At 66.4% G+C, this 45,757-nt stretch carries 38 protein-coding genes and 1 other RNA gene; 24 read left to right on the forward strand and 15 right to left on the reverse strand.

What is annotated here, in order from left to right; translation table 11 throughout:
• The 4 genes from AC1DMA_RS29435 to AC1DMA_RS29450 form a co-directional block, all read left to right on the forward strand.
• On the forward strand, positions 1-336 hold a 336-nt coding region (locus tag AC1DMA_RS29435; protein WP_478146371.1), incomplete at its 5' end, for an AMP-binding enzyme.
• Positions 333-1,946, forward strand: a complete 1,614-nt coding sequence (locus AC1DMA_RS29440; protein ID WP_478146372.1) for a rhodanese-like domain-containing protein — start codon at positions 333-335, stop codon at positions 1,944-1,946. The genes AC1DMA_RS29435 and AC1DMA_RS29440, both read left to right, overlap by 4 nt.
• Entirely contained in the window at positions 1,943-3,109 is a 1,167-nt protein-coding gene (locus AC1DMA_RS29445; protein ID WP_478146373.1) for an acyl-CoA dehydrogenase family protein, read from the forward strand. Before AC1DMA_RS29440 ends, AC1DMA_RS29445 begins: the two co-directional genes overlap by 4 nt.
• Positions 3,110-3,146: 37 nt before the next feature.
• Positions 3,147-3,656, forward strand: coding sequence for a flavin reductase family protein (locus AC1DMA_RS29450; RefSeq protein WP_478146374.1), 510 nt, complete (start codon positions 3,147-3,149; stop codon positions 3,654-3,656).
• Here AC1DMA_RS29450 and AC1DMA_RS29455 read toward each other — a convergent pair.
• Together AC1DMA_RS29455 and AC1DMA_RS29460 are read right to left on the reverse strand one after the other, a co-directional pair.
• Positions 3,645-4,502: an IclR family transcriptional regulator gene (locus AC1DMA_RS29455; RefSeq protein ID WP_478146375.1), complete on the reverse strand. Its 858-nt coding sequence runs from the start codon at positions 4,500-4,502 to the stop codon at positions 3,645-3,647. The genes AC1DMA_RS29450 and AC1DMA_RS29455 overlap by 12 nt on opposite strands.
• Positions 4,499-5,509, reverse strand: coding sequence for a LysR family transcriptional regulator (locus AC1DMA_RS29460; RefSeq protein ID WP_478146376.1), 1,011 nt, complete (start codon positions 5,507-5,509; stop codon positions 4,499-4,501). The genes AC1DMA_RS29455 and AC1DMA_RS29460 overlap by 4 nt, the downstream gene beginning before the upstream one ends.
• A 96-nt stretch (positions 5,510-5,605) precedes the next feature.
• Between AC1DMA_RS29460 and AC1DMA_RS29465 the strand changes: the two genes are divergently transcribed.
• Genes AC1DMA_RS29465 through AC1DMA_RS29475 form a run of 3 tightly spaced genes read left to right on the forward strand, consistent with a single transcriptional unit; the run spans position 5,606 to position 10,226 of the window.
• Positions 5,606-8,530 (forward strand): molybdopterin oxidoreductase family protein, encoded by a 2,925-nt coding sequence (locus AC1DMA_RS29465; RefSeq protein ID WP_478146377.1) that lies wholly within the window; start codon positions 5,606-5,608, stop codon positions 8,528-8,530.
• Positions 8,527-9,297: a 4Fe-4S dicluster domain-containing protein gene (locus AC1DMA_RS29470; protein WP_478146378.1), complete on the forward strand. Its 771-nt coding sequence runs from the start codon at positions 8,527-8,529 to the stop codon at positions 9,295-9,297. The genes AC1DMA_RS29465 and AC1DMA_RS29470 overlap by 4 nt, the downstream gene beginning before the upstream one ends.
• Complete coding sequence (locus tag AC1DMA_RS29475; RefSeq protein ID WP_478146379.1) at positions 9,294-10,226, forward strand: dimethyl sulfoxide reductase anchor subunit family protein; 933 nt, start codon at positions 9,294-9,296, stop codon at positions 10,224-10,226. The genes AC1DMA_RS29470 and AC1DMA_RS29475 overlap by 4 nt, the downstream gene beginning before the upstream one ends.
• Before the next feature lie 38 nt (positions 10,227-10,264).
• Here AC1DMA_RS29475 and corA read toward each other — a convergent pair whose 3' ends face one another.
• Entirely contained in the window at positions 10,265-11,239 is a 975-nt protein-coding gene (corA, locus tag AC1DMA_RS29480; RefSeq protein WP_478146380.1) for a magnesium/cobalt transporter CorA, read from the reverse strand.
• A gap of 66 nt (positions 11,240-11,305) precedes the next feature.
• Positions 11,306-12,055, reverse strand: coding sequence for an SDR family oxidoreductase (locus AC1DMA_RS29485; RefSeq protein ID WP_478146381.1), 750 nt, complete (start codon positions 12,053-12,055; stop codon positions 11,306-11,308).
• Between the two features lie 160 nt (positions 12,056-12,215).
• Here AC1DMA_RS29485 and AC1DMA_RS29490 point away from each other — a divergent pair, with 160 nt between their 5' ends.
• Positions 12,216-13,232 carry a LysR family transcriptional regulator gene (locus AC1DMA_RS29490; RefSeq protein ID WP_478146382.1) on the forward strand — a complete coding sequence of 339 codons (1,017 nt, stop codon included), beginning with the start codon at positions 12,216-12,218 and terminating at the stop codon, positions 13,230-13,232.
• On the opposite strand, the gene AC1DMA_RS29495 is transcribed toward AC1DMA_RS29490, so the two are convergent.
• From AC1DMA_RS29495 to AC1DMA_RS29505, 3 genes are all read right to left on the reverse strand, one after another.
• Positions 13,159-13,962 (reverse strand): slipin family protein, encoded by an 804-nt coding sequence (locus AC1DMA_RS29495; RefSeq protein ID WP_478146383.1) that lies wholly within the window; start codon positions 13,960-13,962, stop codon positions 13,159-13,161. The two genes, AC1DMA_RS29490 and AC1DMA_RS29495, sit on opposite strands and share 74 nt — an antisense overlap.
• A 3-nt stretch (positions 13,963-13,965) precedes the next feature.
• The gene (locus tag AC1DMA_RS29500) at positions 13,966-15,372 is read right to left on the reverse strand and encodes an NfeD family protein (protein WP_478146384.1); all 1,407 of its coding nucleotides are present in this window, start codon (positions 15,370-15,372) and stop codon (positions 13,966-13,968) included.
• Between the two features lie 93 nt (positions 15,373-15,465).
• Positions 15,466-16,431, reverse strand: coding sequence for a Bug family tripartite tricarboxylate transporter substrate binding protein (locus AC1DMA_RS29505; protein ID WP_478146404.1), 966 nt, complete (start codon positions 16,429-16,431; stop codon positions 15,466-15,468).
• 153 nt (positions 16,432-16,584) lie between these two features.
• On the opposite strand from AC1DMA_RS29505, the gene AC1DMA_RS29510 reads away from it, so the two are divergent.
• Complete coding sequence (locus tag AC1DMA_RS29510; RefSeq protein ID WP_478146385.1) at positions 16,585-18,243, forward strand: MBL fold metallo-hydrolase; 1,659 nt, start codon at positions 16,585-16,587, stop codon at positions 18,241-18,243.
• Between the two features lie 10 nt (positions 18,244-18,253).
• Positions 18,254-18,967, forward strand: coding sequence for an RNA pseudouridine synthase (locus AC1DMA_RS29515; protein ID WP_478146386.1), 714 nt, complete (start codon positions 18,254-18,256; stop codon positions 18,965-18,967).
• A gap of 159 nt (positions 18,968-19,126) precedes the next feature.
• Here the strand turns inward: AC1DMA_RS29515 and rnpB are convergent.
• An RNA gene (gene rnpB, locus AC1DMA_RS29520) (RNase P RNA component class A) lies at positions 19,127-19,464 on the reverse strand.
• A 65-nt stretch (positions 19,465-19,529) separates the two neighbouring features.
• Here rnpB and cysK point away from each other — a divergent pair.
• The 6 genes from cysK to AC1DMA_RS29550 all read left to right on the forward strand — a co-directional run bounded on the left by cysK (position 19,530) and on the right by AC1DMA_RS29550 (position 26,678).
• Entirely contained in the window at positions 19,530-20,450 is a 921-nt protein-coding gene (gene cysK / locus AC1DMA_RS29525) for a cysteine synthase A (RefSeq protein ID WP_478146387.1), read from the forward strand.
• Positions 20,451-20,478: 28 nt separating this feature from the next.
• On the forward strand, positions 20,479-21,168 hold the full coding sequence (locus AC1DMA_RS29530) for a response regulator (protein WP_478125934.1): 690 nt from the start codon (positions 20,479-20,481) through the stop codon (positions 21,166-21,168).
• Positions 21,165-22,685 carry a sensor histidine kinase gene (locus AC1DMA_RS29535; RefSeq protein WP_478146388.1) on the forward strand — a complete coding sequence of 507 codons (1,521 nt, stop codon included), beginning with the start codon at positions 21,165-21,167 and terminating at the stop codon, positions 22,683-22,685. Before AC1DMA_RS29530 ends, AC1DMA_RS29535 begins: the two co-directional genes overlap by 4 nt.
• 156 nt (positions 22,686-22,841) lie before the next feature.
• Positions 22,842-23,330, forward strand: coding sequence for a tripartite tricarboxylate transporter TctB family protein (locus AC1DMA_RS29540; RefSeq protein WP_478146389.1), 489 nt, complete (start codon positions 22,842-22,844; stop codon positions 23,328-23,330).
• 3 nt (positions 23,331-23,333) lie between these two features.
• The gene (locus AC1DMA_RS29545; RefSeq protein WP_478146390.1) at positions 23,334-24,878 is read left to right on the forward strand and encodes a tripartite tricarboxylate transporter permease; all 1,545 of its coding nucleotides are present in this window, start codon (positions 23,334-23,336) and stop codon (positions 24,876-24,878) included.
• A 135-nt stretch (positions 24,879-25,013) separates the two neighbouring features.
• Positions 25,014-26,678, forward strand: a complete 1,665-nt coding sequence (locus tag AC1DMA_RS29550) for an NAD(P)/FAD-dependent oxidoreductase (RefSeq protein WP_478146391.1) — start codon at positions 25,014-25,016, stop codon at positions 26,676-26,678.
• Positions 26,679-26,778: 100 nt separating this feature from the next.
• Here AC1DMA_RS29550 and htpX read toward each other — a convergent pair whose 3' ends face one another.
• From htpX to pyrC, 4 genes are all read right to left on the reverse strand, one after another.
• Complete coding sequence (gene htpX, locus AC1DMA_RS29555; RefSeq protein WP_478146392.1) at positions 26,779-27,645, reverse strand: protease HtpX; 867 nt, start codon at positions 27,643-27,645, stop codon at positions 26,779-26,781.
• 77 nt (positions 27,646-27,722) lie between these two features.
• The gene (locus AC1DMA_RS29560; protein WP_478146405.1) at positions 27,723-28,460 is read right to left on the reverse strand and encodes a DUF3025 domain-containing protein; all 738 of its coding nucleotides are present in this window, start codon (positions 28,458-28,460) and stop codon (positions 27,723-27,725) included.
• 43 nt (positions 28,461-28,503) lie between these two features.
• The gene (locus AC1DMA_RS29565; protein ID WP_478146393.1) at positions 28,504-29,247 is read right to left on the reverse strand and encodes an NYN domain-containing protein; all 744 of its coding nucleotides are present in this window, start codon (positions 29,245-29,247) and stop codon (positions 28,504-28,506) included.
• Positions 29,244-30,284, reverse strand: a complete 1,041-nt coding sequence (gene pyrC / locus AC1DMA_RS29570; protein ID WP_478146394.1) for a dihydroorotase — start codon at positions 30,282-30,284, stop codon at positions 29,244-29,246. The genes AC1DMA_RS29565 and pyrC overlap by 4 nt, the downstream gene beginning before the upstream one ends.
• Before the next feature lie 98 nt (positions 30,285-30,382).
• On the opposite strand from pyrC, the gene AC1DMA_RS29575 reads away from it, so the two are divergent.
• A complete protein-coding gene (locus tag AC1DMA_RS29575) occupies positions 30,383-30,820 on the forward strand; it encodes a JAB domain-containing protein (RefSeq protein ID WP_478146395.1) in 438 nt (145 codons plus the stop codon).
• A gap of 29 nt (positions 30,821-30,849) precedes the next feature.
• Here the strand turns inward: AC1DMA_RS29575 and AC1DMA_RS29580 are convergent, their stop codons facing one another.
• The 3 genes from AC1DMA_RS29580 to AC1DMA_RS29590 all read right to left on the reverse strand — a co-directional run bounded on the left by AC1DMA_RS29580 (position 30,850) and on the right by AC1DMA_RS29590 (position 35,774).
• Positions 30,850-31,503 (reverse strand): redoxin domain-containing protein, encoded by a 654-nt coding sequence (locus tag AC1DMA_RS29580; protein WP_478146396.1) that lies wholly within the window; start codon positions 31,501-31,503, stop codon positions 30,850-30,852.
• Between the two features lie 22 nt (positions 31,504-31,525).
• A complete protein-coding gene (locus AC1DMA_RS29585) occupies positions 31,526-34,792 on the reverse strand; it encodes an adenylate/guanylate cyclase domain-containing protein (protein ID WP_478146397.1) in 3,267 nt (1,088 codons plus the stop codon).
• 67 nt (positions 34,793-34,859) lie between these two features.
• The gene (locus tag AC1DMA_RS29590; protein ID WP_478146398.1) at positions 34,860-35,774 is read right to left on the reverse strand and encodes a LysR family transcriptional regulator; all 915 of its coding nucleotides are present in this window, start codon (positions 35,772-35,774) and stop codon (positions 34,860-34,862) included.
• Between the two features lie 123 nt (positions 35,775-35,897).
• Here AC1DMA_RS29590 and AC1DMA_RS29595 point away from each other — a divergent pair, with 123 nt between their 5' ends.
• The 7 genes from AC1DMA_RS29595 (at position 35,898) to AC1DMA_RS29625 (ending at position 45,664) form a co-directional block, all read left to right on the forward strand.
• On the forward strand, positions 35,898-38,027 hold the full coding sequence (locus AC1DMA_RS29595) for a 3-hydroxyacyl-CoA dehydrogenase NAD-binding domain-containing protein (RefSeq protein ID WP_478146399.1): 2,130 nt from the start codon (positions 35,898-35,900) through the stop codon (positions 38,025-38,027).
• Between the two features lie 10 nt (positions 38,028-38,037).
• Entirely contained in the window at positions 38,038-39,228 is a 1,191-nt protein-coding gene (locus AC1DMA_RS29600; RefSeq protein ID WP_478146400.1) for an acetyl-CoA C-acyltransferase, read from the forward strand.
• 128 nt (positions 39,229-39,356) lie between these two features.
• On the forward strand, positions 39,357-40,565 hold the full coding sequence (locus tag AC1DMA_RS29605; protein WP_478146401.1) for an acyl-CoA dehydrogenase family protein: 1,209 nt from the start codon (positions 39,357-39,359) through the stop codon (positions 40,563-40,565).
• Positions 40,566-40,575: 10 nt separating this feature from the next.
• Positions 40,576-41,712 (forward strand): acyl-CoA dehydrogenase family protein, encoded by a 1,137-nt coding sequence (locus tag AC1DMA_RS29610; protein WP_478146402.1) that lies wholly within the window; start codon positions 40,576-40,578, stop codon positions 41,710-41,712.
• Positions 41,709-43,646 (forward strand): acyl-CoA synthetase, encoded by a 1,938-nt coding sequence (locus tag AC1DMA_RS29615; RefSeq protein WP_478146403.1) that lies wholly within the window; start codon positions 41,709-41,711, stop codon positions 43,644-43,646. Before AC1DMA_RS29610 ends, AC1DMA_RS29615 begins: the two co-directional genes overlap by 4 nt.
• A 150-nt stretch (positions 43,647-43,796) precedes the next feature.
• Positions 43,797-44,369: a TRAP transporter small permease gene (locus tag AC1DMA_RS29620; RefSeq protein WP_478125916.1), complete on the forward strand. Its 573-nt coding sequence runs from the start codon at positions 43,797-43,799 to the stop codon at positions 44,367-44,369.
• A complete protein-coding gene (locus tag AC1DMA_RS29625) occupies positions 44,366-45,664 on the forward strand; it encodes a TRAP transporter large permease (RefSeq protein WP_478125915.1) in 1,299 nt (432 codons plus the stop codon). The genes AC1DMA_RS29620 and AC1DMA_RS29625 overlap by 4 nt, the downstream gene beginning before the upstream one ends.
• Positions 45,665-45,757: the final 93 nt, after the last annotated feature.

The raw sequence follows: 45,757 nt of genomic DNA on the forward strand, positions 1-45,757 counted from the left end.
GGGCGGGTCAAGGAAATGATCAAGCCCGGGGGCTTCAACGTGGCCACGCAGGAGATCGAGGTGTTCCTCAAGACCTACCCGGGCGTGCGCGAGGCCGTGGTGGTGGGCGTGCCGGACCGGCGCCTGGGCGAGGTGGGCTATGCCTACATTGAGGCGCGTCCTGGCGTGACGCTGGAGGCAGCGCAGCTGCAGGCGTACTGCAAGGCATCGATCGCCAGCTACAAGGTGCCCAGGCACGTGGAGTTCGTGACCAGTTGGCCGCTCACGGGCAGCCAGAAGATTCGCAAGCTCGAACTCAAGGCCAGGGCGCAGGCCACGCTGGAGAAGGCCGCATGACCGCGCAGTGCGTCTCCATCGCGCAGTGGGAGGCGAGCTCGCCGGAGGCGGGGCACTTCGGCCACTTCGCCCTCTTCGACATCCGCGACCCGGTCGAGTACGAACGCGGACACATCCCTGGCGCCAGCACATTGCCGCGCCGGCGCATCGAATTCCGCATCGCCGAACTCGTGCCGGACCGCGACACGCCGATCCTGGTCTACGGCGAGGCCGATGCGCGTGCCGCCCTGGCCGCCGACACGCTCGCCTCGCTCGGCTATACGCGCGTCCGCTGGCTGCAGGACGGCCTTGCGGCATGGCGCGCCGCGGGCCGCGCACTTGCCAACGGAACCAACGTGCCGAGCAAGCGTTTCGGCGAGCAGGTGCAGCACGCGTGCGCGGTGCCCGCCATCGATGCCGCCACACTGCTGCGGTGGCAGGCCGAGGGACGCCGCATCGCCGTGTGCGACGTGCGCACGCCCGAGGAGCATGCGCAGGGCTGCATTCCGCAGGCGCGGTCGCTTCCGAGTTTCGACATCGCCCTGCATGCCGCCGATCTCGCCCGGTCGGCCGACACGGTCGTGCTGCATTGCGCGGGCCGCACCCGCAGCATCATCGCCACGCGGACGCTGCGCGAACTGGGCATCGACAACGTGGTCGCGCTCGAGAACGGCACCATGAGCTGGCGCCTGGCGGGCCATGCGCTGGCCCAGGGATCGCATGGGATGCAGGCGCCGCCCTCCCCGGAAAGCCGCGCTCTTGCGGAACGCACGTCCGCCGTGCTTGCCCGCGACGCCGGTGTCCGGCGCATCGACGCCAATGTGCTGGTAGGACTGCTTGCCGACACAACGCGCAACCGCTATGTCTTCGATGTTCGCGGTGTGGCCGAGTTCGAGGCCGGACACATCGCGGGTTCGATCGCACTGCCCGGCGGCCAGGCGGTGCAACGCGCGGACGACTTCATGCCGGTACGCGCCGCGCCGATCGTGCTCATCGACGAGGAAGAAGCCCGCGCCAATCTCACCGGCGCGTGGCTGCGCCGCATGGGCTTCGCGGACGTCGCGGTTCTGACCCACGGGCTGCGCGGATGGCGGGATGCCGGCCTTCCGGTGGCGCGCGGTCGCCGTCCCGTCTCCGCAGCCATCCGCGAACCCGCCGCCATTCGATTGACGGTCGAGGCTTGCCTCGCGTGGCGCCGCGCACATCCGGAACTGCTCGTGATCGACGTCGATACGAGCGGGCACTTTCGCCGCGGCCATCTGCCCGATGCGCGCTGGATTCCACGCGGATGGCTCGAATTGCGCATTGGCGCGCTGGCGCCATCGACCGATGTGCCGGTGCTGGTGACGTGCGGCTCCGGCCAGCACGCGCCATGGGCCGCTGCCGCGCTGAGGCGAATGGGTCATGCGCAAGTCGCCTGCCTGGACGGCGGTACGCGCGCCTGGGCCGCTGCCGGGCAGGCGCTGCACCGCGCCGATCTGGCACCACAGGACGACGAGCTGCTGGCGCCTTATGAGCGAGGCGAACAGGCGATGCGCGACTACATCGACTGGGAAAAGCTGCTTGTGCCACTGGCGGCGCAGGACCTCGCCGCCCCACCTTCTGTCGATTCCACAAAGAGGCAAAGATGAACTTCAACTTCAGTCAATCGCAGCAGGATCTCTACGAGCTCGTCGGCTATCTCGCGCGCGAGCATTTCGCGGCGCGTGCCGCGCAAGCCGACGCGGCGCAGATCTTGCCGCTCCAGAACCTGAAGGATCTCCAGTCGCATGGCCTGCTGGGCCTGACCATCGCGCGCGAGCGCGGCGGCAAGGGCAGCGGCGTCATGGGCGAAGACCCGGTGCTCTATCTGCTGGCCATCGAACAGACCGCGCGCGTCGACCTGTCGACCGCGCATTGCCTGCACATCCACCTGCATGCCTGTCATTTCATCGACCAGGTCGGGACGCCCGAGCAGCGCCGAAGGTTGCTGGGGCCGGTGCTGCAGGATGGCGAACTCATCGGTGCCGTCGGCAGCGAGCCCGGCCGCACGGCGCGCGGCATGAACATGTTCAACACCATCGCGCAGCCGCTGCGCGATGGCTACGTGCTGAACGGACACAAGAACTACGCGACCCTGGCGACTGTGGCGGCCAACCTGATCGTCTTTGCGACGCTGCGCGGCTCGGAGCCCGCCGAAGGCAATGTGGCTATCGCGGTGCCGAGCGGGGCCGAAGGGCTGCGCATTGCGGAAGACACCTGGGACCCGGTCGGCATGCGCGCCGCCATCAGTCCGGACGTGCTGCTCGAGCAATGCTTCGTGGCGGGCGATCGGCTGATCGGGACACCCGGCGTCTATCCGCGCGAGCGCTGGCAGGCGCGGCACTATCTGTCGCTCTCGGCCCAGTACCTCGGTGCCTGCGAGGGCCTCTTCGACAGCCTGAGCGAGTACCTGCCGCGTCGCGGCACGGCCGGCGACGGGTTCACGCAACTGCGGCTGGGAGAAATCCGCGTGGCGATCGATTCCGTGCGCTGGCTTGTCTACCGTGCGGCCTGGCTCTGGACGCAGGGGGATTTGCAGCAGGCCGAACTGTTTTCGCTTGTCGCACGTCACCAGGCCACCGCTTGCGCGACCCTGGTGATGGACAAGGCCGCGCAGATCGCCGGCTCGCATGCGCTGACCGGACAGGGCCTCTTCCAGCGAATGATGCGCGACCTGCGCATCCACACGCTGCACTCCAACGTCGACAAGTCGGCGGCCACCATCGGCAAGTACCACCTCGGTCAGAGCTTCGACACGGGAGATCGCCTGTGAGGCGCCGCATCCACGACGCCGCCTGGAGGACTGCCGAATGACCGCCGAACTCGACACCCGCCGCTTTCGCGACGCGATGCGGCGCTTCGCCACGGGCGTGACCATCATCACCACGCGCGATGCCGAGCACACGCCGGTGGGGCTCACGGCCAACTCTTTCAACTCTGTCTCGCTCACGCCGCCGCTCGTGCTCTGGAGCCTGAACAAGCACGCCCGAAGCCTGCCGATCTTCATGGAGGCCGAACATTACGCGGTGAGCGTCCTGTGCGCGGACCAGATGCCTCTGGCCGCCCGCTTCGCCTCACCGATCGATGATCGCTTCGCGGGCGTCGATTGGCATCGCGGCCCGACCGGCGTTCCGCTCTTCGACGGGTGCGTGGCGTGGTTCGAATGCGTTAGCGTGCACCGCTACGAAGGCGGCGATCACGTCATCTTTGTCGGCGAGGTGCTCAACTTCGGCCACAGCGACAAGGTGCCGCTGCTGTATGCCGGCGGCACCTACGGCGTGCCCGCGGTGCATCCGGCGATGCCGCCCTCAAGCCCATGAGACGCTGAGGTCGTCGAGCTTGCGAGCGAGGGCGCGTGTCTCCTTGAGCAGCAGGCGCGAGAGTTCCTCGCGCCGCGGCCCTTCGAAACGCTCCCGGATGCCGGCGATGCTGATCGCCGCATAGGGCGGTCCGCCGCGGGTGTGGATCGCCGCGCCGAGCGCGCCTACGCCCGGAAGCACGTTCTCCTCGTTGATGGAGAAGCCGGCGGCGCGCGATTCGGCGATGACCTCGCGCAGGCGTTCGCCGGTGATGCGTCCAAAGGCCTGCATGCGCGGGCCGTTGACCGCGATGATGCGATCGACCTCATCGTCGCTGAGGCTGAGCATCAGCGCGACGCTGGCAGCGCCGACGCCAAGCGGCCGGCGGGTGCCGACTTCCATCGTGCGGGTGCGGATCGGGTAGCTGCCTTCGACAAGCGCCAGGCAGACTGTGTCGAAGCCGCTGCGCACGACCAGGTACACCGTGTCCTGCGTGGCCTGCCCGATACGGTCGAGGGTCGGCTGGCACACCTCCTTCAGGTTGAAGTAGGGCGATGCGGCCAGCCCGAGTTCATAGACGACGTGGCCCAGCCGATAGCACTTGGTCGCCGGATCCTGCATCACCATGCCTTGCGACACCAGCCCCTTCACGATGCGATGCGCGGTGGGCCGTTCGAGCCCCATCGCGCTCGCGATGTCCACCAGCCGCATGCCCTTCTGGAAGGCTGCGATCTCTCGCAACATGGCGACGGCGCGATGGATGGTCTGGGTTCCGCGGGGATGCGAAGCTGGATTCTTTTTGGCGGCGGCCGTATTGGATGTCTTCTTGCGTGCGACTTTCGATCGCACGGGTGCTTTTGTTGTCATGCTCGCGGAGTCCTCCCGGCGTAGTCACATATTGGAATTATAGGAGCGCACGTCCGCCTTGCGCCTTGCGCCGTGCGCGAGGGCCGCGACGCGGCGCAGTGCCGAACGAAATCCTCGGCGCCTCGTCCCAGCTGCTTGTCGCGGTGCAGGACCATTGCCAGCCGCCTCACCGCGGGCGGCAGGCGGGTCCGAAGCTCGACCAGCGTTCCGTCGGCGAGCGATTGCGCAACCGCCTGGCGCGAGAGGAAACCCAGCGTCGTCCCCGCAGCGACCAGGTGCTTGATGGCCTCCGGACTGCCGAGCTCGAAGGCGACGTCGATCGCGCCCAGATGCTCGATCAGCCAGCGATCGGCAGCCTCCCGTGTTCCGGACCCGGTCTCGCGCAACGCCCACGATGCTTCGCGCAACATACGGACGCCCACCAGCCGCCCCGCCAACGGATGCGTCGGCGACGCCACGACCACCATCTCGTCGTTGAACCAGGGCCGCACGATGAGGTCCGGATGCGTTTGCGGGCCTTCGATGAAGCCCACGTCGACATCGAAGGCCGCAACCGATGCGATGACTTCGGAGGTGTTGGCGATGACCAATTGCACGCGGCTTGTCGGATGCCGCGCCTTCCACTGACCGACCAGCGCCGGCAGGATGTACTCGCCGATGGTGAGGCTCGCCGCGACGCGCAGCGGTGTGGCGTGGTCGCCGGAGAACAGGTGCTGCAGTTCGCCTGCCTGGTCGAGCAGCGAAGCCGCACGCGGCAGAAGCGCGCGCCCGTTCTCGTTGAGCAGCAAGCGCCGGCCGGCCCGGTCGAACAGCGCGACGCCGAGTGCGGCTTCAAGGTCGGCCAGCGCCGTGCTGGCCGCGGACTGCGAGCGCGCGATGCGCTCCGCCGCAGCGCGCGTCGAGCCGTCCCGCGCGATGGCAACAAAGACTTCGAGATGGCGCAGATGCAGGCGCAGCCGCGACGGCAATGGCGAGGGGGATGGGGACGGGCTCGTGGGCCGGCGCATGTCGCTGATCGATTTTTCAGGTCAATTCGATCGATATTGTGCGCTATTTCTTTTTAGCGCCAGTGCCTACCATCGCAGGGAAAGCGAGACCACACTGTGTTCAAGTTCCTGTCGCCAGAGCCCCTTCACGATCCCCTCGCCGCACCCGTTCCGACCGCGGACACCGAGGTCAAGACCACCACCTGCTACATGTGCGCCTGCCGATGCGGCATCCGTGTGCACCTCAGGGACGGCGAGGTGCGCTACATCGACGGCAACCCCGACCACCCGCTGAACCAGGGCGTGATCTGCGCCAAGGGCTCCTCGGGAATCATGAAGCAGGTCTCGCCGGCACGGCTGACGCAGCCTTTGCTGCGCAAGCCCGGCAGCGAGCGCGGCGCTGGCGAATTCGAGCCCATCAGCTGGGAGCGCGCTTTCGATCTGCTGACCGAGCGGCTCTCCAAGATCCGCGCGACCGATCCGAAGAAGTTCGCGCTCTTTACCGGCCGCGATCAGATGCAGGCCTTGACCGGCCTGTTCGCGCGCCAGTTCGGCACGCCCAATTACGCGGCCCACGGCGGCTTCTGCTCGGTCAACATGGCCGCCGGAATGATCTACACCGTGGGCGGCAGCTTCTGGGAGTTCGGCGGCCCGGACCTCGACCGGGCCAAGCTGTTCGTGATGATCGGCACCGCCGAAGACCATCACAGCAACCCGATGAAGATCGCGCTGTCGAAATTCAAGCGCGCGGGCGGCCGCTTCATCTCGATCAACCCGGTGCGCACCGGCTATTCGGCCATCGCCGACGAATGGATCCCGATCAAGCCGGGCACGGACGGCGCGCTCTTCATGGCGCTGCTGCATGAGCTGATCGGCACCGACCAGATCGACCATGCCTTTCTCAAGCGCTTTACCAACGCGCCGCAACTGGTGGTGCTGGACGAGGGCGAACGCGAGGGGCTCTTCGCGTTCGACCCTGCGCGCGGCCCGCCGGGCGACGGCCGCCATCCCCACAACAAGCTCGTGTGGGATACGCAAAGCGCCAGCGTGAAGCCCGCGTACCCCGAAGGCATTGCCGATGGCTGCGATCCCGCGCTTGAAGGCCGCTACACGCTGGCCGACGGCACGCGCGTCGCGCCGTCGTTCCAGCTGCTGCGCGAGCGCGTCGCGAGCTGCACGCCGGAGTGGGCCGAGGCCATCACCGGCATCGATGCGGCGCGCATCCGCAAGCTTGCGCGCGAGATGGGCGAGACGGCGTTGAAGCAGGCCTTCGAGCTGCCCATCCCTTGGACCGACGCCTGGGGAAAGAAGCATCCGACCACGCAGGCGCGCCCGGTCGCCTTTCATGCGATGCGCGGCCTGGCGGCCCATTCCAACGGCTTCCAGACCGTGCGTGCGCTGGCGGTATTGATGAGTGTCCTGGGCACCATCGACGCGCCGGGCGGCTTTCGGCACAAGGCACCGTATCCGCGGCACATCGTGCCCAACTACCGGGCGTTCAATGCGCCCGAGATGATCCAGCCCAACACGCCGCTCAACGCGGCGCCGCTGGGCTTCCCGGCCAGTCCGGAAGAGCTTGCGATCAACCCCGATGGTTCGCCGATCCGCATCGACCACGCGTTCTCGTGGGAGCATCCGCTGTCGGCGCACGGGCTGATGCACAACGTGATCGGCAACGCCGTCAAAGGCGATCCCTACCGCATCGACACGCTGCTGATCTTCATGGCCAACATGGCCTGGAATTCCAGCATGAACACGATGGTGGCGCGCGAGATGCTCAACCGCAAGGACGAGAAGGGCGACTACATGATCCCGTTTCTTGTGGTTTGCGACGCGTTCCAGAGCGAGACCGTGGCCTTCGCCGACCTCGTGCTGCCCGACACCACCTATCTCGAGCGGCACGACGTGATGAGCATGCTGGACCGGCCGATCTCGGAGTTCGACGGCCCCGTGGATTCGGTGCGCGTTCCGGTCGTGCCGCCCATGGGTCAGTGCAAGCCCTTCCAGGAGGTGCTGATCGAACTGGCCTCGCGCATGAAGTTTCCGGCGTTCACCACGCCCGAGGGCGGGCGCAAATACACGGACTATCCGGACTTCGTCGTCAACTTCCAGCCGCAGCCGGGCATCGGCTTCCTGATGGGCTGGCGCGGCAAGGACGGCACCGAGCATTTGAAGGGCGAGCCCAATCCGAAGCAGTGGGAGGCCTACGCGCAGAACAACTGCGTCTTCCAGTACCACATGCCCGAGACCATGCACTACATGCGCAACTGGAACCGCGAATACCTCGACTTCGCGAAGGACAAGGGCTGGCGGCAGCGCAACGACCCCGTGCAGCTTGCGCTCTACTCCGATGCGCTGCAGAGCTTCCGCCTCGCCGCGCAGGGCAAGACCGGTGGCCGCCAGCCGCCCGATGCCTTGCGAGAGCGCATCGAAACCTACTTCGATCCGCTGCCCTTCTGGTATGCGCCGCTCGAAGAGGCCGCGACCGACCTCGCGGCCTATCCGCTGAACGCGATCACGCAGCGGCCGATGGCGATGTACCACTCGTGGGATTCGCAGAATGCATGGCTGCGGCAGATCCACAGCCACAACTACCTGCACGTGAACCCCGTCACCGCCGAAGCGGCTGGCGTTGCCGATGGCGGCTGGTGCTGGGTCGAAAGCCAGTGGGGCAAAGTGCGTTGCATGCTGCGCTACAGCGAGGCCGTGGAGCCGGGCACCGTGTGGACCTGGAACGCCATCGGCAAGGCCGACGGCGCATGGCACCTGGCGCCCGGCGCGGACGAAGCGCGCAAGGGCTTCCTGCTCAATCACCTGATTTCCGAGGAGCTTCCCTTCGAAGGCACGCGCGCCGGGACCATCAGCAACTCGGACCCGATCACCGGACAGGCCGGCTGGTACGACGTGCGCGTGCGCATCCGGCCCGCTGCGCCCGAAGAGGCGAAGGAAAGTTTTCCGCAGGTCGCCAGCATGCCGGTCTTGCCCGGTGTGCTGGGCAAGGCGGCGAATGTCTTGACCTACTTTGCGGGGCGCAGGCGATGATTCAATGGCTCAAGGACCTGACATCGCGCGCCGCATCGCCGCTGCCGCTCATCGACGAAGGCGCGGCCACCGTGCGAGCGGACCCGGCCGAGACGCTCGCGAAGCAGCTCGCGCTGGTCATCGACCTGAACGTCTGCGTCGGCTGCCACGCCTGCGTGACCTCCTGCAAGCAGTGGAACACCTCCGGCAGCGCCGGCCCGCTCGCCGATGCCAATGCCTACGGCGCCGACCCGACGGGTACCTTCTTCAACCGCGTGCAGACCTACGAGGCCGGGAGCTTCCCGTTCACGGACACCATCCATTTCCCCAAGAGCTGCCTGCACTGCGAAGACCCGCCCTGCGTGCCGGTGTGCCCCACGGGCGCGAGCTACAAGCGCAAGGAAGACGGCATCGTGCTGGTCGACTATGACAAGTGCATCGGCTGCAAGTACTGCGCGTGGGCTTGCCCCTATGGCGCGCGCGAACTCGATGAAGAGCGCCAGGTGATGACCAAGTGCACCCTGTGCGTCGATCGCATCTACGACGAGAAGCTGCCCAAGGAAGACCGCAAGCCCGCCTGTGTGAAGGCCTGCCCCACCGGCGCGCGGCTCTTCGGCGATGTGAAGGACCCGGACTCCGACGTCTCGAAGGCGATTAGCGAGCGTGGCGGCTACGCGCTGATGCCGGAGTGGGAAACCCGCCCCGCGAATCAATACCTTCCCCGGCGCGTGACCGCCGAGGCCGGCGGCGCGACCGTGGTGCCGTCCGCGCAGGGCGAAGCGCAATGAACCCCGCGTTCTCGGTCGTCATCTTCACCACCGTCGCCGGCGCGGCACAAGGCCTGGTGGTCACGCTGGCACTGGCGATGCTGGGCGGCCTGTCGATCTCGCCTGGCTTCGCGAGCGCGGCCTTGGCCGTTGCCGAAGCGATGCTGCTGGTCGCCCTTGGCGCCTCGTTCGGCCATCTGGGAAGGCCCGAACGTGCATGGCGCGCCGTGCTGATGTGGCGCACCTCGTGGCTGTCTCGGGAAGTGATCGTGCTGCCGACCTTCATGGCGGTGGTGGCGTTGTGGTGGCTCGCCTTGCACAACGGCATCAACTCCCCGCTATTGCCGTTGCTGGCACTGGCCGCGGCGCTCTTCGCATTCCTGCTCTGGTACTGCACCGCGATGATCTATGCCTGCCTGCGCTTCATCCAGGAGTGGGCGCAGCCGCTGACGCTCGTGAACTTCACGCTGATCGGCTTGTCGTCAGGCCTCGTGCTGGCAAGCGCACTGGCCGCGTCGATGGGCGAGCAGGCGCTCTTGAACGCCACGGGTGCGGCCGCGCTGGCCGTCACGCTCGTCGCCTGGGCCACGCGCATGCTGGCGCTTCGCCGCAACGCCGCGCTGAAGCCGCGCTCCACACTGCAGTCGGCCACCGGCATTCGGGCGGCGAAGCTGACGCAGAAGTCGATGGGCATGTCGGCGGGATCTTTCAACACGCGCGAGTTCTTTCATGGCATGGGCCTCGCTGCCCTGAAGCGCGTGAAGCTGGCCTTCATCGTGCTGGCCTTCGCGCTGCCTTCGCTGATGCTCCTGTGGGCAATCGCCACATCCTCCACGGCGGGCTTCGTCCTGGCGCTGGTGGTCCAGGCGCCGGGCCTGGTCGCCGAGCGATGGTTCTTCTTCGCGCAGGCGCGGCACCCGCAGAACCTCTACTACCAGGTGGTGTCCTGAGAGCGAACGCGAAGGCTATCGGCCTCTGGCGGGCTGTTTCACACCCACCCGGCGCGCCGGAAGCGGTAATACAGGTAGCCGCACAGCAGCACGATGACCAGTAGCGCGGCCGGATAGCCGTAGTGCCAGTCCAGTTCGGGCATGTTCTTGAAGTTCATGCCCCAGATGCCCGCGAACGACGTGCAGACCGCGAAGATGGCCGCCCACGCCGCCAGGCGCTTGGTGACTTCGTTGTCTTCGATCGTCACCATCGAGAGATTCACGCTGATCGCCGTGCCGATGGTGTCCCGGATCGCGTCGATGGACGCGTTGATGCGGCCCAGATGATCGACCACGTCGCGAAAGTACTCTTGCGACCCGATGCAGATCTGCGGCACGCGCCCCCCGTGCAGTTTGCCCACGCCTTCGAGCAGCGGCGCCACCGCGTGCTTGAGCACCGTGAGCCGCTGCTTGAGCTCGTACAGGCGCCGCACGTTCTCGCGCGCTTCGCCTTTCGTGAAAATGCGCTGCTCGATCGTCTCCAGTTCGACCTCGAACGCATCGATGACCGGAAAGTAGCGGTCGACCACCGCATCCATGAGCGCATACAGCACGAACCCCGGGCCATTCTTCAATAGCTCGGGCTCGCGCTCGCAGCGTTCACGCACTTCGACGAATCCGTGATCGCTGCGGTTTCGCACCGACACCAGGTAGTTGGTGCCGACGAAGACATCGATCTCGCCGACGTTCAGCGCACGCTTGTCCTGATCGTCGGGCTCCAGCAGGTGCATGACGACGAAAAGCGAACCGTCGTATTCCTCGACTTTCGGCCGCTGGTGGCCGTGCTGCGCATCTTCGACCGCCAATGGATGCAAGCCGAATTCGGCCTGCACCTCGGCAAGTTCCTCGGGCGTGGCGTCGTGCAGCGCGACCCACACGAAGCAGCCCGGCAGCGACACGTAGTCGCTGATGCTGGAGACAGGAATGTCGGCAAGCTTGTTGCCGTTTTCATAGACGACGCAATTGACCAGCATGCGATGGCACCGGGACGAGACAAAGACGGGTCATCTTGCCACGGCCCGGCGCCGGCGTCGTACCGATCAAAGCTGGCTCATGCCGCCATCCACCACGATTTCGGTGCCCACGATGAAAGCCGACTCCGGTGACGCGAGGTGAAGCACGGTGCTGGCGATTTCTTCCGGCGTGCCGAACCGGCCGAGCGGAATCTGCGCCTGGATCTGCGCCGCGGTGGCTTCGAGTGTGGCGGCATCCAGGCCGAGCTTTCCGTAGATCGGCGTCCGCACAGGGCCGGGGCTCAGCACGTTGACGCGCGCGCCGCGTGGCAGCAGTTCGGCTGACAAGGTCTTGGCAAGCGAGATGACCGCAGCCTTGCTCGCGGCATAGACGGCAGTGCTGGGCATGCCGATGTGCGCATTGATCGAGCCGTTGATCACGATCGACGCGCCCTGCGCAAGCAATGGCGTCACGGCCTGGATCTGGAAGAACAAGCCCTTGACGTTGGTGTTGAAGATGTCGTCCCAGAAGGCTTCGGTCACATCCGACAGCCCTGCGAATCTTGCGACCCCGGCGTTGAGGAAGACGGCATCGAGCTTCAGCCCACGGCCGGCGATATCGGCTGCCAGTTCCTTCGCGGCCGCCGGTGCGCCGGCGTCATTGCGGATGGCGACGGCCTTCGGGCCGAGCTCGCTCTGCGCCCTTTCGAGCGCGGCGGCGTCACGGCCTGTCACGACGACGCGTGCGCCCTCCGCCACGAAAGCCTTGGCGGCGGCGAGGCCGATGCCGCTCGTGCCGCCGGTGATCAGTACTGTCTTGTCTTGAAAGCGTTCCATGATGGTTTCCATTGAGTGCCGGTCAGATGACCGTGACTGAATGGTCGGCTTCAAGGACGCTTTTGACGTGCCGGTTTTCGGTGGGCAGATGTGCGAAAACTTCGAACGTTCTTTGCTCGGCGTGCCATGATTTCGCTCAACTTGTTCGAAAGAGCCGACGATGCTGTCAGAAGATGAACTCGCGCTGCTCGAGGCGATTCGCGAGAGCGGAAGCCTCTCCCGTGCCGCGGCACGGCTGGGAAAGGCGCCGTCCACCATCTCGCACGCCGCGCGTCAGCTCGAAGAGAAGTTCGATGCGCTGCTGTTCGACCGGCGCCGGTATCGGCTGCAGCTCACCCCGGCGGGCCAGCTACTTGCGCACGAAGCGTCGCGGCTCGCCGCGGACGTTTCGCGGCTGTCGCAACGCGTCCGGCAGGTCGCCAGCGGCTGGGAAGACCGCCTGTGGATCGTGACCGACGAGATCATCGAGTTCGAGACGCTGCTGCCGGTGATCGGCGCTTTCGATGCGCTGGAATCGGGCGTGCCGCTGCGCATGACGCATGAAGTGTTGCGGGGCACCTGGGAAGCCTTGCGCGATGGCCGTGCCGACATGGTCATTGGAGCGACGAACGAGCCGCCGTCGATCGAGGGCCTGCGCTGGTTCGAACTCGGCGTCATGGACTGGGTCTTCGCCGTCTCGCCGCGTCATCCGCTCGCTTCGGCAAAAGAGCCGATCGGGCGGGACGCCATCACCGGCCAACGGGCGGTGGTCGTTGCCGACACCTCGCGCACCACCGCAGGCAGTGCCTACGGCATTCATGGCGGCCAGGCCGTGCTGGCAGTGCCGACCATGCGCGCCAAGATTCTTGCGCAGCGCGACGGCCTCGGCGTCGGATGGCTGCCGCGACAACGCGCCGCTTCGCTGCTCGAGCGCGGCGAATTGATCGAAAAGCAGACCGTCGACCCGCGCGAGCCGAACATCCTCTATGTTGCCTGGCGAGGCGATCACGAAGGCCGCGCGATGGATTGGTGGCTGGAGCAGCTTCGCCAGCCTCGGCTGTCGAAGCGGCTGGTGCAGGGCCTGGACACGTTCGACGCCCGAGCGCGAGGAACGGCCAGGGCAGCTACATCGGCTGCGAGCCAGGCTCGCCGACCGGCCGGGGCTTTCGATCCAGCCACTGCACCAAGGGTCCGATGAGTTCCAGCGGCAGCGGAAAGACGATCGTCGAATTCTTGTCGGCAGCGATGACGGTCAGCGTTTCGAGATAGCGCAACTGCAGCGCCTGCGGATGCCGCCCCAGGATCTCGGCGGCTTCCGCCAGCTTTGCGGACGCCTGCAACTCACCTTCGGCATGGATCACCTTGGCGCGCCGCTCGCGTTCGGCCTCCGCCTGCCGGGCAATCGCACGCACCATGTTCTCGTTCAAGTCGACATGCTTGATCTCGACGTTGGTCACCTTGATGCCCCACTGGAAGGTCTGAGCTTCGAGCGTCTTCTGGATATCGAGATTGAGCCGCTCGCGCTCGGCCAGCAGGTCGTCGAGGTCATGCTTGCCCAGCACCGCACGCAACGTGGTCTGCGCCAGTTGGCTGGTGGCCTCGAAATATCTCTCCACCTGAATGATCGCCTTCTCGGGGTCGATGACACGAAAGTAAAGCACCGCATTCACCTTCACCGACACGTTGTCGCGCGTAATCAGGTCCTGGCTCGGGATGTCGAGCACCATCACCCGCAGCCCCACGCGCACCATCTGCTGGACGCCCGGGATGAGGATCACCAGCCCCGGTCCCTTCACCTTCCAGAATCTGCCGAGCTGGAACACGACGCCGCGTTCGTACTCGCGCAGGATGCGCAGCGAGGCGGCAACGAAGGCCACCACCAGCAGCACGATGAAAGCGACGAAAACGAGGCTGAAATTGATGAACATGGGTCATGCCCCGGCCCCGGCCGGGCTCTCCTGGATGTCTTCGGTGACTTGAAGGGCCAGGCCCTGCACGCGCGTCACGCGGACGCGGCGGCCGGGGCTCAGTCCCGCTGAGCCGCGTACCTTCCAGTAGTCACCCTGGATTTGCGCCCAGCCTTCGCCGTCCGCGAATTCGACGAGCTCACCGGTCGCGCCGACCAGCGTCGAAACGCCCACCGCCAGAGGCCGTCGGCGCGTCTTCGCAGCGATGCCGCCAACGACCAGGATGAACGCCGCGGACCCGAGCGCCAGAAGCCCCACCAGCCACAGCGGCACGCCGAAGCCCGGAATGTCGTTGTCGATCAGGAGCAATGCGCCCACGCAGAACGCCACGATCCCACCCACACCGAGGACGCCGAAAGTCGGCAGAAACGCCTCCGCGATCAGGAAAGCCACGCCGAGGAGGATCAACCCCAGCCCCGCAAAGTTGATCGGCAGCATCTGCAGCCCGAAGAGCGCGACGAAAAGGCAGATGGCGCCCACCACGCCAGGCAGCACGAAGCCCGGATTCGAAAACTCGAACAGCAGGCCGTACACACCGACCATCAGCAGGATCAGCGCGAGGCTCGGCTCCGTGATGGCGGACAGCAGTCGGGTGCGCCAATCCGCATCGACCACCAGAAGCTCCGCCCGCTGGGTTGCCAGGCGCACCTTGCCGTTGATGGTTTGCACTTCGCGCCCGTTCACCTGCGCCAGCAAGTCGGACACGTCCTTTGCAATGAGAGTGATGACCTGCTTGTCCAGCGCCTCCTGGGCCGACAGGCTGACCGATTCGCGCACGGCCTTTTCGCCCCAGTCGGCATTGCGCCCGCGCAGTTGGGCCAGGCTGCGGATATAGGCCGACGCATCGGCGAGGCGCTTGGCCGTCATCGCATCGCCGCTGTGTTCGGCCTTGTCCGCGGACTCGGGTTTCCCAGGCGGCTCCGACGGCGACGGCATGCCAATGGCGACCGGCGTCGCTGCGCCCAGATTCGAAGCCGGCGCCATCGCCGCGATATGGCTGGCGTAGAGGATGTAGGTGCCGGCGCTGGCTGCGCGCGCACCGTTGGGGGCGACGAAGCCCGCCACGGGAACGGGCGATGCGAGGATGTCCTTGATGATGTTGCGCATCGACGCGTCCAACCCGCCGGGCGTGTCCATCTGAATGATGGCCAACCGCGCCTTTTCTTTTTCTGCGAGCTTGAGTCCGCGGTGGATGTAGTCGACGGTCGCGGGGCCGATCGCGCCGTCGATTTCCATCAGCACTACCATCCCGGCGCGCGCGTTGGCCGGCGGCTGGGCTGGGGCGGCATCAGGCACGGCTTGGGCATTGGCCGCTCCCGCCGCAAGGACGAGGAGGGTCCATACCGTCAACCATGCTCTGGCGGACCTCATCGTCCGATTCTAGGTACCGCGCAGGGCGCTGTCATGGTGCGTCGCAGCAGACGCCCCGGCTGGTTCCGGCCTCTTGCGCCGGCCCGGCGTGACTCAATCGATGTGGATGTTGGCCGCCTTGGCGACCTCGGCCCATTTCACGCGGTTGGCATGAACGGTCTGCTTGAATTGCGCGGGCGACTCGATGCGGATCGTGTTGCCCTGGTTCTCGAACTTCTCGCGGATCTCCGGCTGCTCGAGCACGGACCGGATGGCAGCGTTGAGCTTGTCCACGATGTGCGGATCGGTGCCCTTCGGCGCGAACACGCCGAACCAGATCGAGCTGTCGAAGCCTTCGGTGCCCGGCAAGCCGCTCGACGCGATGGTCGGCACTTCCTTGATGGCGGCCACGGGCTTTGCGGTGGTAACGCCCAGCAGCCGCACCTTGCCGGCCTTGTACTGCGGCAGCACGGTCTGCACCTGGTTCATGATGCAGCAGGTCTCACCGCGCACAACCGAAGTGATCGCCTCGGGACCGCCCTTGTAGGGCACATGCACCATGTTCAGGCCGAGCCGCGAATTGAATTCGGCAAACGCCATGTGCGTGCCGGCGCCATTGCCCGTCGAAGCGTAGTTGTACTTGCCGGGGTTCGCCTTCACGAGATCGACGAATTCCTTGAGCGTCTTCACGTCCATCACGTTCGGATTGATCGTGAGCACGTTCGACACATCGAGCACCGGCGCCACCGGAACGAAATCGGCTTCGACATCGAAGGGCAGCTTCTTGTAGAGCGCCGCATTGCTGCCGTGCGTTGCCGCGGTACCGAAGGCCAGCGTGTAGCCGTCGGGCTTGGCGTGCGCGACGTATTCGCTCGCGATGTTGCCGGCCGCGCCCGACTTGTAGTCGATCACCACCGGCTGGCCGAGCTTGCGCTGGAGCGGCTCCTGAATGATGCGGGCGACGACGTCGACGCCCGAGCCGGCGGGAAAGCCCATGATCAGCGTGACGGGCTGCTGCGGCCAATCGGCCTGGGCGAACGCGGCCGGCGCAGCGGCGCACAGGGCCAACGTGGAGAGCATGAAAAGACGGCGCGCGCCTCGAATGAAAGATGCAGTCATGGCGGCATTGTGGCGCGAGCCTCATCAGCAATTGCACAGAAGCTTATGACTCCAGCTTATGCCTCGGGTGGACGGCCGCGCGCGCCGGCAGCCTTCTCCCGATAATCGCGGATCATGGTACGTCCCACCCAACTGCTCCACCCCCAGCGCGAACCGGCTCCGCTGCGCGCCGCCGCCACCGTGCTCCTGCTGCGCGACACGCCGGAAGGCATCGAAGTGCTGATGACCCGTCGCTCGTCGACGGCGAGCTTCGCGCCGGGCGCGTACGTCTTCCCGGGAGGACGCATCGACGAAAGCGACGCCACCGCGCGCGCGATCGCAACGCGCCGCCGCACCCAGAGCCGGACGCAACTCACACAAGCCATCGCCGCCCTGCGGGAGAGCTTCGAGGAACTCGGTGTGCTGCTCGCCCACCACCCCGACGGCCGGCCGGTGAGCGCCGAAGAAGTGGCCTCCATGGATCGCAGCACGGCCGCGACCACGGTTGCCTTTGCCGACCAATGCGTCGAACGTGGCCTGCTGCTGTCCACCGACCGCGTCTTTACCTTCGCCCACTGGATCACCGATCGCGATCTGCCCAAGCGCTTCGACGTGCCCTTTCTGGTGGCGCGCATGCCCGAAGGACAAACTCCGACGGCGGACGAGACCGAGCAGTTCGAGCCCTGCTGGGTGCGACCGGCGGACGCGCTCGCGCGTCATGCGGCGGGCGCCTTTTTCATGATTTTCCCGACGCTGCGCACGCTCGAAAGACTGGCCGCTTACAAGACGGTGGACGCCGTGTTGTACGCCTGCGCCAACCGGCACGGCGGCGAAGGTCCCCTGTGGACCAGTTGTCCGCGCGCCGGCATGCTCAAGGGCCAGGAGGCGCGCTACATGGAGACCGATTCGCCCTTCGGTGAACTCGCCATGGTCAGCCCTGACGGTCAACTCGTGCATGCGCTCGACTGGCAGAGCGAACAGCCGGTGCCGCTCCTGAAAAACGTACAGCGACTCACCGCGCCGAACCCGAGCGCCATGACCGGCCCCGGCACCAACAGCTACATCGTCGGCGACGCCTCCACCGGCTACGTCGTGATCGACCCAGGCCCCAATGATTTCGACCACATCGGCCGGCTCTGGCGCGCAACGCACGGCGACATCCGCGTGATCGTCTGCACGCACTCGCACGCCGATCATTCGCCGGGCGCCCTTCCGCTGCAGAAGCTGTGCAAGACCCCGCCGCCCATCGTCGGACTGGCCTCGGCGCCCACCGCGCGGTCGACGGCCCGGTTCAGTCCCGACCGCGCGCTCAAGGACGGGGAGCACATCGTGCTGACCTCCGCCGCCCACACCCACACGCTGCGCGCTATTCACACGCCCGGGCACGCCGCCAACCACCTCTGCCTTGTACTGGAAGAAGACGGCCTCCTCTTCTCCGGGGACCATGTGCTCAATGGCAGCACCACCGTCATCGACCCGCCGGACGGCAACATGAACGCCTACCTCGCATCGCTCGACAAGCTCGATGCGGCATGTGCCGAAGGTGGCATCTCGTTCATCCTGCCCGCTCACGGCTATGTGCTCGGCGAAGCGCGTGCGGCACTGGCCTACCTGAAGGCGCACCGCCTCAAGCGCGAAGCCAAGATCGCTGCCGCCATGCGCAAGCTACCCCAAGGCACGCCGGAAGACTGGCTGCCGATCGCCTATGACGACGTGCCCGAGCGCATGTGGCCCGTGGCCGCTCGCTCGCTGGCTGCGCATGTCGAGCGACTCCGACAGACGGTGAAGGAATGAGGATGCCAGCGTGACCGAAAAAGATGCCGAAGACGGCATACGCCTGGCCAAGCGTGTCGCCGCGCTCGCTGGCTGCTCGCGGCGCGAAGCAGAGCTCCTGATCGAAAACGGCGCCGTGCGCGTCGACGGCCAACCCCGGCTGCTGCCGCAGTCGCGCGTGCATGCCCACCAAAACGTCGAAATCGAAGCCGGCGCGCGCCCCGAACCGGTGGTGCCCGTCACCCTCTTGCTGCACAAGCCCGCCGGCGTGGCGACCGACCACGCGCACCGCCTGCTCGTACCCGCCAATCATCACGAACCCGAACGCGCCGGCCTGCGCTTCCTGCCGCGCCACGTCAGTGCCCAGCGTTGCATGACCCCATTGGAAACCGGCGCCAGCGGCCTGCTCGTCTATACGCAGGAGTGGCGCGTCGAGCGCAAGCTTCAGGAAGACGCCGGCATCCTCGAACACGAAGTCATGGTCGACGTCGCAGGCCCCGTAGGCCCCGAAACGCTGTCGCGCTTCGAACGCACCCCCGCCCGAGTCAGCATCAGCCAGCAAGCCGAAGGCCATACCGGCCTGCGCTTCGCCCTCAAAGGCGCCCGCCCCGGTCAAATCGCCCACCTGTGCGACGACGCCGCCCTGCAAATCCTCTCCATGAAGCGAATCCGCATCGGCCGCGTCCCCTTGGCCGGCCTCCTCCCCTCCCAGTGGCGCTACCTCTCCCCCCAAGAACGCTTCTAAAAAGAGAAAGAGAGTGCCGGACAAGCAGGGGCGGCGAAGCCCGCCCCCTTCGTGAACACCGCGGAACCGGCTTCGCCGGGCCGCCAGTGTTGCCCCCGGTCAGGGGGAAGGCGAAGCGACACGAAGTGCGCGCAGCCTGGGGGCGAGGAACAAGTGATAGTGTGAAGCCCGCCTATAAGCCGGATTCTGTGCGCTGAAGCCCCTTTCGGAAGCTCCAGCGTGACCGCCATTAATCTGGGCCGTTTGTCGCCAAACGGCTCGGTGCCACCTACCCGCCAGCTCTGCGGAACCACATCGACGCTGGCCTACTTGGTGTTGCTGCGCGCAGAGATTGCCCGTTTCACCCGGCCGGGGTTGCCCCCGGCCGACTCGTCTCTGTTGCTCTGATCCTCACCTCACGGTGGAGAGCCGTTAGCTCCTGCGCTGTCCTGTGCAGTCCGGACGTTCCTCCAGTGCGCTCTTTCGAGACTTGCACCAGCGGCGGTCCAGCGTGCTTCACGGGGCGATTATCGCCACAATGACGCTCCCCACTTCCGCATCGGATTTGCCCAGAGGACACCGTATGAGAGCTGACACCATCTTGCAGACGATCGGCAACACGCCGCACATCCGTATCCAGCGCCTGTTCGGCCACGCGACCCAGCAGGTCTGGATCAAGTCGGAGCGCGCCAACCCGGGCGGCTCGATCAAGGACCGCATCGCGCTGTCCATGGTCGAGGATGCCGAGCGATCGGGTGCGCTCAAGCCCGGCGGCACGATCGTCGAGCCGACCTCGGGCAACACCGGCATCGGCCTTGCGATGGTTGCGGCGGTCAAGGGCTACAAGCTGATCCTGGTGATGCCCGACAGCATGTCCGTCGAGCGCCGCCGCCTCATGCTGGCCTACGGCGCGAGCTTCGACCTCACGCCGCGCGAAAAGGGCATGAAGGGTTCCATCGCCCGCGCGGAAGAGATCGTCGCCGGTACGCCCGGCGCGTGGATGCCGCAGCAGTTCAACAATCCGGCCAACGTGGAGGTGCACGAACGCACCACAGCCGAAGAAATCGCAGCCGACTTCCCGGAGGGTATCGACGTGCTGATCACCGGCGTGGGCACCGGCGGACACATCACCGGCTGCGCAAGGATCCTCAAGCAGAAGTGGCCCAAGCTCAAGGTCTTTGCCGTCGAGCCGGTGGCGTCGCCGGTGATTTCCGGCGGCCAGCCTTCGCCCCACCCTATCCAGGGCATCGGCGCGGGCTTCATCCCGAAGAACCTCGACACCTCGCTGCTCGATGGCGTGCTCCAGGTCGATGCCGAACCCGCGCGCGAAATGGCCCGCCGCTGCGCGCGCGAAGAAGGCATCCTTGTCGGCATTTCCTCCGGCGCCACGCTCACGGCCATCGCGCAGAAACTGCCCTCGCTCCCGGCGAACGCTGTGGTTCTGGGCTTCAACTACGACACCGGCGAGCGCTACCTGTCCGTCGACGGATTCCTGCCCGCGTGAACGTATCCCGTCGAGGCACCGCTGCCGCATGCGCATCCTGCTGGTAGAAGACGAAGCCGAACTCGCGGCATGGCTGGTCCGTGCGCTGAAGCAAAGCGGCTTCGTCACCGACCACGCACCCGACGCGCGCACGGCCGAGGCCCTGCTGGCCGGCAATGAATACGACGCCGCCGTGCTCGACCTGCGACTGCCGGACAAGCACGGCCTGGCGCTGCTCTCGGCCATGCGCGACGAAGGCGACCGCACGCCGGTGCTGGTGCTCACGGCAGAAGGCTCGCTGCAGGATCGCGTGCGCGGCCTGCACTTGGGCGCGGACGATTTCCTGAGCAAGCCTTTCGCGGTCGAAGAGGTGGAAGCGCGTCTCACGGCGCTGGTGCGGCGCAGCCGCGGCACGCAGCATCCGCGCATGCACTGCGGATCGCTGACCTACGACAGCGAAAGCCATGCCTTCATGCTGCAAGGCCAGCTCCTGGCCCTCACGCCGCGCGAGCATGCGGCGTTGATCGCGCTTCTGCTGCGCGCCGGCTCGCCCGTCGGCAAGCAGCGCCTGTCGGGCAAGGTGTTCCCGCACGACAGCGAGGTCGGGCCGGCGGCGATCGAACTGGTGCTGCACCGGCTGCGCCGCAAGCTGGCCGACAGCGACGTCCGCATCACCACGGTCCGCGGCCTCGGCTACATGCTGGAAGACGTCTCCTCAGGCACGGACGACCTCGGATGAAGGCCGAGCCGCGCCGCATCGGCATCCGCACGCTGCTGCTCGCGATGCTGCTGCCCGCGATCGTCGCGCTGCTGGCGATCGACACATGGATCGACTACCGCGCCATCTCCAGGGTGGTGGTCGATGCGTACGACCAGGCCCTCATTGAACCGGTCGAAGCGCTGAACGACAGCATCGCGATCGGCGACGACCTGAAGCCGCGCGTCGACACCGCCTTTTCGGTGCAGTCGATGTTCGAGTCGACGCGATCCATTCACAAGCATCTGCATGTGGGCTACACGCCGCTATCTGCCAAGAACGCCCGCAACAGCGCTGCGGCATCCGAGAAAACGCTGGTCGGCGTTTCGGACCTGCCGCCGCCACCGGCCGGTCCGGACAACGTCGCGCAGTTCTACGACGCAACCTATCGCGGCTATCCAGTGCGCATTGCCGCACTGCGCCGCACAGTGCGCATCAACGAAACGGAGGGATACCGCGTACTCAGCCAGGCGGCCGAAAGCACCGGCTTCCGCCAGCAGGCGTTGGCCGACTCATGGCACCAGGCGCTCTGGAACGACGTGCGGATCGTGACCGTGATGGTCGTTCTGGTGTGGCTGGGGGTGGCGCTCTCGCTGCGCCCGCTGCAGCGGCTGCGCCGATCGCTCGCGACTCGCGCACCGGGCGACCTCGAACCGCTTGACGCGAGCGATGTGCCCTACGAAGTCGCGCCGCTCGTGGAGGCGGTGAACCACCACATCGCCAACCAGGGCGACCTGTTGGCCAAGCAGTCGCGCTTTCTTGCCGACGCGTCGCACCAACTGCGCACGCCGCTGGCCATCATGCTGACGCAGGCCGGGTACGCGCTGCGCGAACGCGATCCCGAAACGATGCGCGAAACACTTCGCGCAATCGTCGCCCAACTGGTGCGCGCCCGCCGGCTGAGCGAGCAGCTGCTGGCGCTGGCGCACGCGAGCGAGTCCGCGTCGGACGCGGGAGCCCTCCCGATCACTGACCTCAACGCGGTGGCGCGCGAGGTGGTGCTGCAACATCTGCCGCTCGCACGCGAAAAGAACCAGGATCTCGGCTGGATCGACGCGCGCGGCGATGCGGAAATCGAAGACGCAGACTACGAACCGGCCGTTCCGGTTGTGCCGGTTGCTCCCGTCGCCGCGCAAGCCGCAGAACTGCACGAAGCACTGTCGAACCTGGTCCACAACGCCATCAAGTACACGCCGGCCAGAGGCCACATCACCGTGGCCGTTCGCTTTGACGGCGACTGGGTCGAGGCTGAAGTCTGCGACACCGGGCCGGGCATTCCGCAGAGCCGATGGGCAAGCGCATTCGAACGCTTCCAGCGCTCGGACATCATGGGGCCCGAAGAGGGCCGCGGCGCCGGCCTGGGACTCGCCATTGCACAGGCCTATGCGCACCGCAATGGCGGCGAAATCACGCTTGGCGACGCGCCGCCGCTCGAAGGCCTCGCAGGCGGATTGCGCGCCGTACTGCGGTTGCCGCGTGCGGTTCAACCCGATAAGTGATAACACGTATTTTGAAGAGCCCGCCTCGCACTGAAAGGAGATTGGAAGGCTTGATTTCTAGACTGCCTTTTGCTCAGCGTGCACATCGCATGCGACAAAGGAGACAAACATGCAGTGCCAGCGCAGGCATACGGGCCATCGGCTCGGGGGGCAGCAATGAAAGCCCTCACTTCCAAGGTCAAGAAAGACTATTACGGCGGCGCCTTGATGGTGTTCGTCGGGCTCATCGCGGTCTACGCGGGGCTTGATTACCGCACCGGCACACCCGCCCGCATGGGCCCCGGCTTCTTTCCGGTTGCCATCGGCGTGCTGCTGGCCATCACCGGACTGCTGATCGCGATCACCGCCCGCTCCGACAGTGGCAGCTCATCCAAGATCGCGGTCGGTCACGGGCACGGGGCTGGCCTTCCCGACCTTCGCGGCGGCATCTGCATCATCGTGGCCGTGCTGGCGTTCCTGCTGCTGGGCGTCTATGGCGGACTGGTCCCAGCGACGTTTGCCATCGTCTTCATCTCGGCGCTAGGCGACCGCACGAACACCATCACGCAGGCGATCCTGCTGGCGCTATCGATGTGCATCGTCGCGGTGATCGTCTTCTGGTGGGCGCTGCGCTTGCAGCTTCCGCTGTTCCAGTGGGGGATGTAGACCATGATGCAGTCTCTCCATGACCTGTGGTTCGGGTTCGGCGTTGCCTTCCAGGGCACCAACCTGATGTGGTCGTTCTTCGGCGTGCTGGTCGGCAACCTGATTGGCGTGCTGCCCGGCATGGGCGCGCTGTCGGCGATCTCGATCCTGCTGCCGCTCACCTACGCGATGCACCCGGTCCCGGCCATCCTGATGCTGGCCGGCATCTTCTACGGCTCGCAATATGGCGGCGCCATCGGCGCCATCCTGCTGAACCTGCCTTCGCATCCGCCGCACGCGGTGACCTGCCTGGACGGCTATCCGATGACGCGCGCCGGCAAGGGCGGGACGGCGCTCGGCATCACCATGATCTCGTCGTTCTTCGCGGCGTCGGTCGGCATCCTGGTGATGATCTTCGCGTCGCCGCTGCTGGTGGCCGTGGCCTTCAAGTTCGGGCCGACCGAGATTTTCTCGATCATGCTGCTGGGCCTGCTGGCGGGTTCCACCATGTCGCGCGGTTCGCCGCTGAAAGGCGTTGCCATGACGCTGTTCGGCCTGCTGTGCGGCGTGGTCGGCACCGACGTGAACTCGGGCAGCTTCCGCTTCTCGTTCGGCATCCCTGAACTCAGCGACGGCCTCGAACTCGTGGCGATCGCCATGGGCTTGTTCGGCGTCGCCGACTTCCTGCTCAACGTGAACCGGATGACCATCATCACGAGCAACACCTCGCTGCGCGTGCGGGACATGCGCCCGAGCCTGGCCGAGTTGAAGGAAGCCTTCTGGCCGATGGTGCGCGGCACGCTGGTCGGCACCGTCTTCGGCGCGATGCCCGGCACCGGCCCGACGATCACGACCTTCATCGCCTACGCGCTCGAGCGCAAGGTCTCGAAGACGCCGGAGAAGTTCGGCACCGGCATGATCGCCGGCGTGGCGTCGCCCGAAGCCTCTTCGCATTCGAAGACGCAGGTCGACTTCATCCCGACGATGAGCCTGGGCATTCCGGGCGACGCGGTGATGGCGCTGATCCTCGGTGCGCTGATGATCCAGGGCATCGCCCCCGGCCCGCAGCTCATCACCGAGCATCCGGACATCTTCTGGGGCCTGATTGCCAGCTTCTGGATCGGCAACGTGCTGCTGATCATCCTGAACGTGCCGATGATCGGCGTGTGGGTCAAGATGCTGCAGGTGCCGTATCGCTACCTGTTCCCGTCGGCGATGTTCTTCATCGCGGTGGGCGTCTTCAGCACGCAGAACAGCCTCTTCCAGATCTGGGAAGTGCTGGCCTTCGGTGTCATTGGCGCGTTGCTGATCACGCTGGAATTCTCAGTCGCGCCGATCATGCTGGGCTTCGTGCTCGGGCCGATGGTGGAAGAAAACTTCCGCCGCGCCATGCTGCTGTCCCGCGGCGACATCAGTGTGTTCGTGCAGCGCCCCATCAGCGCGGCCTTCATCGCACTGTCGGCACTGCTGTTGGTCGGCGTCACCTGGTCGAGCTTCCGTGGCCGCGCGGTCAAGCGCGTCGAAGCGGATGCCGATGGGCTCGGCTCCGAAGCCGTCTCGGAAGCCTGACACGGCCAGGGCGATCAGTCCCTGATCCCTCCCGCAAAATGACCTGCGGCGCGATGTGCGCGCCGCAGGTCATTTGCCATTCAGGAAGGGGTTTTATGATCCGGGCCCCTGCTTGATAGACCCAAGCCACCCCACATGCTGCGAATTTCAGAAATCAAACTGCCGCTCGGCCACGACGAAGCGGCCCTCCCCGCAGCCATCGACGCCGTGCTCGGCATCCCGCCCGGCGCCGTGCGCGAGTTCAGCATCTTCAAGCGCAGCTTCGACGCGCGCAAGGCGCAACTGCTGCAGGTCTATATCGTCGACGTGACGATCGCGGATCCGGCGACAGAAGCCGCGCTGCTCCACAAGTTCGCAGAAAACCCCCGCATCGTCCCGACTCCCGACATGGCGTGGGAGCCGCCAGCGCAAGCGCCCGCCACGCTGCCGCTACGGCCGGTGGTGATCGGCTTCGGCCCCTGCGGCATCTTTGCTGCGCTGGTGCTCGCGCAGATGGGATTCAAGCCGATCGTGCTGGAGCGCGGCAAGACCGTGCGCCAACGCACCAAGGACACCTGGGGCCTCTGGCGCAAGAGCGTGCTCAATCCCGAATCCAATGTGCAGTTCGGTGAAGGCGGCGCGGGCACGTTCTCCGACGGAAAGCTCTACAGCCAGATCAAGGATCCGCGCTTTCTCGGCCGAAAGGTGATGGAAGAGTTCGTCAAGGCCGGCGCACCGCCCGAAATCCTCTATGTCGCGCATCCGCACATCGGCACATTCAAGCTGGTGAAGGTCGTGGAGAACATGCGCGAACAGATCACCGCGCTCGGCGGCGAGATTCGCTTCGAGCACCGCGTGACCGACGTGCTGATCGAGGACGGCCCCGACGGCAAGCACTTGCGTGGGCTGACCGTGCTCGACCAGCGCACCGGGCAAACCAGCGAGCTGCGTGCCGATCACGTGGTGATGGCGCTCGGCCACAGTTCGCGCGACACCTTCGCGATGCTCCATGAGCGTGGGGTGCACATCGAGGCCAAGCCTTTCTCGATCGGCTTCCGCGTCGAGCATCCTCAAGGCTTGATCGATCGTGCGCGATGGGGACGGCACGCAGGCCATCCGCTGCTGGGCGCGGCCGACTACAAGCTCGTGCATCACGCGAACAACGGACGCTCGGTGTACAGCTTCTGCATGTGCCCCGGCGGCACTGTCGTGGCGGCTACCAGCGAGCCGGGCCGCGTGGTGACCAACGGCATGAGCCAGTATTCACGCAACGAGCGCAACGCCAACGCGGGCATCGTGGTCGGCATCGATCCACAGGACTTTCCCGGCTGGGAAGAAGGCCGAACGGGTTCTCCGCTGGCAGGCATCGAGCTTCAGCGCGAGCTGGAGTCCAACGCCTTCGTACTCGGCGGCGGCGACTACCGGGCGCCGGGGCAACTGGTCGGGGATTTCGTCGCGGGCAAGCCGTCGACGGTGCTGGGCAGTGTGGAACCGTCGTACAAGCCGGGCGTGATGCCGGTCGACCTCCGCGCCGCCCTCCCCGCCTACGCGACCGAAGCCATGCGAGAGGCCTTCCCCGCCTTCGGACGCAAGATCAAAGGCTTCGATCTGCATGACGCCGTCCTGACCGGCGTCGAGACCCGCACCTCGTCACCCATCAAGATCACGCGCGGCGAAGACTTCCAGAGCCTCAACGTGCGCGGCCTGTACCCCGCCGGCGAAGGCGCCAGCTACGCGGGCGGCATTCTGTCGGCCGGAGTCGACGGCATCAAGGTAGGCGAAGCGGTCGCGCTCGGCATCGCAGCCGGCGTACGCATCTGAATCGAGAAACACCGCGGAACCGGCTCTGCCGGGCCGCCGGTGTTGCCCCCGGTAGGGGGTAGGCGAAGCGACACGAAGTGCGCGCAGCCTGGGGGCGAGCCTAGCCTTGCAATGCCGCGATGCGCTGCTCGATCGGCGGGTGCGTCGCGAACAGGCTACCGAGCTTGCCGGTAATACCCATCGCTTCGACCGACTTGGGCAGTTCGCCCGGAGGCAGGCCACCCAGGCGCGCCAGCGCATTCATCATCGGCTGCTTGCGGCCCAGCAATTGCGCGGAGCCCGCATCCGCCCGGAACTCACGTTGGCGGGAGAACCACGCCACCACGATGGCAGCTGCGAAGCCGAGCACGATGTCCAGCACGATCGTCGTCACGAAGTAGCCGATGCCCGGGCCCGAGTTGCGGTCGTCGCCGCGGCGCAGGAAGCTGTCGACCGCATAGCCGATCACCCGCGACAAGAACACCACGAACGTGTTCATCACGCCCTGGATCAGCGTCATCGTGACCATGTCGCCGTTGGCGACGTGGGCGATTTCATGGCCGATCACCGCTTCGACCTCTTCACGCGTCATGTTTTGCAGCAGACCGGTCGAGACGGCGACCAGCGAAGAGTTCTTGAAGGCGCCTGTCGCAAACGCGTTGGGCTCACCCTCGAAGATGCCGACTTCGGGCATGCCGATGCCGGCCTTGTCAGCGAGCTTTTTCACGGTCTGCACGATCCAGGCTTCGTCAGGCGACTGGGGTTCGTTGATGATCCGCACGCCCGCCGACCACTTGGCCATCGGCTTGCTGATGAGCAGCGAAATGATCGCGCCGCCAAATCCCATGATCAATGCGAAGCCAAGCAGCGCCGAAAGATTGAGTCCGTTGGCGGTGAGAAAGCGGTTGACGCCCAGCAGGCTCGCGACGATGCCCAGCACCGCCACCACCAGGACGTTGGTCAGCACGAACAGAAGGATGCGTTTCAAGTTGGATTCTCCGTGGGGAAACGTGTGCACAGTTGGGGCCGGACGGCTCCGGTTCAAGCTGCGCGGTACGGCAAGGTCTATGGGTTTGGGCTTGGTTCTGCGACCCTGCGAGGACGAAAAACGGCCGGATCATCATAGAAGGAAAAGTTCTCGTTGGGCATCCACCACCCGGGCATGCCAAGCACGGGCAGCGGCACGAAGGGCTTGGCCGTGAGGTGTGCGGGGTCCAGTGCCGAGACTATGCCGGCATCGTCCGGCGCGATCGAATGATTTCCCCCCGGCGCCATGAGGACATGCGCCGTCGCGGCCTTGCGCGGCGACACCAGCTTTTCGAGCAGTGCATGCCCGAACACCAGCAGCCGCGAGTCGCGCCAGAGCGTTCGCTGCGTGACGAAGAGCCCATGCCAGTCGCGCGCGAGCAATGCTTCCCACAATGGCGGCGGCGCGTCGAGCACGGCGCCGTTCTCGTCGAAGAGTGTCAGTGCATCGCGCAGCGGACCGCGCGACGCGCCGATGCCCGCGCGGGCGATCTCGGCGGCCTGCAGCTCGTTGAGCCGCCGCTTGGCTTGGGGAAAGTGCAGCCACACCAGGCCGTTGAAGAGATCGTGGAGGTTGTCGCGCGTGGGCACGCACGCGGTGCGATGGATGAAGGCTTCGTACGCTTCGTTTGGCGGTGCGCTGTCAGGCGCAACAAAGCGCAGAAACCCTGCGCGCAACTCGATGCTCGCCGCTTCGGCTACCAAAGCTTCAGCGGCGCTCGCACCTTGCTTCGTACGCGTGCCCACGCGTTCGGCGCACCTTGCATAGGGTGCCATCCAGGCAGCCGCGGTGTCGATCTTCCAACTGGCCAAGACGGATTCACGTAGTCGTGGGCCCGACGAACTGCACCTTGTTGGGCCTCTTTTCCGGGGTCAGCGCGAACAGCTCGGGGTGTTTGCCGAAGAACTTCGGCGAGCTCACAGTCGTGCCGAGCAGCTTCGCAGCGCGCAGCCGTTCAGCGGCAACGTTGAGCTCCACCTGGCGACCCATGCCCAATTCGGGGACTGCTTGAAGGATGCGAATCACTTCGTCGGGCAGGGCGGGTGCGCGCGGCGCCGCAGGCTGCTCGGCCTTGGTGCGCCGGGGCGCACGCGCGGCGCGCTTGGTGGCGGGTTTGGCGACCGCCGGCTTCGCTGTCGAATGGTGCTGAAGATCAACAAAGCTGTCGTACACGCCCACGGTGTCGTCGCCCGTCTTGCCTTGCTGACCAATACCGCAGACGCGGCAGCCCTTCTCTCGCAGCCGGATGACGAGCGGCGCGAAATCCGAATCGGACGACACGAGCACGGCGATATCCGGACGCTCGGCGACTGCCAGGTCCATGGCGTCGACCGCGAGAGCGATGTCGGTGCTGTTCTTGCCCGCGGAAATATTGACCATTGGCCGCACCGACAGTCGCTTGAAAAGCGCCTGCTGCTTGATCGCAGTCTCGGCATTGCAGTAAGCGCGCCGGACATGGACGCTGCCGTGCTCCGCCAGCGTGCGCTGCACGGCTTGCTCGATGACATCGGCGGAAACGTTGTCGGCATCGATGAGCAGCATCACGCGTGGAGTGCCGTTCATGAAAGCTTCCAGCCGATGGTTTCGCCGCCGCGCAGCGGCTTCAGCGTGGCATCGCCATAGGGCACTGCTTCAGGCACTGTCCAGCTTTCGCGCCGCAGGGTCACAGTGCCATTGTTGCGCCGCAGGCCGTAGAAGTCGGCGCCGTGGAAGCTGGCAAAGCCTTCGAGCTTGTCGAGCGCGCCGGCGTTGTGGAAAGCCTCCGCATAGAGCTCCAGCGCCGTCAGCGCGGTATAGCAGCCGGCACAGCCCAGGGCGTGTTCCTTGAGGTGGGCGGGATGAGGCGCGCTGTCGGTGCCGAGGAAGAATCGATCGCTGCCGCTGGTCGCCGCTTCGACCAGCGCCACGCGGTGCGTCTCGCGCTTGAGCACCGGCAGGCAGTAGTAGTGCGGCCGGATGCCCCCCGTGAAGATCGCGTTGCGGTTGTAGAGCAAATGGTGCGCAGTGATGGTCGCTGCCGTGAAGCGGCTTGCGTCGCGCACGTAATGGGCGCCTTCCTTCGTCGTCAGGTGTTCGAAGACAACCTTCAGCTCGGGGAAGTCGCGACGCAGCGGAATCATCACGCGATCGATGAAAACGGCTTCCCGGTCGAAGAGATCGACGGCGGGGTCTGTCACCTCGCCGTGCACCAGCAGCAGCAGGCCGTGCTTCTGCATGGCTTCGAGCGTGGCGTAGGTCTTCTTGATATCGGTCACACCGGCATCGCTGTTGGTGGTGGCGCCGGCCGGGTAGAGTTTGAGTGCGCGCACGCCGGCCGCGGCGGCCCGTTCGATTTCGTCGGGCGGAAGCCTGTCGGTAAGGTAGAGCGACATGACGGGCTCGAAGTCCACGCCAGCGGGCACAGCGGCGCGGATGCGCTCGCGATACGCCACGGCCTGCTCAGCGGTGGTCACTGGAGGGCGCAGGTTCGGCATGATCAGTGCGCGGCCGAACTGGCGTGCGGAGTGCGGGACGACGGCGTGAAGCGCGGCGCCGTCGCGCACGTGCAGGTGCCAGTCGTCGGGCCGGGTGATGGTGAGGGAGTCGGCGGGGCTTGTCATGGGGCGGGATTGTCCCATCGCGCGCCGGCCTCGCGTGGACGAACGTCCTGTGGATGCCGATTGATACGATCGAGCCGCAGAATCAAAGCGGAGGATCTATGGCGTACTTGAAGGAACTGAAAGTCACGTTCACTCGAAGGCGAGCGGACGATGACCTGCTGAACAAGCCCGTGGAGAACCCACTGCAGGTCTATGAGTTGTTCAAGGACATGCATGACGAAACGAAGGAAAAGGTCGTTGTCCTGCACCTGAATCCTCAGCTGGAAATCCTGTCCTATGAAGTCGCGTCCATGGGCACGGCGCACCACGCGGTACTCGAGCCCGTGGAGATATTCAGGAATGCCATGCTCGCCAGAGCGTCCTCGCTGGTCGTCGTCCACAACCATCCATCCGGCACCTGCAAGCCTTCGAAAGCCGACATCGCCGTGGCACTTCGCATGAAGGAACTCGGCACGCTGCACGACATGGTGCTGCAGGATTTCATCATCATCGGCTACGGCGAGTTCTACAGCTTCCGCGACCAGGGCCTGATCTGACCCTGCCGCGGTTTCCCCCCAGGGCAGCTTCAGGCGGCGCAGGCGCGCGCGGCGCCGAGGATCACTTCCTCGGACGGGAGCTTTCCGATACCGGGCAGGCCTTCACTCGCGCATTCGATTTCCGCCCAGCGAACGATGCCGTCGCGGTCGATCATGTACTGCGCCTTGAGTTGCGGCCATTGCCTCTCGACTTCGCTCGCGTCGGTGGGCGTGCACACGTAGCCGTCGAGATCGCCGATCACCTTGGCTGCCTGGGAGATCGGCAGCGGTTCGGGAAGATCGCCGAAGGGATTGACGCGGACTTCATCGAGCTGCTGCAGCATTTCAGGCGTCGGCTCTGGCTTCGGCACGCCGAAGGCGCGATGGGTCGACAGTTCGGGATCGGACGCCAGGCGCAGCTTCGTCGGCCTGAACTTGAAGTACAGGCGCGCGTTTTCGGGTTCGGTCGCCACGACGGCCAGCGTCTCCACGCCGATCGCCTTGAGCTTCTGTTCCAGCGCACCGAGCTGGACGAGCTGTCGTCGACAGAACGGGCACCACAGGCCGACCATGAGTGCGAGGAAGACGGGGCTCCGTCCGCGGTAGTCCGCGAGCGAAACCATATCGGGACCGGCCACGGCCGGAAGCGCGAAATCGGGGGCCGGGTCGCCCGGCGCCACGGGATGACTCATCACATATGCCATATCGAGGCTCCTTCAGGCAGGTTCAGCAGAGGAACGGAAGCACCATCAGGGCGTCGGGCTCGAGGCCTGCGCGCTCGCATACCGCCTGTGCCATTGCGAGGTAGGTTTCCGCCTGTGCGGGGCGCCCGGCATCGAGGTACAGCGTAGCCAATCCATCGTAGCAGGGAAAGAGCAGTTGAGGCTCGTCGATCTGCTCGGCCAGCGCCAGGGCTTCCTTGTAGGACGCGAAGGCGCGCGCCTGGTCCCCATGGCACTGATAGATCTGCCCCAGCACGATGAGCGGCACCGCCAGATGGTCGAGCAGTCCGAGCCGGCGATCGAGGCTGGCCGCGGCCCGCGCGGCCTCGATTCCCTCCGCTTCGCAGCGATTCGTCAGCGCGCAATAGGCCACCGCAAGGTTCGCGTACAGCCGCGACTGGAAGCCGAGATCGCCCACCTTGCGGGCGGTTTCCAGGCCGCGCAGACAGGTTTCGATGCTGCGCTGCGGATCGAGCGACGCGTACAGCACGCCCAGGTTCGTGTAGCCGCGGCAGGCCGCCTGCAGCATGTTGTTCGCCTCTGCCTGGGCGACGCTGTTTTCGACGTGCTCCACCGCCTCTGCCGGCCGCCCCAGCCGTGCCAGCGCGACGCCAAGCGTGTTGCAGGCTTCGGCGCGCACGACGCTGGCTTCCCGCTCGCGGCCCGTCGGCTCTGCAGGCACCTCCGCCAGCGCGCGCTGTGCCAGCGCCAAGGCGGTGTCGTTGTCGCCGGCCCGGAAAGCCAGCCGGCCCATTTCCTGGAACAGGTGCGCGCGTTCGATCCGGTCACCTTCTTCGCCGAGCCGGTCGAGACCAGCGCTGAAGCAGGCGCTGGCGCGCTCGCGCTCCCCGGCCTCCCAGTGCAGGCCGCCGGTCTTCCGCAGCACACGCGCCGTGCGAACAGGCTCGTCCCGCCGTGGGTCCGCGTCCTGCACGATCCGGTATTGCGCGAGCGCATCGGCGCGCCGCCCCTGCAAGCCGAGCAGGTCGCCGAGACGCTCGCGGGCGTCGAGTTCGGCCGTCTCGACCTCGGCCTTCGCGGCGACCGAGTCAGCCGCCGACCCGGACAGCGTTTGCAGCGCGCGTTCGTAGTGGCGAATGGCGTCCTCGTTGGCGTAGACCGCGCGCGCCCAGTCGCCGGCGGCCACGAGATAGCGCGCGCCCCGCGCCTTGTCGGGCGACAGGCTCCAATGGTGCGCCAGCGCTTCCAGCTCCGCCAGGCGCAGCGTGCTGTGCGCCTCGTCGTCGATGGGCGCCTGGGCGTCGACGCCCAGCACCGCTTCCAGCGCGAGGCCGGCGCGCTGGTGCAATTCGGTCCGCCGCGAGAGCAGCAGGTTCTGATAGGCCACTTCGTGCAACAGCGCATGAGTGAAGCACCAGCCCTGCCTATCGGCCCGGACGAGATCGGCCGCCGCAAGCCGACGCAACGATGCCTCGACCGATTGCGGCTCGCTCGCGATACGCTGCAACAGTGCGCTTTCGAAGCCGGCGCCCCACACGGCCGCCTCCTGCAGCACGCGCCGGTCGTCCGCGCCCAATCCGTCGATGCGCGACAGCAGCAGGCCATACAGCGTCGGCGGTACGTCCACGCTGTCGCAGGGGTTCTCGCAGACCCAGCGTCCGTCCTTTTGCACGAGCAGGCCGCGCCCGGCCAGGGAACGAACGATTTCCTCGACGAACAGCGGGTTGCCGCCGGCGCGGGCCGCCACGAAATCGAGCACCGGCGCCAGGTCATCGTCCGCGGACGCGTCCAGCAGATGACGCACGAGCGCGCGCGCCTCCTGCGTGGGGAGCGGACCCAGCTCGATCACGGCTGCCTCGGCCCTGTCGCTGGACAGCGAGCGCGAACCCGGACGCTGGAAGACCAGCACCATCAAGGGCCGGTCCGCCAGCTGGTCGATGACCTCTCCGAGCAAGTCGACGGATGCCGCATCGGCCCAATGCAGGTCGTCGACCACGATCATCACCGGCTGCTGCGCCAGCCGGCGCTCGATCAGCGCCCGCGCTGCCAGCGTGATCTGGCGCTGCAGCTGCTCTGGCTCGATGTCGCGCGGCCTGGTGTCCTGGATACCGAGCAGGTAGTTCAGCACCTTGGCCACCGCATCGGCCTCGTCGGCATTCGCGCCGAGGGCCGTCAAGCCCTCCTGCAGCTTGCGCCGCGCCGATTCCAGCGATTCGCCGGCATCCACGTGGTAGGCATCCCGAAACAGCGCGCCGAAGGTGCCATAGGTCGGCTCCCCGAGCGACGAACAGTTGGCGCGACGGACGCCCGTCGCCGTCAGGCGTTCGTCGCCTTCCAGGCGCGCGAAGAATTCGGCGAGCAGCCGGGACTTGCCGGCGCCGGCCTCGCCGACGACGCTGACGACCTGTGCCGATCCGCCCTGCATGCGGTCGAACGCAGCCAGCAGACGTTCGACCGCGTCCCCGCGCCCGACCAGCGGCGCCGAGAGCCCCAAATCGGCGAGCCCGCGGGCAGAGGCCAGTTCCGAGCGCATGCCGATCAGGCAATGCACGCGCATGGGCTCGGCCTTGCCGCGCAGCGCCAGTTCGGCGGGCGGCTCGAATTCGAAGCGGTGGCGCACCATCGCGTGCGTCGCTTCCGAGACCAGTACCCTGCCCGGCGCGGCGGCCGTGAGCAATCGCGACGCGGTGTTCACCGTGTCGCCGGTGACGGCATACGCGCTGCCGGTGCCGCTGCCCAGGCTGCCGGCGACCACGGCGCCGGTATGCACGCCGATGTGCAAGGTGACAGGCCGGCCGAGACGCGACAGCCAATGCGCGCTCAATTGCCCGACGCCATGCATCATGTCCTGCGCTGCCTCCACTGCGCGCAGCGGGTCGTCCTCGTGCGCGCGCGGTGCACCAAACACGGCCATGACCGCATCGCCGACGAATTTCTCGACGAAGCCGTCGTAGCGCGCGATGGCCTGCGCCATCGTGGCGAACAGCGCGTTCTGGAAGGTGCGCAGCGTTTCGGGGTCGAGCCCTTCGGCCAATGAGGTGAAGCCGGTCAGGTCGGCGAACACCACGGTGACCTGTCTGCGATCGGCTTCGTGGCTGGCCTCGCTGGGTGCGGGCGGCGGCGGTGGTGGCGGTGGCGGCGGGCTGACGGCCGCCGCGCGCGCCGTACCGCAGCGCGGGCAGAACGCGAAATCGAAATCGCATTCGAATCCGCACGATGCACAGGAACGGGCCAGCCGACGCCCGCAGCGCTGGCAGAAGGAAGACGCGGGCAGCACATCGGCGCCGCAGCCGACACAGGTCGTGGTCATCGAAGGTTCCGTGCCTCCATGCTGCCCGACTTCCACAGACCGCGCCATGGGCGGGCGCCCGGAGGCGCTACGCGGGCTGCACGATGCCGCCCGCGGTGCCTCTCGCCCGTTCCAGGATGAAGTCGATGAAAGTCCGCGTCGCGCGCGTGTGCTGGCGGTTGGGCATGTAGAGCATGAACATCTGCGTGCCGAAGATGCTCAGGCGCCAGTCGCCGAGCGTGGTCACCACGTCGCCGCGCCGCACGTCGTCGTTCACGACGTAGTCGGGCACGAGGCCGATGCCCAGGCCGGCAAGGATGGCCTGCCGCAGGAACAGGAAGTTCTCGGAAATCAGCGTCGGCTCCAGGACCACCTCGCGGCGCTCCTCGCCCTGGTAGGCGGAGATGCGCAACTGACGACCGATCACCGCGGCAGTCACCACCGGCGCGCCCTGCAGGTCATCGAGTTGCGTGGGCAGCGGATGCGCCTGTGCATAGGCCGTCGACGCGCAGGCCACGTAGCGCACCGGACCGAGTTCGCGCGCAACGAGGTTCTGCGGCGGCTCGGGAATCACGCGAATGGCGATGTCCACTTCGTCGCGCAGCAGGTCTTCGATGCGGTTCTCGAACAGCACGTCGAGCACGATGCCGGGGTACTGCCGCTTGAAGTCGATGAGCCATTCGGACATGACGAGTTGCCCGTAGCCGCTGGGCACGCTCAGCCGCACGCGTCCCTGGAGGCTCTGGCCCAGCATGGTGACCGATTCCCGCGCAGCCAGCAGTTCGCCCTGGATCGCCACGCCGTGCTGGTAGAGCCGCAATCCGATCTCCGTGGGCTCGGCTCGCCGCGTGGTGCGCCGCACCAGCTGCGCACCGACCGAGCGCTCGAGCTGGTTGAGGTGATAGCTCACGTTGGCGCGGCTCATCTTCAACCGGCGCGCGGCTTCGCTCAGGTTGCCGGCGTCGAGGATTTCGACCAGAAGAGTGAGCGACTGCAGATCCATGGTTGGGTCGGCATTTTGTCAAAAATTCTTTGACAGTCTGTCAACGTGCAATGCAATTGTCAAAGCGGCACGCCGGATCAAGAATGCTCAGTTCGCCCTCGCACGCCTTCGGAGACACACAGCATGGCCATTACTTCACCCTCCCCAGCTTCCCTGCCCGTCACCTTCCGCCGCGATGGCGACGTGATGGTGGTGACCGTCGACAACCCACCCGTGAATGCGCTCGGCGTCGACGTCCGACGCGGTCTCGTGGCGGCCATCGATGCAGCCGAGGCCGACACCAACGCCCGCGCAGTGCTGATCGTCGGCGCAGGGCGCAACTTCATCGCCGGCGCCGACATCCGCGAATTCGGCAAGACGCCGCAGCCGCCGTCACTGCCTGAAGTCTGCAAACGCATCGAGGACTGCAGCAAGCCTGTGGTGGCCGCCATTCACGGTGCGGCGCTGGGCGGCGGCCTGGAGATCGCGCTGTCGGCGCACTACCGCCTCGCAGTGCCTTCGGCCAAGCTGGGCCTGCCTGAAGTGGCGCTGGGCCTGATTCCCGGCTCAGGCGGCACGCAACGCACGCCGCGCCTGATCGGCGTCAAGCCGGCCATCGAGCTGATGCTGAGCGGCCGCCACGCCAATGCCAAGGAAGCGCTCGCGCTGGGCTTGATCGACAGAGAGGGCGCCGGCGCCGACGCATTGGCCGAAGGGCTCGCCTACGCCAAGGAACTCGTTGCCGCCAACGCGCCGGTGCGCCGCACGCGCGACGCCCAAGCGCTGGCCGACGCTGATGCAAGCCGCGCCGCACTCGAAGCTGCCCGCGCGGACACCGCCAAGAAGAGCCGCGGCCTGTTCTCGCCGATGAAGATCGTCGAAGCGGTCGAGGCGGCACTCACGCTGGCCTTCGACGAAGGCATGGCGCTCGAGCGCAAGCTGTTCATGCAGTGCATCGAGAGCCCGCAGCGCGCCGGCCTGATCCACGCCTTCTTCGCCGAGCGCGAAGTGCTGAAGGCGCCCGAGACCAAGGCCGCCAAGCCCCGCCCCCTCGATTCGGCCGGCATCGTCGGCGGCGGCACGATGGGTGCGGGCATCGCGGTGGCCATGCTCGATGCGGGCATGCCGGTCACGATGATCGAACGGGACGACACGCAACTCGCGCGCGGCCGAGCCAACGTCGAGAAGGTGTACGACGGCCTCATTCAAAAGGGCCGCATGACGCTCGAGACCAAGGCCGCGGTCATGGCACGCTTCTCGGGCTCGATCTCCTACGATGCACTCGCAAAGGTCGACGTCGTGGTCGAAGCCGTCTTCGAGGACATGAGCGTCAAGAAGGCTGTCTTTGCCGAACTCGATCGCGTGTGCAAGCCCGGTGCGGTGCTCGCGACCAACACGTCCTACCTGGACATCGACGAGATCGCCGCCAGCATTTCGCGCCCTGCCGACGTGGTGGGCCTGCACTTCTTCTCGCCGGCCAACATCATGAAGCTGCTGGAGATCGTGGTGCCCGCCAAGGTGAGCGCCGATGTGGTCGCCACCGGCTTCGAGCTTGCCAAGAAGCTCAAGAAGGTGCCGGTGCGCGCCGGCGTGTGCGACGGCTTCATCGGCAATCGCATCCTCGCGGTGTATCGGCAGGCCGCCGATCACATGATGGAAGACGGGGCATCGCCCTACCAGATCGACAAGGCGGTGCGCGACTTCGGCTACCCGATGGGCCCCTTCCAGGTTTCGGACCTCGCCGGTGGCGACATCGGCTGGGCCACGCGCAAGCGCAAGGCAGCGACGAGGGACCCGAAGGCGCGCTATGTGCAGATTGCCGATCGCATCTGCGAGCGCGGCTGGTTCGGCCAGAAGACGCAGCGCGGCTACTACCTCTATCCCGAAGGCGCGCGCACCGGCACGCCGGACCCCGAAGTGCTCGCCATCATCGACGCCGAACGCCAGCGCGCCGGCATCACGCCGCGCAGTTTCAGCGACGAGGAAATCATGCGCCGCTACATGGCCGCAATGATCAACGAGGGCGCCAACGTCGTCCACCAGCGCATCGCCCTGCGGCCGCTCGATGTCGACGTGACCTTTCTCTATGGCTACGGCTTTCCGCGCTTTCGCGGTGGCCCGATGAAGTACGCCGACACCGTGGGTCTGGACAAGGTGCTCGCGGACATCCGCGAATTCGCCAAGGAAGACCCGGTGTTCTGGAAACCCTCTCCGCTGCTGGTCGAACTGGTCGAACGCGGCGCCGATTTCGCAAGCCTCAACCAATCCGAATAAGGAGCGCCCCATGCGCGAAGCCGTCATTGTTTCCACCGCCCGCACCCCGCTCACCAAGGCGCACCGCGGCGAATTCAACATCACGCCCGGCGCCACGCTGGCCGCGTTCGCGGTCAAGGCCGCCGTGGAGCGCGCGGACATCGATCCCGCGCTGATCGAAGACGCGATCCTCGGCTGCGGCTATCCCGAAGGCACCACCGGCCGCAACATCGCACGCCAGACCATCATCCGCGCGGGCCTGCCGATCTCGATCGCCGGCACCACCGTCAACCGCTTCTGCGCATCGGGCCTGCAGGCGATCGCGATGGCGGCGGGCCGCATCGTGGTGGACGGCGCGCCGGCCATGATCGCGGGCGGTGTCGAAAGCATCTCGCAGATCCGCTCGCGCAGCGCGACCGACAGTGGCGACAGCGGCATGGACCCGTGGATCGTCCAGCACAAGCCCGCGCTCTACATGGCGATGATCGAAACCGCCGACATCGTGGCGCAGCGCTACGGCATCAGCCGCGAAGCGCAGGACCGCTTCTCCGCCGAGAGCCAGCGCAAGACCGAAGAGGCGCAGATCGCCGGGCGCTACAAGGACGAGATCGTGGCCTGCACCACGACGATGGCCGAGACGAACAAGGACACCAAGGAAGTCACGCAGCGCGAGGTGACGATCGACCACGACACCTGCAACCGCCGCGGCACGACATATGAGGCGCTTGCCAAGCTGCAACCGGTCATGGGCGCGGACAAGTTCATCACCGCGGGCAATGCCTCGCAGCTCTCCGATGGCGCATCGGCCTGCGTGCTGATGGAAGCCAAGGAAGCCGAGCGGGCCAACATCAAGCCCCTGGGCGCCTTCCGCGGCTTGGCGGTCGCGGGTTGCGAGCCCGACGAGATGGGCATCGGCCCTGTCTTTGCGGTGCCGAAACTGCTGGCACGCCACGGACTGAAGGTGAGCGACATCGACCTGTGGGAACTCAACGAAGCCTTCGCCTCGCAATCGATCTATTGCCAGGACAAGCTCGGCATTCCGTCGGAGCGACTCAACGTCAACGGCGGCGCGATTTCCATCGGCCATCCGTTCGGCATGACCGGCGCGCGGCTTGCGGGGCACGTGCTGATCGAAGGCAAGCGCCGCGGCGCGAAGTACGCGGTCGTCACGATGTGCATCGCCGGGGGCATGGGTGCTGCGGGGCTCTTCGAGATTTTCTAACCCCCAGGCTACGCGCACTTCGTGTCGCTTCGCCTACCCCCTGGCAGGGGGCAACACCAGCGGCCCGGCGGAGCCGGTTCCGCGGTGTTTCACGCAAAGACGCCAACTACTGGATCAAGAGGCAATTGATGGACCTGAACTTCACGCCCGAAGAAGAAGCCTTCCGCAGCGAAGTGCGTTCTTTCCTCGCTGACAAGCTGCCCAAGCGGCTTTCCGACAAGGTCGCCACCGGCAAGCACCTGGGCAAGGCCGACATGCAGGAATGGCACGCCATCCTGAACGAGGGCGGCTGGCTCGCCAACCATTGGCCCGAGCAATACGGCGGACCGGGATGGACTGCCGTCGAGAAGTTCATCTTCGAAAACGAATGCGCGCTCGCGCACGCGCCGCGCATCGTGCCCTTCGGCGTGAACATGCTCGGCCCGGTGCTGATCAAGTACGGTAACGAGGCGCAGAAGCGTTATTGGCTTCCGCGCATCCTCGATGGCTCCGACTGGTGGTGCCAGGGCTATTCGGAACCGGGCGCCGGCTCTGACCTCGCCGCGGTCAAGACCCAGGCCCTGCGCGGCCACGATGCCGAAGGTGGCCACTACATCGTCAACGGCCAGAAGACATGGACCACGCTGGGCCAGCACGCCAACATGATCTTCTGCCTGGTGCGCACGAATCGCGAGGCCAAGAAGCAGGAAGGCATCAGCTTCCTGCTGATCGACATGAAGTCGCCGGGCGTCGAGGTGCGACCGATCATCACGCTCGACGGCGAGCACGAAGTGAACGAGGTTTTCTTCTCGGACGTGCGCGTGCCAGCGGAGAACCTTGTCGGCGAAGAGAACAAGGGCTGGACCTGCGCCAAGTACCTGCTGACCTATGAGCGCACCAACATCGCGGGCGTGGGCTTCTCCGTCGCCGCAATGGAACAGCTCAAGAAGATCGCCGCGAGGCAGACGAAGAATGGCCGGCCGCTGGCCGAGGATCCGGCCTTCGCGGCACGCATGGCCCGCGTCGAGATCGACCTTGAGAACATGAAGACGACCAACCTGCGCGTGATCGCGGCTGTCGCCGGTGGCGGCGTGCCCGGTGCGGAAAGCTCGATGCTGAAGATCCGCGGCACCGAGATACGCCAGGAAATCTCATCGCTCGCCCGACGTGCGATGGGCGCCTATGCACGGCCCTTCGTTGCCGAGGCGCTGGAGGAAGGCTTCAGTGGCGAACCTTTCGGCCCCGCTTATGCCGCATCCGCAGCAGCGCGCTACTTCAACAACCGCAAGCTGTCGATCTTCGGCGGCTCCAATGAAATCCAGAAGAACATCATCTCGAAGATGATCCTCGGACTCTGAGAGAACTGCCATGAACTTCGAACACACCGAAGACCGGCGCATGCTCGCCGACAGCCTGAACCGCTTCATCGCGGAGCAGTACGGCTTTGAGACACGCGACCGCATTGCACGATCGCCCCAGGGCTACAGCACGGAGATCTGGCAACAGTTTGCGGAACTGGGCGTGATCGGCGCGCTCTTCAGGGAAGCCGATGGCGGCTTCGGCGGCGAGGGCTTCGACATCGCGGTGGTCTTCGAGGCACTCGGTCGCGGCCTCGTGGTCGAGCCGCTGCTCGGTGCCGTGATGGCAGGCGAAGCGATCGCCCTTGCAGGCAACGATGCACAGAAGAAGCTGCTGGCAGACATCGTCGGCGGCACCACCATGGCGGCCTTCGCGCACGACGAGCCCGAATCGCACTACGAACTCTCCCGCGTGCAGACGCGCGCCGAGCGCAGCGGCGATGGCTGGGTGCTCAAGGGCGCCAAGGCAGTGGTCGCGCAGGGCGAGCGGGCCGACCTCTTCGTCGTCACGGCCCGCACTTCGGGCTCGGTCGATGACGAAGCCGGTATCTCGCTCTTCATCGTGCCTGCCAATACGCCCGGCCTGAGAGTGCGTGGCTGCGCCGGCATCGATGGAGGCCGCGTCGCGGAGCTGACCTTCGAAAAGGCAAAGCTCGGCGCGGACGCACTGCTGGGTGCCGAAGGCGCGGGTTACGCCACGCTCGAGCGCGCAGTCGGCCGCGGGATTCTCGCCCTGTGCGCCGAGGCGCTCGGGGCCATGGAGTCCGCCAAGACCGCCACGCTCGAATACCTGCGCACGCGCAAGCAGTTCGGCATGCTCATCGGCAGCTTCCAGGCGCTGCAACATCGCATGGCGGACCTTCTCCTCGAGATCGAACAGGCACGCTCGGCCGTGATCAACGCCGCGGCAGCCATCGGCGCGGACCGGCTCACGCGCGAGCGCGCGCTGTCGGCCGCGAAATTCAGCATCGGGCGCATCGGCACGCTGGTGGCCCAGGAGAGCATCCAGTTGCACGGCGGCATCGGCATGACCTGGGAACTGCCGCTGGCCCACTTTGCCAAGCGTCTCGTGATGATCGACCATCAGCTCGGTGACGAAGACCGTCACTTGCAGCGCTACATCGAACTCGGCAGGCAGCCCTCATGAGCACCCAACCCATGCGCACCGCTGCGCCATTCAGCCAGGCGTTTCCGGTCCGTAGCATGGCGGACATCCGAAAGATCGAGGAAACCCCGCTCGGCGAAGCACTCACGGTCCGAAGCACCTACGAGATCTTCCGCAATTCGGGCGCGGCTTTCGGCGACAAACCGGCGCTGACTTTCCTGCGGACTGGCGATCCCGCCGACGAGCCGATCCGGTGGTCCTATGCCGAACTGCTGGCGGGCATCCACCAGACCGCGAATATGCTGCACGGCCTCGGTGTCGGTCCCGACGACGCGGTGGCGGTGCTGATGCCGGCGTGTCTCGAATATCACCTCGCGCTCTGGGGCGGCGCGGCAGCGGGCATCACGCAGCCGCTCAACCCGCTTCTGACTGACGAGAAGCTGGTTTCGCTGATGACGGCGGGCCGTGCGAAGGTGCTCATCGCCTATGGGTCCGAATCCGATTCGGGCATGTGGTCCAAGGCGATGCGGCTGCGCTCGCAGGTGCCCACGCTCACCACCGTGCTGCGCGTCGCGCCGCACGACGAAGTGCCGGGCAGCGCCGGTACGCTGCCCGAACGCGTGGCCGACTTCAATGCCCTGCGCGCGAGAGAGCCCTCCGAACGTCTGGTGAGTGGGCGCGACATTCAGCCGGGCGACATCGCCGCGTATTTCCACACCGGCGGCACGACCGGCGCGCCCAAGCTCGCGCGCCACAGCCATGGCGCGCAAGTGTTCACCGCGTGGGCCAGCATCCAGATCACCGGACAGGGCCCAAACGATGCCGCCATCAACGGCTACCCCTTGTTCCATGTGGCGGGCGTGCTGCCGGCGTCACTCTCGCTGCTTTCGGCGGGCGTCGAGATGATCATCCCGACCACCACCCTGCTGCGCAACAAGCAGGTGCTGAGCAACTATTGGCGGCTGGTCGAGAAATACCGTCCTACGTCGCTGTCCGCAGTGCCGACCGTGCTCGCCGCGCTGGCCAACGTGCCGCTCGATGGTGCGGACATCTCGTCGATCAACTACTGCCGCACCGGCGCCGCCGTACTGGCCCCTGAACTCGCAGCGCGCTTCGAGCGCCTCTTCGGCCTGCATGTGCATGAAAGCCTCGGCATGACCGAGATGGCCGGCATTTCGACCATCACGCCGCCGGGCGTCATCGGCCCGGCCGGCTGCGTCGGATTCCGGCTGCCCTATTCGCAGCTGCGCATCGTCGCGCTCGACGAAAACGGCAACGCCACCCAACGCGACCTGCCTCCGGGCGAGCAAGGCATGGTGTTGTTCAAGTCGCCGAATGTGTTTTCGGGCTTTGTGGACCCGGCCGATAACGCGAAGGCCTTCACCGCTGACGGCTGGCTCGCCACAGGCGATCTCGGGTGGCTCGACGACGAAGGACGGCTCAACCTGAGCGGCCGCTCCAAGGACCTGATCATCCGCAGCGGCCACAACATCGATCCGAAGACGATCGAGGATGCCCTGGGCGCCCACCCCGCCGTGCAGTTGTGCGCGGCGGTCGGCGCGCCCGATGCCTATGCGGGCGAACTCCCGGTGGTCTTCGCGACGCTCGTCCCCGGCGCATCGGCCACTGAAGCCGAACTGCTGGCCTTTACCGCCGAGCGCGTCGACGAAGCGCCGGCCAAGCCGAAGGCGGTGGTCGTCATCGAAACCATGCCGATGACCAACGTCGGCAAGATCTACAAGCCCGAACTGCGCGCAATGGCCGCTCGCAAAGTGGCCGCCGCCATGGTCGACGAAGCTTGCGCGGCGCTCGGCATCGATGCCGCGGCGCGCCCGGAAGTGCGGCCAGACGGCGAAAACGCATTGCGAGTCGTCATCGATGCAAAGGCGGCCGGCGCGCTGGCGAACCCGTTGCACGAGCAATTGCAGCAGGCGCTCGGCCGGCTTCCATTCAAGACGCAGATCGTCCTGGCATAGGGCGGGGAAGCCGGCAGCTAAGGAAACCCCCGATGAACGAAGTGGTCATGGATCGTTACGATTCATCATCGCTTCGCTGTCGAGGTGCACGGATCCCGTCCCGGCGTCCGCCCGGTGACACGGCATCTGCCTCATCTGCCCGCAATCCCGATGACCACTCCCCACGAGTCCGGCCCTGTGCTGGACGCCGCCAGCCCCATTCCCCCTGAAATCCAAGCCGCCGACGAACCGACGCGCGTACCGCTCGCCATCGAGGACTGGGCGACGGTGGTCATCATGGGCCTCCTGGCCTGCATCACCTTCGCCAACGTGCTGGTGCGCTATTTCACCGATTCGTCCTTCGCGTGGACCGAAGAGTTCTCGGTGTTCCTGATGATCCTGCTGGCGCTGGTCGCAGGCTCGGCGGCCGTGGCGCGCGATCGCCACATCCGCATCGAATATTTCGCCGAGAGCGGATCGATGGCGCGCCGCAAGCGCCTGGCGCAGTTCGGCGCAGCCATGGTCGCGGTGCTGTTCTTCCTGATCGCCGCACTCAGCGTGCGCGTGGTGTGGGACGACTATCGCTTCGAAGAAACGTCGCCGGGCATTGGCGTGCCGCAGTGGTGGTATTCGATCTGGCTGCCCATCGTCTCGTTTGCCATCGCCCTGCGCGCGGTCGGCCTCTTCGTTCGACGCGGCCGCAAGACCAACTATGGCGCGAATGACCGGGGCGCGAAGCCATGATCCCCACGCTCCTCTTCGTCGCCTTCATCCTGATGATGCTGATCGGCGTGCCGATCGGCGCGGCGCTCGGCCTCGCGGGCGCGGCCTGCATCGCATTGGCGAATGGCGACGCGCAGTGGTTCGGCCTGCTCGCCGTGCCGCAGAACTTCTACGCCGGTCTCGGCAAATATCCGCTGCTCGCGATCCCGATGTTCGTGCTCGTCGGCTCGATCTTCGACCGCTCGGGCGTGGCGTTGCGGCTGGTCAACTTCGCCATCGCGATCGTCGGACGCGGCCCCGGCATGCTGCCGCTGGTGGCGATCGTCGTGGCGATGTTCCTCGGCGGCATTTCCGGCTCAGGCCCTGCCAATGCGGCCGCGGTTGGCGCGGTGATGATCACGGCAATGTCGCGTGCCGGCTACCCCGATGCGTATTCGGCCAGTGTGGTCGGCGCGGCGGCTGCCACGGACATCCTGATCCCACCTTCGGTGGCCTTCATCGTGTATTCGGTGCTGGTGCCGGGCGCATCGGTGCCGGCGCTCTTCGCGGCGGGCATGGTGCCGGGCATTCTGGCTGGCATCGCGCTGATCGTTCCGGCAGTGTGGCTGGCCCGCAAGCACAAGATGGGCGCGCTCGAATCGAGCCTGCCACGTCCGCCGTTCTGGAAGAGCTTTCGTGAAGCAACCTGGGGCCTGGCTGCGCCTGTGCTGATCCTCGGCGGCATGCGCGCGGGCCTCTTCACGCCGACCGAAGCAGCGGTGGTGGCAGTGTTCTATGGCCTCTTCGTCGGAATGGCGATCCATCGCACGATCAAGGTCAAGGACCTCTTCACGATCCTGCGCGAATCGGGCGAGTTGTCGGCCGTGATCCTGCTGGTGGTGTCGCTTGCCGGGATCTTTGCGTATTCGTTGTCGACGCTGGGCGTGATCGACCCGGTCACGCGGGCCATCGTGAATTCGGGCCTGGGCGAATACGGCGTGCTGTCGCTGTTGATCCTGCTGCTCATCACCGTCGGCATGTTCCTCGACGGTGTCTCGATCTTCCTGATCTTCGTGCCGCTGCTGTGGCCCATCGTGCAGCACTACAAGTGGGACCCGGTCTGGTTCGGCGTCATCCTGACACTCAAGGTCGCACTCGGACAGTTCACGCCGCCGCTGGCCGTGAACCTGATGGTCTCTTGCCGAATCGCCAACGTGCGCATGGAAGAAACCGTGCGATGGGTGGGCTGGATGCTGTTTGCCATGTTCCTCGTGATGGTGGCTGTCATCGCATGGCCGGAACTGGCGTTGTGGCTGCCTCGGAAATTGGGGTACTAGAAATGCAAATGCGGGAAGGGTGGGGGTGGCGATGGCGGGCGGTGTGCGCTGGGGCGGCCGACGTCACCGGCCGCTTCGCGGCTGCCCCAGCGC

The organism is Variovorax sp. 05N34, from assembly GCF_056397405.1.

Coding starts and splice junctions, on each gene's coding strand:
- AC1DMA_RS29440 (WP_478146372.1), top strand. CDS start 333: ATGACCGCGCAGTGCGTCTCCATCGCGCAGTGGGAGGCGAGCTCGCCG.
- AC1DMA_RS29445 (WP_478146373.1), top strand. CDS start 1,943: ATGAACTTCAACTTCAGTCAATCGCAGCAGGATCTCTACGAGCTCGTC.
- AC1DMA_RS29450 (WP_478146374.1), top strand. CDS start 3,147: ATGACCGCCGAACTCGACACCCGCCGCTTTCGCGACGCGATGCGGCGC.
- AC1DMA_RS29455 (WP_478146375.1), bottom strand. CDS start 4,502: ATGACAACAAAAGCACCCGTGCGATCGAAAGTCGCACGCAAGAAGACA.
- AC1DMA_RS29460 (WP_478146376.1), bottom strand. CDS start 5,509: ATGCGCCGGCCCACGAGCCCGTCCCCATCCCCCTCGCCATTGCCGTCG.
- AC1DMA_RS29470 (WP_478146378.1), top strand. CDS start 8,527: ATGATTCAATGGCTCAAGGACCTGACATCGCGCGCCGCATCGCCGCTG.
- AC1DMA_RS29475 (WP_478146379.1), top strand. CDS start 9,294: ATGAACCCCGCGTTCTCGGTCGTCATCTTCACCACCGTCGCCGGCGCG.
- corA (WP_478146380.1), bottom strand. CDS start 11,239: ATGCTGGTCAATTGCGTCGTCTATGAAAACGGCAACAAGCTTGCCGAC.
- AC1DMA_RS29485 (WP_478146381.1), bottom strand. CDS start 12,055: ATGGAACGCTTTCAAGACAAGACAGTACTGATCACCGGCGGCACGAGC.
- AC1DMA_RS29490 (WP_478146382.1), top strand. CDS start 12,216: ATGCTGTCAGAAGATGAACTCGCGCTGCTCGAGGCGATTCGCGAGAGC.
- AC1DMA_RS29495 (WP_478146383.1), bottom strand. CDS start 13,962: ATGTTCATCAATTTCAGCCTCGTTTTCGTCGCTTTCATCGTGCTGCTG.
- AC1DMA_RS29500 (WP_478146384.1), bottom strand. CDS start 15,372: ATGAGGTCCGCCAGAGCATGGTTGACGGTATGGACCCTCCTCGTCCTT.
- AC1DMA_RS29505 (WP_478146404.1), bottom strand. CDS start 16,431: ATGCTCTCCACGTTGGCCCTGTGCGCCGCTGCGCCGGCCGCGTTCGCC.
- AC1DMA_RS29510 (WP_478146385.1), top strand. CDS start 16,585: ATGGTACGTCCCACCCAACTGCTCCACCCCCAGCGCGAACCGGCTCCG.
- cysK (WP_478146387.1), top strand. CDS start 19,530: ATGAGAGCTGACACCATCTTGCAGACGATCGGCAACACGCCGCACATC.
- AC1DMA_RS29530 (WP_478125934.1), top strand. CDS start 20,479: ATGCGCATCCTGCTGGTAGAAGACGAAGCCGAACTCGCGGCATGGCTG.
- AC1DMA_RS29535 (WP_478146388.1), top strand. CDS start 21,165: ATGAAGGCCGAGCCGCGCCGCATCGGCATCCGCACGCTGCTGCTCGCG.
- AC1DMA_RS29540 (WP_478146389.1), top strand. CDS start 22,842: ATGAAAGCCCTCACTTCCAAGGTCAAGAAAGACTATTACGGCGGCGCC.
- AC1DMA_RS29545 (WP_478146390.1), top strand. CDS start 23,334: ATGATGCAGTCTCTCCATGACCTGTGGTTCGGGTTCGGCGTTGCCTTC.
- AC1DMA_RS29550 (WP_478146391.1), top strand. CDS start 25,014: ATGCTGCGAATTTCAGAAATCAAACTGCCGCTCGGCCACGACGAAGCG.
- AC1DMA_RS29560 (WP_478146405.1), bottom strand. CDS start 28,460: ATGGCACCCTATGCAAGGTGCGCCGAACGCGTGGGCACGCGTACGAAG.
- AC1DMA_RS29565 (WP_478146393.1), bottom strand. CDS start 29,247: ATGAACGGCACTCCACGCGTGATGCTGCTCATCGATGCCGACAACGTT.
- pyrC (WP_478146394.1), bottom strand. CDS start 30,284: ATGACAAGCCCCGCCGACTCCCTCACCATCACCCGGCCCGACGACTGG.
- AC1DMA_RS29575 (WP_478146395.1), top strand. CDS start 30,383: ATGGCGTACTTGAAGGAACTGAAAGTCACGTTCACTCGAAGGCGAGCG.
- AC1DMA_RS29580 (WP_478146396.1), bottom strand. CDS start 31,503: ATGGCATATGTGATGAGTCATCCCGTGGCGCCGGGCGACCCGGCCCCC.
- AC1DMA_RS29585 (WP_478146397.1), bottom strand. CDS start 34,792: ATGACCACGACCTGTGTCGGCTGCGGCGCCGATGTGCTGCCCGCGTCT.
- AC1DMA_RS29590 (WP_478146398.1), bottom strand. CDS start 35,774: ATGGATCTGCAGTCGCTCACTCTTCTGGTCGAAATCCTCGACGCCGGC.
- AC1DMA_RS29595 (WP_478146399.1), top strand. CDS start 35,898: ATGGCCATTACTTCACCCTCCCCAGCTTCCCTGCCCGTCACCTTCCGC.
- AC1DMA_RS29600 (WP_478146400.1), top strand. CDS start 38,038: ATGCGCGAAGCCGTCATTGTTTCCACCGCCCGCACCCCGCTCACCAAG.
- AC1DMA_RS29605 (WP_478146401.1), top strand. CDS start 39,357: ATGGACCTGAACTTCACGCCCGAAGAAGAAGCCTTCCGCAGCGAAGTG.
- AC1DMA_RS29610 (WP_478146402.1), top strand. CDS start 40,576: ATGAACTTCGAACACACCGAAGACCGGCGCATGCTCGCCGACAGCCTG.
- AC1DMA_RS29615 (WP_478146403.1), top strand. CDS start 41,709: ATGAGCACCCAACCCATGCGCACCGCTGCGCCATTCAGCCAGGCGTTT.
- AC1DMA_RS29620 (WP_478125916.1), top strand. CDS start 43,797: ATGACCACTCCCCACGAGTCCGGCCCTGTGCTGGACGCCGCCAGCCCC.
- AC1DMA_RS29625 (WP_478125915.1), top strand. CDS start 44,366: ATGATCCCCACGCTCCTCTTCGTCGCCTTCATCCTGATGATGCTGATC.